At 28.6% G+C, this 57,671-nt stretch carries 66 protein-coding genes (2 of these 66 running past the window's edge); 33 read left to right on the top strand and 33 right to left on the bottom strand.

Annotated features, from left to right (window positions below):
* The 7 genes from CRV02_RS04410 to soxC all read right to left on the bottom strand — a co-directional run.
* Positions 1–100, bottom strand: the 5' end (the start) of a protein-coding gene (locus CRV02_RS04410) for a hypothetical protein (RefSeq protein ID WP_129089323.1). 338 nt of this gene lie to the left of the window's left edge; only the first 100 of its 438 coding nucleotides appear in the window; the start codon lies at positions 98–100; its stop codon lies off the left edge, out of view.
* Between the two features lie 13 nt (positions 101–113).
* Complete coding sequence (soxA, locus tag CRV02_RS04405) at positions 114–1,052, bottom strand: sulfur oxidation c-type cytochrome SoxA (protein WP_129089322.1); 939 nt, start codon at positions 1,050–1,052, stop codon at positions 114–116.
* 43 nt (positions 1,053–1,095) lie between these two features.
* Positions 1,096–1,413: a thiosulfate oxidation carrier complex protein SoxZ gene (gene soxZ, locus CRV02_RS04400; protein ID WP_128992101.1), complete on the bottom strand. Its 318-nt coding sequence runs from the start codon at positions 1,411–1,413 to the stop codon at positions 1,096–1,098.
* Positions 1,414–1,483: 70 nt separating this feature from the next.
* Positions 1,484–1,936, bottom strand: coding sequence for a thiosulfate oxidation carrier protein SoxY (gene soxY, locus CRV02_RS04395; protein ID WP_129089321.1), 453 nt, complete (start codon positions 1,934–1,936; stop codon positions 1,484–1,486).
* A 17-nt stretch (positions 1,937–1,953) separates the two neighbouring features.
* Positions 1,954–2,310, bottom strand: a complete 357-nt coding sequence (soxX, locus tag CRV02_RS04390; protein WP_129089320.1) for a sulfur oxidation c-type cytochrome SoxX — start codon at positions 2,308–2,310, stop codon at positions 1,954–1,956.
* 11 nt (positions 2,311–2,321) lie between these two features.
* Positions 2,322–3,521: a c-type cytochrome gene (locus CRV02_RS04385; RefSeq protein ID WP_129089319.1), complete on the bottom strand. Its 1,200-nt coding sequence runs from the start codon at positions 3,519–3,521 to the stop codon at positions 2,322–2,324.
* Positions 3,493–4,827: a sulfite dehydrogenase gene (gene soxC, locus CRV02_RS04380; RefSeq protein WP_129089318.1), complete on the bottom strand. Its 1,335-nt coding sequence runs from the start codon at positions 4,825–4,827 to the stop codon at positions 3,493–3,495. Before soxC ends, CRV02_RS04385 begins: the two co-directional genes overlap by 29 nt.
* 362 nt (positions 4,828–5,189) lie before the next feature.
* Between soxC and CRV02_RS04375 the strand changes: the two genes are divergently transcribed.
* From CRV02_RS04375 to CRV02_RS04365, 3 genes are read left to right on the top strand one after another with little or no spacing between them, the layout of a single operon-like run.
* Positions 5,190–6,410, top strand: coding sequence for a molybdopterin molybdotransferase MoeA (locus CRV02_RS04375; protein ID WP_129089317.1), 1,221 nt, complete (start codon positions 5,190–5,192; stop codon positions 6,408–6,410).
* Positions 6,411–7,328 carry a DMT family transporter gene (locus tag CRV02_RS04370; protein WP_129089316.1) on the top strand — a complete coding sequence of 306 codons (918 nt, stop codon included), beginning with the start codon at positions 6,411–6,413 and terminating at the stop codon, positions 7,326–7,328.
* Positions 7,321–8,208: a DMT family transporter gene (locus CRV02_RS04365; protein WP_129089315.1), complete on the top strand. Its 888-nt coding sequence runs from the start codon at positions 7,321–7,323 to the stop codon at positions 8,206–8,208. The genes CRV02_RS04370 and CRV02_RS04365 overlap by 8 nt, the downstream gene beginning before the upstream one ends.
* Here the strand turns inward: CRV02_RS04365 and rmuC are convergent.
* The 4 genes from rmuC to CRV02_RS04345 form a co-directional block, all read right to left on the bottom strand.
* Positions 8,194–9,552: a DNA recombination protein RmuC gene (rmuC, locus tag CRV02_RS04360; protein ID WP_129089314.1), complete on the bottom strand. Its 1,359-nt coding sequence runs from the start codon at positions 9,550–9,552 to the stop codon at positions 8,194–8,196. The two genes, CRV02_RS04365 and rmuC, sit on opposite strands and share 15 nt — an antisense overlap.
* Position 9,553: 1 nt before the next feature.
* Positions 9,554–10,798: a M48 family metallopeptidase gene (locus CRV02_RS04355; RefSeq protein WP_129089313.1), complete on the bottom strand. Its 1,245-nt coding sequence runs from the start codon at positions 10,796–10,798 to the stop codon at positions 9,554–9,556.
* Positions 10,799–10,885: 87 nt separating this feature from the next.
* Complete coding sequence (locus CRV02_RS04350) at positions 10,886–11,257, bottom strand: YbgC/FadM family acyl-CoA thioesterase (protein ID WP_129089312.1); 372 nt, start codon at positions 11,255–11,257, stop codon at positions 10,886–10,888.
* A 388-nt stretch (positions 11,258–11,645) separates the two neighbouring features.
* Positions 11,646–12,518, bottom strand: coding sequence for a hypothetical protein (locus CRV02_RS04345; protein WP_129089311.1), 873 nt, complete (start codon positions 12,516–12,518; stop codon positions 11,646–11,648).
* A 129-nt stretch (positions 12,519–12,647) separates the two neighbouring features.
* Here CRV02_RS04345 and CRV02_RS04340 point away from each other — a divergent pair, with 129 nt between their 5' ends.
* The 3 genes from CRV02_RS04340 to CRV02_RS04330 all read left to right on the top strand — a co-directional run bounded on the left by CRV02_RS04340 (position 12,648) and on the right by CRV02_RS04330 (position 14,873).
* Positions 12,648–13,580, top strand: a complete 933-nt coding sequence (locus tag CRV02_RS04340; RefSeq protein WP_129089310.1) for a hypothetical protein — start codon at positions 12,648–12,650, stop codon at positions 13,578–13,580.
* Positions 13,581–13,636: 56 nt separating this feature from the next.
* Complete coding sequence (locus tag CRV02_RS04335) at positions 13,637–14,254, top strand: hypothetical protein (protein WP_129089309.1); 618 nt, start codon at positions 13,637–13,639, stop codon at positions 14,252–14,254.
* Positions 14,255–14,483: 229 nt separating this feature from the next.
* Positions 14,484–14,873, top strand: a complete 390-nt coding sequence (locus CRV02_RS04330) for a hypothetical protein (RefSeq protein ID WP_129089308.1) — start codon at positions 14,484–14,486, stop codon at positions 14,871–14,873.
* Here the strand turns inward: CRV02_RS04330 and CRV02_RS04325 are convergent.
* Positions 14,863–15,063, bottom strand: a complete 201-nt coding sequence (locus CRV02_RS04325) for a hypothetical protein (protein WP_129089307.1) — start codon at positions 15,061–15,063, stop codon at positions 14,863–14,865. The two genes, CRV02_RS04330 and CRV02_RS04325, sit on opposite strands and share 11 nt — an antisense overlap.
* 142 nt (positions 15,064–15,205) lie before the next feature.
* On the opposite strand from CRV02_RS04325, the gene CRV02_RS04320 reads away from it, so the two are divergent.
* Positions 15,206–16,366: a GGDEF domain-containing protein gene (locus tag CRV02_RS04320; protein ID WP_129089306.1), complete on the top strand. Its 1,161-nt coding sequence runs from the start codon at positions 15,206–15,208 to the stop codon at positions 16,364–16,366.
* On the opposite strand, the gene CRV02_RS04315 is transcribed toward CRV02_RS04320, so the two are convergent.
* Positions 16,363–16,602 (bottom strand): hypothetical protein, encoded by a 240-nt coding sequence (locus tag CRV02_RS04315; RefSeq protein WP_129083471.1) that lies wholly within the window; start codon positions 16,600–16,602, stop codon positions 16,363–16,365. The genes CRV02_RS04320 and CRV02_RS04315 overlap by 4 nt on opposite strands.
* A 368-nt stretch (positions 16,603–16,970) precedes the next feature.
* On the opposite strand from CRV02_RS04315, the gene CRV02_RS04310 reads away from it, so the two are divergent.
* Genes CRV02_RS04310 through CRV02_RS04295 form a run of 4 tightly spaced genes read left to right on the top strand, consistent with a single transcriptional unit; the run spans position 16,971 to position 20,125 of the window.
* Positions 16,971–17,099 carry a FeoB-associated Cys-rich membrane protein gene (locus CRV02_RS04310; protein WP_129089305.1) on the top strand — a complete coding sequence of 43 codons (129 nt, stop codon included), beginning with the start codon at positions 16,971–16,973 and terminating at the stop codon, positions 17,097–17,099.
* A gap of 1 nt (position 17,100) precedes the next feature.
* Entirely contained in the window at positions 17,101–17,343 is a 243-nt protein-coding gene (locus tag CRV02_RS04305) for a FeoA domain-containing protein (protein WP_129083469.1), read from the top strand.
* Positions 17,343–19,826, top strand: coding sequence for a ferrous iron transport protein B (feoB, locus tag CRV02_RS04300; protein ID WP_129089304.1), 2,484 nt, complete (start codon positions 17,343–17,345; stop codon positions 19,824–19,826). Before CRV02_RS04305 ends, feoB begins: the two co-directional genes overlap by 1 nt.
* A complete protein-coding gene (locus CRV02_RS04295) occupies positions 19,823–20,125 on the top strand; it encodes a hypothetical protein (protein ID WP_129089303.1) in 303 nt (100 codons plus the stop codon). Before feoB ends, CRV02_RS04295 begins: the two co-directional genes overlap by 4 nt.
* 28 nt (positions 20,126–20,153) lie before the next feature.
* On the opposite strand, the gene CRV02_RS04290 is transcribed toward CRV02_RS04295, so the two are convergent.
* Positions 20,154–21,173: an aldo/keto reductase gene (locus CRV02_RS04290; protein ID WP_129089302.1), complete on the bottom strand. Its 1,020-nt coding sequence runs from the start codon at positions 21,171–21,173 to the stop codon at positions 20,154–20,156.
* Between the two features lie 22 nt (positions 21,174–21,195).
* Complete coding sequence (locus tag CRV02_RS04285; protein ID WP_129089301.1) at positions 21,196–22,173, bottom strand: SLAC1 anion channel family protein; 978 nt, start codon at positions 22,171–22,173, stop codon at positions 21,196–21,198.
* A 55-nt stretch (positions 22,174–22,228) separates the two neighbouring features.
* Between CRV02_RS04285 and CRV02_RS04280 the strand changes: the two genes are divergently transcribed.
* Positions 22,229–22,435: a malate dehydrogenase gene (locus CRV02_RS04280; RefSeq protein WP_129083464.1), complete on the top strand. Its 207-nt coding sequence runs from the start codon at positions 22,229–22,231 to the stop codon at positions 22,433–22,435.
* Positions 22,436–22,504: 69 nt separating this feature from the next.
* Here CRV02_RS04280 and CRV02_RS04275 read toward each other — a convergent pair whose 3' ends face one another.
* From CRV02_RS04275 to CRV02_RS04235, 9 genes are read right to left on the bottom strand one after another with little or no spacing between them, the layout of a single operon-like run.
* Entirely contained in the window at positions 22,505–23,032 is a 528-nt protein-coding gene (locus CRV02_RS04275) for a histidine phosphatase family protein (RefSeq protein ID WP_129089300.1), read from the bottom strand.
* Between the two features lie 10 nt (positions 23,033–23,042).
* On the bottom strand, positions 23,043–23,789 hold the full coding sequence (locus tag CRV02_RS04270; protein WP_129089299.1) for an adenosylcobinamide-GDP ribazoletransferase: 747 nt from the start codon (positions 23,787–23,789) through the stop codon (positions 23,043–23,045).
* On the bottom strand, positions 23,790–25,202 hold the full coding sequence (locus CRV02_RS04265; protein WP_129089298.1) for a cobyric acid synthase: 1,413 nt from the start codon (positions 25,200–25,202) through the stop codon (positions 23,790–23,792).
* Positions 25,203–25,206: 4 nt separating this feature from the next.
* On the bottom strand, positions 25,207–25,710 hold the full coding sequence (locus CRV02_RS04260; RefSeq protein ID WP_129089297.1) for a bifunctional adenosylcobinamide kinase/adenosylcobinamide-phosphate guanylyltransferase: 504 nt from the start codon (positions 25,708–25,710) through the stop codon (positions 25,207–25,209).
* Positions 25,711–25,720: 10 nt separating this feature from the next.
* Positions 25,721–26,779: a nicotinate-nucleotide--dimethylbenzimidazole phosphoribosyltransferase gene (locus CRV02_RS04255; protein WP_129089296.1), complete on the bottom strand. Its 1,059-nt coding sequence runs from the start codon at positions 26,777–26,779 to the stop codon at positions 25,721–25,723.
* A 9-nt stretch (positions 26,780–26,788) separates the two neighbouring features.
* Positions 26,789–27,412: a 5,6-dimethylbenzimidazole synthase gene (gene bluB, locus CRV02_RS04250; RefSeq protein ID WP_129089295.1), complete on the bottom strand. Its 624-nt coding sequence runs from the start codon at positions 27,410–27,412 to the stop codon at positions 26,789–26,791.
* Positions 27,399–28,076, bottom strand: a complete 678-nt coding sequence (locus CRV02_RS04245; protein WP_129089294.1) for a precorrin-2 C(20)-methyltransferase — start codon at positions 28,074–28,076, stop codon at positions 27,399–27,401. The genes bluB and CRV02_RS04245 overlap by 14 nt, the downstream gene beginning before the upstream one ends.
* Before the next feature lie 8 nt (positions 28,077–28,084).
* A complete protein-coding gene (locus tag CRV02_RS04240) occupies positions 28,085–28,927 on the bottom strand; it encodes a sirohydrochlorin cobaltochelatase (RefSeq protein ID WP_129083456.1) in 843 nt (280 codons plus the stop codon).
* Positions 28,927–29,607 (bottom strand): energy-coupling factor ABC transporter permease, encoded by a 681-nt coding sequence (locus CRV02_RS04235; protein ID WP_129089293.1) that lies wholly within the window; start codon positions 29,605–29,607, stop codon positions 28,927–28,929. Before CRV02_RS04235 ends, CRV02_RS04240 begins: the two co-directional genes overlap by 1 nt.
* A 286-nt stretch (positions 29,608–29,893) precedes the next feature.
* On the opposite strand from CRV02_RS04235, the gene CRV02_RS04230 reads away from it, so the two are divergent.
* From CRV02_RS04230 to cbiB, 13 genes are read left to right on the top strand one after another with little or no spacing between them, the layout of a single operon-like run.
* Positions 29,894–31,171 (top strand): cobyrinate a,c-diamide synthase, encoded by a 1,278-nt coding sequence (locus CRV02_RS04230; RefSeq protein ID WP_129089292.1) that lies wholly within the window; start codon positions 29,894–29,896, stop codon positions 31,169–31,171.
* Positions 31,161–31,871, top strand: a complete 711-nt coding sequence (locus CRV02_RS04225; RefSeq protein WP_129089291.1) for a precorrin-8X methylmutase — start codon at positions 31,161–31,163, stop codon at positions 31,869–31,871. Before CRV02_RS04230 ends, CRV02_RS04225 begins: the two co-directional genes overlap by 11 nt.
* The gene (locus CRV02_RS04220; protein ID WP_129089290.1) at positions 31,849–32,331 is read left to right on the top strand and encodes a (2Fe-2S) ferredoxin domain-containing protein; all 483 of its coding nucleotides are present in this window, start codon (positions 31,849–31,851) and stop codon (positions 32,329–32,331) included. The genes CRV02_RS04225 and CRV02_RS04220 overlap by 23 nt, the downstream gene beginning before the upstream one ends.
* Positions 32,324–33,058, top strand: a complete 735-nt coding sequence (gene cobA / locus CRV02_RS04215; protein WP_129089289.1) for a uroporphyrinogen-III C-methyltransferase — start codon at positions 32,324–32,326, stop codon at positions 33,056–33,058. The genes CRV02_RS04220 and cobA overlap by 8 nt, the downstream gene beginning before the upstream one ends.
* 6 nt (positions 33,059–33,064) lie before the next feature.
* Entirely contained in the window at positions 33,065–34,090 is a 1,026-nt protein-coding gene (gene cbiD, locus CRV02_RS04210; RefSeq protein WP_129089288.1) for a cobalt-precorrin-5B (C(1))-methyltransferase CbiD, read from the top strand.
* A gap of 4 nt (positions 34,091–34,094) precedes the next feature.
* Positions 34,095–35,276: a precorrin-6Y C5,15-methyltransferase (decarboxylating) subunit CbiT gene (cbiT, locus tag CRV02_RS04205; protein WP_129089287.1), complete on the top strand. Its 1,182-nt coding sequence runs from the start codon at positions 34,095–34,097 to the stop codon at positions 35,274–35,276.
* Between the two features lie 2 nt (positions 35,277–35,278).
* Entirely contained in the window at positions 35,279–36,040 is a 762-nt protein-coding gene (gene cobM / locus CRV02_RS04200; protein ID WP_129089286.1) for a precorrin-4 C(11)-methyltransferase, read from the top strand.
* On the top strand, positions 36,033–37,049 hold the full coding sequence (locus tag CRV02_RS04195; protein ID WP_129089285.1) for a cobalt-precorrin 5A hydrolase: 1,017 nt from the start codon (positions 36,033–36,035) through the stop codon (positions 37,047–37,049). Before cobM ends, CRV02_RS04195 begins: the two co-directional genes overlap by 8 nt.
* A gap of 12 nt (positions 37,050–37,061) precedes the next feature.
* Positions 37,062–37,853, top strand: coding sequence for a precorrin-3B C(17)-methyltransferase (locus CRV02_RS04190; RefSeq protein ID WP_129089284.1), 792 nt, complete (start codon positions 37,062–37,064; stop codon positions 37,851–37,853).
* A 32-nt stretch (positions 37,854–37,885) separates the two neighbouring features.
* Positions 37,886–38,638 carry a metallophosphoesterase gene (locus CRV02_RS04185; RefSeq protein WP_129089283.1) on the top strand — a complete coding sequence of 251 codons (753 nt, stop codon included), beginning with the start codon at positions 37,886–37,888 and terminating at the stop codon, positions 38,636–38,638.
* The gene (locus CRV02_RS04180) at positions 38,631–39,434 is read left to right on the top strand and encodes a class I SAM-dependent methyltransferase (protein WP_129089282.1); all 804 of its coding nucleotides are present in this window, start codon (positions 38,631–38,633) and stop codon (positions 39,432–39,434) included. The genes CRV02_RS04185 and CRV02_RS04180 overlap by 8 nt, the downstream gene beginning before the upstream one ends.
* 3 nt (positions 39,435–39,437) lie before the next feature.
* The gene (locus tag CRV02_RS04175; protein WP_129089281.1) at positions 39,438–40,460 is read left to right on the top strand and encodes an aminotransferase class I/II-fold pyridoxal phosphate-dependent enzyme; all 1,023 of its coding nucleotides are present in this window, start codon (positions 39,438–39,440) and stop codon (positions 40,458–40,460) included.
* Positions 40,451–41,338 carry an adenosylcobinamide-phosphate synthase CbiB gene (gene cbiB, locus CRV02_RS04170; RefSeq protein ID WP_129089280.1) on the top strand — a complete coding sequence of 296 codons (888 nt, stop codon included), beginning with the start codon at positions 40,451–40,453 and terminating at the stop codon, positions 41,336–41,338. The genes CRV02_RS04175 and cbiB overlap by 10 nt, the downstream gene beginning before the upstream one ends.
* On the opposite strand, the gene CRV02_RS04165 is transcribed toward cbiB, so the two are convergent.
* From CRV02_RS04165 to CRV02_RS04140, 6 genes are all read right to left on the bottom strand, one after another.
* On the bottom strand, positions 41,309–42,280 hold the full coding sequence (locus CRV02_RS04165) for an iron ABC transporter permease (protein ID WP_309109247.1): 972 nt from the start codon (positions 42,278–42,280) through the stop codon (positions 41,309–41,311). The genes cbiB and CRV02_RS04165 overlap by 30 nt on opposite strands.
* Complete coding sequence (locus tag CRV02_RS04160; RefSeq protein ID WP_129089279.1) at positions 42,277–42,975, bottom strand: ABC transporter ATP-binding protein; 699 nt, start codon at positions 42,973–42,975, stop codon at positions 42,277–42,279. Before CRV02_RS04160 ends, CRV02_RS04165 begins: the two co-directional genes overlap by 4 nt.
* Entirely contained in the window at positions 42,959–43,795 is an 837-nt protein-coding gene (locus tag CRV02_RS04155) for an ABC transporter substrate-binding protein (protein ID WP_129089278.1), read from the bottom strand. Before CRV02_RS04155 ends, CRV02_RS04160 begins: the two co-directional genes overlap by 17 nt.
* Positions 43,796–43,811: 16 nt before the next feature.
* A complete protein-coding gene (locus CRV02_RS04150; RefSeq protein ID WP_129089277.1) occupies positions 43,812–45,671 on the bottom strand; it encodes a TonB-dependent siderophore receptor in 1,860 nt (619 codons plus the stop codon).
* Positions 45,671–45,874, bottom strand: a complete 204-nt coding sequence (locus tag CRV02_RS04145; RefSeq protein ID WP_129083439.1) for a hypothetical protein — start codon at positions 45,872–45,874, stop codon at positions 45,671–45,673. Before CRV02_RS04145 ends, CRV02_RS04150 begins: the two co-directional genes overlap by 1 nt.
* Before the next feature lie 71 nt (positions 45,875–45,945).
* Complete coding sequence (locus CRV02_RS04140; protein WP_129083438.1) at positions 45,946–46,656, bottom strand: sulfite exporter TauE/SafE family protein; 711 nt, start codon at positions 46,654–46,656, stop codon at positions 45,946–45,948.
* A gap of 258 nt (positions 46,657–46,914) precedes the next feature.
* On the opposite strand from CRV02_RS04140, the gene CRV02_RS04135 reads away from it, so the two are divergent.
* The 6 genes from CRV02_RS04135 to CRV02_RS04110 all read left to right on the top strand — a co-directional run bounded on the left by CRV02_RS04135 (position 46,915) and on the right by CRV02_RS04110 (position 52,849).
* A complete protein-coding gene (locus CRV02_RS04135) occupies positions 46,915–47,535 on the top strand; it encodes a hypothetical protein (RefSeq protein ID WP_129089276.1) in 621 nt (206 codons plus the stop codon).
* A gap of 154 nt (positions 47,536–47,689) precedes the next feature.
* Entirely contained in the window at positions 47,690–48,100 is a 411-nt protein-coding gene (gene glmS, locus CRV02_RS04130) for a methylaspartate mutase subunit S (RefSeq protein WP_129083436.1), read from the top strand.
* Entirely contained in the window at positions 48,100–49,464 is a 1,365-nt protein-coding gene (locus CRV02_RS04125) for a methylaspartate mutase (protein WP_129089275.1), read from the top strand. Before glmS ends, CRV02_RS04125 begins: the two co-directional genes overlap by 1 nt.
* Complete coding sequence (locus tag CRV02_RS04120; protein ID WP_129089274.1) at positions 49,461–50,651, top strand: glutamate mutase L; 1,191 nt, start codon at positions 49,461–49,463, stop codon at positions 50,649–50,651. Before CRV02_RS04125 ends, CRV02_RS04120 begins: the two co-directional genes overlap by 4 nt.
* Positions 50,652–50,805: 154 nt before the next feature.
* Positions 50,806–52,380, top strand: coding sequence for an AMP-binding protein (locus CRV02_RS04115; protein WP_129089273.1), 1,575 nt, complete (start codon positions 50,806–50,808; stop codon positions 52,378–52,380).
* A 193-nt stretch (positions 52,381–52,573) separates the two neighbouring features.
* Positions 52,574–52,849 (top strand): c-type cytochrome, encoded by a 276-nt coding sequence (locus tag CRV02_RS04110; protein ID WP_129083432.1) that lies wholly within the window; start codon positions 52,574–52,576, stop codon positions 52,847–52,849.
* A 57-nt stretch (positions 52,850–52,906) separates the two neighbouring features.
* Here CRV02_RS04110 and CRV02_RS04105 read toward each other — a convergent pair whose 3' ends face one another.
* From CRV02_RS04105 to CRV02_RS04095, 3 genes are all read right to left on the bottom strand, one after another.
* The gene (locus CRV02_RS04105) at positions 52,907–53,650 is read right to left on the bottom strand and encodes a slipin family protein (RefSeq protein WP_129083431.1); all 744 of its coding nucleotides are present in this window, start codon (positions 53,648–53,650) and stop codon (positions 52,907–52,909) included.
* Between the two features lie 3 nt (positions 53,651–53,653).
* Positions 53,654–54,928 (bottom strand): nodulation protein NfeD, encoded by a 1,275-nt coding sequence (locus tag CRV02_RS04100; RefSeq protein ID WP_129089272.1) that lies wholly within the window; start codon positions 54,926–54,928, stop codon positions 53,654–53,656.
* 67 nt (positions 54,929–54,995) lie between these two features.
* On the bottom strand, positions 54,996–55,850 hold the full coding sequence (locus CRV02_RS04095) for a GGDEF domain-containing protein (RefSeq protein WP_258239223.1): 855 nt from the start codon (positions 55,848–55,850) through the stop codon (positions 54,996–54,998).
* A 124-nt stretch (positions 55,851–55,974) separates the two neighbouring features.
* Between CRV02_RS04095 and CRV02_RS04090 the strand changes: the two genes are divergently transcribed.
* Together CRV02_RS04090 and CRV02_RS04085 are read left to right on the top strand one after the other, a co-directional pair.
* Positions 55,975–57,138, top strand: a complete 1,164-nt coding sequence (locus CRV02_RS04090) for a hypothetical protein (RefSeq protein WP_129089271.1) — start codon at positions 55,975–55,977, stop codon at positions 57,136–57,138.
* Between the two features lie 108 nt (positions 57,139–57,246).
* Positions 57,247–57,671 carry the 5' end (the start) of an SDR family oxidoreductase gene (locus CRV02_RS04085; protein ID WP_129089270.1) on the top strand. The gene runs 1,003 nt beyond the window's last position, so the window shows 425 of its 1,428 coding nt (coding positions 1–425); the start codon lies at positions 57,247–57,249; the stop codon falls past the right edge of the window.

Raw genomic sequence — 57,671 nt, 5'->3', positions numbered from 1 at the left:
CTTTTGCCGCACTTTGAGGAGTTGGTGCATTCCCTGTACAAGCTGTAAAAACTAAAGCTGTAGTTGCTGCAATTGATAAATTTAATAATAATTTTCTCATAACCATCTCCTACTTATTTTCTAATATCTGGACCATCAATTTTAAGTCCATTACTCATATAAGACATAAAGAATAAAAGTTCTCTCATCTCTTTATCTTCAGCTTTTGGTGGAACTTGACCTTGATCTTTTACACATCCACTCATTCTTCTTTCTAAAGTACCTAAACCATCATTTTTAGAACTTGCAGCTCCCCATTTTAATCTATAAACTGGGAAATGTGTAGTTTGACCTAATAATTGAGATAAAGACTCATTTCTAACTCTAAGAGCTGCACCTTGTACGTGACACTCAGCACAGTTAAGTTTTAAATACCCCTTTTGGCTATAGTAATACTCTTTTCCTCTTTCATAAGCAGCAGCTGCATCAGCACTTTCAATCTTAGTATTTACAACTTTCTCTTCTTCTTTAGCAGAAGAAACAAAGAATGCTTGAACGTGAGCCATGTTTCCTTTTTTAGTATTCCATTTCTTTTCACCATTATCAGTTCTACACTCATTAATAGCAACAGTTAATGTCATAACTTCTTTTCTTTCCTCATCAAAGTAAGGATATTTTGAACCTGCTTCTACTGGGTCTGGGAAACATGTTGCAAGTGAGTTACCATTTGCAAATTTTTGTTCATAAAGTTTTTCACCATTTTCGATAAACTCTTCATATGGAGGAAACTCATTGATTTCTTCATATGACACTTTTCCATTTTTAGAGAAAGCATAGTTTCCAATAGCAAAATCTTCATGTTTAAGTCCACTAATAATATTGTTTTTTAACTCATCATCAGTAGAGTAAGGGAAGAATGTTCCTCTATTTTTTTCTGGATTATCAAACTTAGCTTCAAAATAATCAATTAAAGCAAGTCTATCTTTTTCAGCTTGAGCATTAAAGTCTGCGGCATTTAAAGTACATACAGTAAGCGCAGCTAACGCAGTTGTTTTAGCAATTTTTAATAACATACATATCTCCTTATAGGGTTAACCACTCAAAAAGAGTGATTAATTATTTAATTTTCTTTGAATCTTTTCTTGTGTTACCTTTTAAGTCAACCCAAGTAAATACTAACTCGTCACCTTTTTTAACTCCAACTGCGTCAGCATTAAATGAAAACTTCATATAAGGGTTTTTAGATAAGAATTGACTTGTTGATACTTCGTAAACAATCTTATCATTAACTTTTGCTACTACATATGTAATGAAGTTAGCTTCTTTTTTTGCTCTTTCTGCTTCTTGGTAACTTAAGTTTTCGTGGTTAGCAAGAGCTTTAACAGTTACTACACCTTTTTTTAACTTTGCTTTGATTCTAGTTTTTTTAGCCATTATAAATTTCTTTTATATATCTTTTTATTTTTTAAAATTTTTATTTCTTTATAAAGTTAGTTGAACTAAATCAACCACCACAACCACCAATAGTTACTTTAACTTCTTTAGCGTCAGAATATAATTTTCCATTCTCTTCAACGATTGCTGTTACGTTACCAGTTTTAGCCATTTTAATTCTTACTGAATAGTCAATAATTCCACCTTCTGGTACTGTAAATACAGCAACTAAAGTTTCTGGGTTAGCATCTTGAAGAATTGCTACTTTTGAACCAGCTAATTTAGATGAAACTGTTACAGGAATAACTGCACCATTTTCAGCGATATCTGGAGCTTTTAATTTAACTTTACCTTTAGTCATTTTAGTAGTTCCAAAGATTTCTTGAATTGCTGCATCTACTTTAGTTGCAGTCCAAGCCTTTGGCTTATCTTTTCTAAAATCAACAGCACTTAACGTAGAAGGAGCCATTGATACTGCTAATGCACCTAAACCTAAACCTAAAAAATTTCTTCTATTTATCATCATCTATCCTTTTATAATTATTTAATTGTTTTTAAATAAGCTACTACAGCTTTGATTTGATCATCACTTAACCAACCTGCTTTACCAAATGCTGGCATTGATGTATTTGTAATACCTTTAGCTTCATAAATATTGTAAACAATATCATAAAGTGCATCTTCTGGCCAATACTGTAAACCACTTAATTCTGGTCCCATACTTCCTGGACCATCAATAGCTTTTCCATTTACAGCATGACATGCTAAACAATTACCTAAATTTTTAGTATTAAAAATTTTCTCACCTTTTTTAACTAGTTCTGCATCTGCAAAAGAACTAGAAAAAGATAATCCACAAATAGCCGAAGCTATAAGTAACTTTTTGATTAATTTCATTGCTTTCTCCTTTATTTACTAGAGTTAATCATATAATCAACTACTTCTTTAAACTCTTCATCTGAAAGATCCATTGCTCCACCTTTAGGAGGCATTGCATTTATACCATTTATTGCATTAGCATAAACTACATCCATTCCTTTAGCAGCAATAGCAGACCAAGCTTCTTTATCACCTAATACTGGAGCACCAATTGCTTCATTAGCGTGACAAGCAGCACAATATGTATCATATGTACTTGCAGCTTTTGAGTTTGCAGCTGAATCTGAACCTTGAATCTTCCATGATCTTTCTGTAGATGCTGGAGGATTAAAGTCATTTAACTCGTTCTTAATTCTAAGAACAGGTACTTCACCTTTAACACAATCTGTCATACATCTTTCACCCGTACCATAATTTTTAGGGTTACTTAAGTATGCTTTCATATTTCTTACACCTTGCTTAGGATCCTCAGGTGTATCAACTTTTGGATAGAATCCATCTTCGTTTGGCATCTTGATTTTTAAGAATTTTTCTCTATCAAGAACATACTCTTCATCTAACTCTTCACCAGCAATTTCAATACCATTTTCCATTAGTAAATATGCAACTAAAGCATATGTTTCACTATTTGATAATGATTTTGGATGTGGGAAAGGCATAGCATCTTGAATATACCAGAAAAGTGTACTTGCATATGGCCAATATGTTCCAATTACTTTTGTTGGAGGTTCCATTCCAGGTTCTTTATCTGCTGGATTTAATAACTGATTAGTTAATGTCTTAGTAGAAGCAGTACCTGCTGATAATGCAGGATAACCTTTTCCACCAATTCCAAACTCTCCATGACACATAGCACATTGTGAATCATAAAGTTCGTTACCCCACTCTACAGAACCTTCTGCTTTTTTAGGGTTTCCATCTTCATCTAAAACAACTTTTCCATGTTTCATATCATATTTTGGTAGTCCAGTACCATCTGGCATTGCATCTTTATCCCAAGCTGCAATTTCAGTAGGAGTAGCTTCTCTACCAAAGTTAAATTTTTTAATACCTTGTGTATTTACATGGTATTGTGTGTATTTACCATCTTTTACTTCATATTTTACTGCACCGTCAACTGCTCTTTCAAAGTCTCCGCTTGAAGTACAACCTGAGATTAATAAACCTACTGTTACAACACTTGCAGCTAATAAAGATTTCTTAAGCATTGTGTTTTCTAATGTGAACATTATTAACCTCCCCATTTGCTTTAACTTCCCAAGTTACAATTGCATTTCTGTGATAAACAGATTCAACACCAACTGCTGAAGTTTCTTGATCAATTGTTGGTTGAACATTACCTGTATCATCTACAGCTCTACTAGAAAGTAATAAAGGTTTACCTTCCCATTTCATAATATAAGAGAATCTTGTCCATGATTTTGGTAATACTAAGCCTTTAAGGTTAGCTTCTACCCAATTGTCTCCACCATCAAAAGAGATATCAACATTTTTGATTGTTCCATGTCCTGACCAAGCAAGACCTTCGATTTCAATCATGTCACCTTTCTTAATATTTGTCCATGGTTTTTCTGGACATGGAGATGTAATCACAGAGTTAACTTCATTTGGCCAGAAATATCTGATTGCCTTACCATTCTTTTGAAGCATAGTATATTTAGAAGTTTCTTCTTTTGCATGCCATGGTTTGTCAGAGAACTCTAATCTTTTTAACCATTTAGTATTTAAGTTTCCTTCCCAACCTGGAACAAGAAGTCTTAAAGGATAACCTTGTTCGGGTCTAAGAGCTTCACCATTTTGAGCCCAAACTAACATAGCATCATCTAAAGCTTTTTCAACAGGAATAGTTCTTGGATTTCCAGCATTATCACTACCTTCTGCTAGCATCCATACTGCATCATCTTCAAGACCGATATCTTCAAGTACAGTTTTAAGCATTACTCCTGTCCATTCAGCAGAACTCATCATACCCTTCATAAATTGAAGATTATTAAATTGAGGTCCTCTCCATCCAGTTGAACCATTTGCAGGACACTCAATGAAGTGAATTCTACTTTCACTTGGATATTTTTTTAATTCATCTAAAGTTAAAACAACTTCTTTTTTAACTTTTCCATGAATCATAAGTCTAAACTTTTCAGGGTCAACATGAGCTGTACCACCGTGATTTCTAGTAAAGAATAGACCATTTGGAGTTATAATACCTTGTAACTCATGAATAGGACACATCGAAACAGAAGCATACATATCACCTGAAGATAAAAGGTCTGTTGTTCTTCTAATAACGTTGTGTTCATAAGGTGAAGGTACTCCATATAAGTTTTTAGTAACCATATCACCAAGCTTTGTTCCCCATTCAGCTTCATTTACAATAGCTGTATCATCAGCTTTAAGCTTTACGGGAGACAAAACATTCGCCGCAGCTATTGCACCAGCTGAATAAACTGCAGTTTTTCTAAAAAAATCTCTTCTACTTAGTTTCTTTTCAGAAACTTTTTCAAGTGATTTTTCAGAATTTATACTTGACTTCGTCATCGTTCCTCCTTGAAAATTAGCTACACACATACAATAATATAAAATTAAGCACAAATGACAATTAATATTATTTTAAGTTAACTTTTTTCCCACAATTGGTAAATTAACTTTTTCTTATATGTAATATAACGCCCAATTATATAAGTAAATGTTATATAACTATGGTAAATTATTGCCACATTTTTGATGTAAGTCAATTATTTTTTAAATAAATTTATAATTTTATGTGATTTCGTAACAAGTTTGTATTATTTGCTATACTTATGCTACTTAAACCTTACAAAAATACTCAATAATTTACTAAAAGTTACTTTTTTATCTACTATATGATACTATTCTTTTTTAAAAATATGGAGATAAATATGAGAAATTTTATTAATTATGACGAGTCTTTAAGCATCCTATCTAGTATAGATTTTAAAGGTAGAACTAAGGAAAAGCTTTTTTTAACGAATTCTATCGGAAGAACGCTAGCTACGGACATTATTGCGAATGACCATTCACCAAAATACAAAACTTCAGGTATGGATGGTTATGCAATTATTGCAGATGACCAAAACCTAAAAAAATTAACAATTATAGATAAAAATCCAGCTGGAGAAGTAGTAGAATCTTCTGTGACATCTGGTGTATGTATTAAGACATTTACTGGCTCACTTATGCCAGAGGGTAGTGACACTTTAATACCTATTGAAAATGTGACAGTAGAAGGTAATGAAATTATTATTAATAAGGAAGTACCTTTTAAATTTGCAGTTAGAGATATTGGTGAGAATTATAAGAAAGATGAAATCCTTATTAAAAAAGGAACTAAAATTGGTTTTGCTGAAATTGGTGTTTTAGCATCATTAAATATATCTCAAGTAGAAGTATATGCTAAACCTATAGTTGCAATCGCAAGTACAGGAAGTGAAATTCTTGATTTAGGAGAAGAGCAAACTAATGATGCACAAATAAGAAGTTCAAATCATCTTACTGTAGAAGCCTTAGCTAAAACAGCAGGAGCGCAAACAATTCAAATGGGTGTTGTAAAAGATGATATGGATTCAATTACAGAATTACTAGAGTCTGCTTTAGAAAAAGCTGATATTGTTGTAACTACTGGTGGAGTATCTGTTGGTGATTATGATTTTGTTCAAGATGTAGTAAAAGAGAAGCTTGGAGCAGAAGTATTATTTCATGGAGTTAAAATTAAACCTGGTATGCATATTTTAGTTGCAAAGAAAGATAAGAAGTTAATTATCTCTTTACCTGGTTTTGCTTACTCTTCAACTGTATGTGCTATCTTATATCTTTTACCTATGATATATAAGTTTGAGAACTCACAAAAAGAGCTTCCAATTGTAAAAGCTGAGATAACACAAGACTTCCCACAAAAAATGCCTAAAACTATCTTTACTGCTTGTAATGTATTTTATGAGGATGAGAAATATAAAATTAACTTTGATGGCAAAAAGCAAGGTACAAGTGCTATATTGACAAACATGTTAGGTTCTCCTGCTCTTTTAATCCAAAAAGAAGATGGAAAAGATTTAAAACAAGGTGACACTGTAGATATATTATTATTAAATGAGTTAAACTAAATGATAAGCACACAACGGGTCTATATCTTATTAGCACTGTGTGTGCTTTTTTGGTCTGGTAACTTTATTGTAGGAAGATATGTAAATGAATCAATAGAAGCTATTGAATTATCTTTTTTTAGATGGCTATTTACATTAATCTTTTTACTACCTTCTTTATTCTTTATAAATATACAAAGAATTAAACAGGCTATAAAAGAAAATTTCAAAATACTTATAGTACTTTCTTTTTTAGGTATTACTTTATTTAATACTATTGTTTATCTTGCATTAAATACTACAACAGCAACTAATGCACTTCTTATAAACTCTATTACACCTATTTTAATACTTATATTGTCTTACTTTATATTAAAAGCAAAGATTACAAAACTTCAAACAACAGGAATTATACTTTCTACAGTTGGGGTTATATTTTTAGTATTAAAAGGTGATTTTTCTAATCTATTATATATAGTATTACAAGAAGGTGATTTATTGATATTAATTAGTTCATTAACTTGGGCTACTTATTCCGTACTTTTAAAGTTTAAGCCAAAAGGGTTAACACACTTAGAACTTTTTGTAACTTTAGTATTTATAGGATTTATTCTTATTCTTCCTTTTTATTTTTATCAAGGATATACTATTGAAAGAGAAGTTACCTTATTAAAAGAGCAATGGCACATCTTTTTATATGTATCAATTTTTCCATCAATTTTATCTTTTTATTTTTGGCATATTGGAGTTGATACGATAAGCGCTTCAAAAACTGGACAGTTTGCTCATCTTATGCCAATATTTGGTTCTATTTTAGCTTTTATTTTTTTAGGAGAGAAACTAGCTACATATCATATAGCAGGTGCAGTTATGATTGCTCTTGGTATTTATCTAAGTCTATTTTTAAAGACAAATAGAATTAAGTCGCCAAATGAATAAAAACCTTTTTTATGTATTAATACTTTTATCCATGATATTTTGGGGTTCATCATGGATAAATACTAAAGTTTTAACACTTTATGTAAACCAATATGAAATTGTATTTTTAAGAGTATTTCTTTCTGGAATATTTATGCTTCCCCTACTTCTATTTTTGAAAGTAAATTTTAAAATAGATTTTAAAACAATTATATTAGTACTTTTAGCTTCTGCTGTTATGATATTTTACTCTATCTCTTTATTTTTTGGAGTAAACTATGGAACAGCAGGATTAGGTGGAGCATTAGTAACGACACTAATTCCTATAAATACTTTTGTAATCCTTGCACTGCTTCATAAGAAAACTATCTCTTTAAAACACTCATTTGCTCTTATCTTAGGAGCCTTTGGTGTTTTAACTATGTTAAATATTTGGTACTTTGATTTAAACCAAATATTCTCACAACATAATATATACTTTCTTATAGCCTCTGTTCTTTGGCCAATTCTTACAATAATAACAGCAAGGGCTACTAATACAACGCCACTAATCTTTAACTTTTATATATATGTATGTTGTAGTGTTATTAGTGCATTTGCAATTGATTTTAATTATTTAACTAGAGTTGTGGAGTATGATTATATTTTTTGGATAAATATTTTATGTCTTACAGCTTTAAGTAGTGCCTTTGCTACAACTACTTATTTTATTGGTTCTGAAAAGTTAGGAGTAAATAAAGTAAGCTCTTTTGTGTTTTTAGTTCCAAGTTCAGCTTTAGTATTAAGTGCTATTTTCTTAAATGAAAAAATAGATTTTAATACTCTACTTGGAACTGTTTGTGCAGTAGTTGCTATTTATATATTAAATGATATAAAACTAAGAAGATTATTCACCCAATAGTTTTTGGGTGTCTATCTTCTTTTTAGCTTTTACGCCTAATTCGATAAACTCTTCACTACGTCTTAAAAGATTTCCTCTTCCTAAACTTAACTTTTTCATAGCTTCATCATATGATTTTTGAGTTCTTCCTAAGTGAGTACCAATATTTTCAATGTCAGTTACAAAACTTGCAAACTTATCATAAAGGTCAGCTGCTTTTTTAGAGATAAGAAGTGCATTTTCATTTTGGTGTTCATATCTCCAAATATTCTCTATAGTTCTAAGTGTCGCAAATAAAGTTGAAGGTGATACAAGCATAATATTGTTTTCAAATGCTGTTTTAAATAGGTTGTTATCCTTTGAAGCTGCAAGCATAAATGCTCCTTCAATAGGAATAAATAGAATAACAAAATCTAAAGTTTTTACTTCCTCTATATTTTCATAGCTTTTTGCCCCAAGACCTTTGATATGAGCATAAAGTGATTTTATAAGCTCTTTTGTAGCATTTTCTCTTTGCTCATCAGTTTCAGACTCTGTATAGTTTACATATGAAGTTAGTGAAACTTTTGAATCAATAACAATATCTTTGTTTTGAGGAAGATGAACAATAACGTCTGGTCTTAATCTTTTTCCATTTTCATCTGTGTATGAACCTTGAGTTGAGTACTCAACACCTTCTCTAAGACCTGTTTGTTCTAATATCTTAGAAAGAATAAGCTCTCCCCAGTCACCTTGAGTTTTGTTTTCACCTTTAAGGGCTTTTGTAAGATTTAAAGCATCTTGCGAGATTTGATTATTTAGCTCTTTTAGGTTTTTAATCTCAGAAAGAAGATTTACTCTTTGTTTTGTCTCTTCGTTATGAATATCATTTACTCTTTTTCCAAAACTATTTAACTGATCTTTAAAAGAAGTAAGAAGTTGGTTTAAGTTGCTTGAAGACTTTTTATTGTTTTCTTCAAAAAGTTTATTTGCTAAGTTTTCAAACTCTACTTTTAATCTATCTTTTGAAGTTTCTAAAAGCTCTATTTTCTCTTTTAGATTTTCTTCTTTGATTTTGAACTCATTTTCGTACTGTTCTTTTTTGTCTTCAATTAAATCTTCTAAAGCTTCAATCTTAGTCTCATAAGATTTTCTTTCAAGAGTAACTTTTTCTTGAAAACTTCTTTCTTGATTTTTAAGAGACTCTTCAAGGTTTTTGATATTGTCTTTTAAACTTACAATAACATTTTCATAAGAGCCTTTTACTAACTCTAACTCCCTTGTAGCAAGGTTTATTTTCTGTTTTGAAATAAACCACACTACTAAAGAAGCTATTAGTAAACCTGATACAAAAGTCGAACTTGCGATTAAGATTAGATTTTCCATACTACTTATTAAATACGCTATCTTTTAAAGCTTCTTCGCTATTTTCATGTACATCATAACCTAACTCTTTAAATCTCTCAACTAATGGTGGGTGAGAATAGTAAAAGAAGATATACAGAGGATGAGAAAGTGGAAATGATTTGTTTTCATTTGCTAATTTTAACAAAGCACTTACTAAATCTTTTTTACTTTGTAAGTTTGAACCAAACTCATCTGCTGCATACTCATTGTGTCTGCTGATTAAAGAGATTAAAGGCATTAAGAAGAAAGATAAAATAGGAGAAAATATTAAAAACAAAGATATAATAGCATATGGCTCGTTGTTAATAGACAGTCCTAAAAACATCTCTTCACTTAAGTTTCCAAAGATAGCAAAAAATACAAACATAACAACACCCATGATACCAATATTTTTTAAGATATCACCATTTTTAAAGTGTCCTAATTCATGTCCTAAAACTGCTAAAAGCTCATCATGGCTTAACTTCTCAACTAAAGTATCAAATAGTACAACTCTTTTTGTACTTCCTAATCCTCCAAAATATGCATTTAGTCTGTTGTCTCTTTTACTAGCATCTACAGAAAATACACCTGAACTTTTGAAACCTACTTGGTCTAAAAGATTTTCAATCTTTGCTTCTAACTCTTTGTCTTTTAAAGACTCAAACTTATCAAACATCTTATCTCTAATAACTGGATAAAGCATATTTATAAGAATAATAACTGCAAAAATAAATGCAAACCCCCAAATCCACCAAGTCTCAAAAGTACTAATAATCCAAGAAATACCTGCAATAACAGCTGAACCAAATACTAAAAATAAAACTCCTGTTTTGATAGTATCTTTTATAAATAGTACTGGTGTCATGTTTGAGAAACCATATTTTTTATCTAGTTTAAAAGTTGAATACAAATCAAAAGGTAAGCCTAAAGCCCAATTGATAATGATAAATAAGTCAACAAAAATAATCGCTTTTAGCCAGTAAGAGTCTGTAGTAATAACTGAATCTAAAGTAGAAAGACCAAAGCCAATCCAAAAAATAAATAGAATAAAACTATAAAAAGAAGAAACAATAGCTAACTTCTCTTTTTCTATTGAATAGTTTGCAGCCTCAACGTACTTTGCATTGTCTAAAATAATTGGTTCTAATGATTTAGCTTTCTTTACATACCCTATTTGCATAAATGAAGTATAGATTGTAAAGAAGAAGTATAGACAATAACCTATAACAAAAATCTCTAACACTAAAATATCCTTTATAAGTAAAATTTATTTTCAAAGGAGATATTTTATCCTTTTTGTGCTTGAGATTTATTAAGGGAAACTTTTAAACTATTTAAATGATGAGAAAAGTTCTAAAGTCTCTTTTGGTATTTTTGTTGGTTTATAGTTTTTTAGGTATGCAAGTTTTACTTTAGCTGTAAATAAAAGCTCCTTATCTCTAAATATCTCATGAAAGATTTCTAAAGAAGCACTCTTTTGAGAAACTACCTTTGATGTTACTTCTAACTCATCTGCAAAAGTTGCTGATTTGATATAGTCTGCTTCTACTTTTTTTACTACAAAAAATTCATCGCCATTGTGTGGAGATAAACCTCTTTCAAAAAAGATATTGCTTCTTGCTCTTTCACAAAATTTTAAATAGTTTGCGTAGTAAACTACACCACCGATATCTGTGTCTTCATAATAGACTCTTATTTTCAAGTTTAATTCCCTTTAATTCGATAGTTTATTTTTAAAAATTGTTCAAAATGTCTAAAAAAATTCCTGAAATACAATAAATTTATACTTCTGATTTTACCATCTAAACCTTTTGTTATAAGTTTATCACCACCTTGATTTCTTAACATTTTTCGTGAAACTTTTTAAGTAGCTTTCTGTATGTTATGTATACTTGAAGCTTTATCAGAATTGTTTTTTTTATTAACCCATGCACAATTATTTCTTTTACAAAATATTTTATCTGTATCTTTAGGCATTTTAAATCCTTTCTTATATTATAATCAAAAAATATGATTTTTAAAGGTTGTAACTAGATTAAACAACTAAAATAATACTTACTTTAATTAAGTTGTTATTATTTATTAAACTTCTATTTTTTATCATATTCTCTTCTTTTCAGATACTTTTTATGTTCACTTTCATTAATATTATTAAATAAATCAATTATGTTATTTGAATTCATAATTTCATTAAGAAGTTTAATATTATTAATTTTTATTAATAAAGAAGTATTATTAATCAATAGTGTAAATTCATCTAAAATTGAATTTAACTTTTTTATTTTAGCTGGGTTAAATCCATTTTCTAAAGTATTATCATCTAAATATTTATTAAATTTTTTTTCAACAATAACTAAATTATCAACCATTTTTCTAATTATATTTATATTATAAATTAATAAATTATTTGGAATATACATATTACTTCGAACTTGGTCAAGAGATTTAGCAACAAGCTCAGGTGATTTTTGTATTTCTTTATGAATATTATATAGTATAAAAATATCTTTTTTACTATCACCTGTAAAACGTAATTTTAATCGAGCAATTCTATTAGGAATTTTTATCCATTTTTCAATACTATCCCATTGGTTGTCAAGTGTAAGTTTTACAGACTTGTAAATATCTTTTTTTAAAAAATCTTTTTGTGAAATTTTATTTTTAATTTCAACTAAATCTTGATTAAATTTTTGTTTACTTATTTCAATATCTTTTGTTAATTTATTATTATTTAGTTCAATTTTATTAATTATAGAAAATTTATATTCTTCTAAGTTTTTTAAAAAATCGTTTTTTTCATTTTCAATTTTCTGTTGTTGTTTAAATTTTATTAATTCCAATCCTATATCTAAACTAAAAGCAATTAATAAAAGTATTATAGTTATTGTAAAAGGTTTACTTTGTTTATTATTTTCTTTTACAATTTCTGCTAGCTCATTTTTTTCCTCTGTAGTAAATCCCATAATTATCTAACCTTTATTAAATCTGTAATGACTCATTTCAATGTATAATATTATATAAAAGTTATAAAATATTTACTTTAGTACCAGAAAAGTTATAATATACTAATACTATAATGTAAAGGGAAAATGATGACATTTGATAAAGCATATTGTAGAGAATTAGAAATTAATTTAACAGCATATAGAGCACGACGAAAATATTTTGAGAAAGATGATAATAAACATTTTACTTTTGAATGTCCTGATAAAAACTGTAAAGTAGAATTTACTGGTGTCAATATATATACCGTAGGTAAATTCAAACACAGACCTCATTTTAGAACAAAAAAAAACTGTTCGCATACAAAAGACTGTAAACTTGTTATCGAAAATGTCTCTTCAATTGATAATGGAGATAATGAAGGGAAAAAAGCCCATGGAACTAAACTGACTAAACATCCTGATGAGTTTATAATGGAACGTCCAAAACAAGAGACAAATTCAAGAGGGGCTAAAGAATATGATGAAGACGATACTTTTGATACATTAGAACGTGCACCAAGACTAAAACGTGAATATGCAGATGAAAAAAATGCAAAACCACACAAGACAAGTTATTTGGAAAATGTTGTTGATTCCTTTGAAAAAATGGATGAACAAGAAATCTATGATACATACATAACACTAGAACGAGAACGAAGAAATTATATGCATACTTTTAAAAATATAAAATATGCAGAAGATGGAACAAATTTTATTTTCTTTGGAGAAATTAAACCTATTAAAAAATATGGGAATAATTACGCTATTTTATTTAAAGATAGCATATGGTTTAATGGTGGATATAAAATCGTTTCTATTTATATTACAAAAGATTTAATAGATAACTATAGATTACGAAGATTATTTAAAGAAACCATTGAAGAATTATCAAATCTTGGAAATAATTATACTAGTGCAAAATGTTACTTTGTTGGGGCATATCCAGTTGAAGAAACAATAAAGGGTAAAAATGGTTCTTTCACTGTTTTAAATGTATATATTGAAAACTTAGACCATTTAGTAATTAAATTTAATGAATAATATAAACTAATTTTAAAACAATTAAAAAAGGAAAAAACATTAAAAAAAAATTAAATATGTTCTTTGGAATTATAGTATTATTATCTTTAATAGTATTTTTAACTATATTAGGATTTATTACAGTATCTATTATCCAAAAAGACCTAGAAACATTGATTAAACTATTAGTTCCTATGGGAGTTTTACTGTCTGCAGGGTTGGCATCTATTAGCGTAATGAAATCTATTTTAAATATACAAGAAATAGAAAATAATAAAGAGCAAAAAATCAATAATAAGTTAAATTTTCATATAAATAGGCTTTATTCATTAAACTTATTAATACAAAAAGAAATATTAAATAAAAACGATTATAAGAGACTATACATATATAAAAATCTTCTTGAAAAAGAATTAAATAACTGTTTAAAAAATGACGATATGCTATACAATATTAAAGCTAATGATTTGGATAACCTAATTAATGGTATAGAGATTTTAACAAACTCTATATCAAACCATGAAAAACTTGCTGTGAAACCTAATGGTATTAAAGAAGAAGATATACAATATATACAGAAAACAAATAAAGGAATACTTACTTTACTAGATATGATTTTTGTAGAGCCGAAATTAGAAGTTCTTCAAAAAAACAAATCTTTAAAAAAAAGAATAAAAGAAGAAATAAACTTATAGAATAAAATAACTAATTCTATTGATTTTGATAAATATTTAGAATTTTTTAATTAAAATTATTGTCTTTAACCACTTAATATTGAATTCTAATTTGAATAGAATATTCATAATAGACTCTTATTTTCATATAAATTATCGGATGTATCTTGCAGTGACTTCTTTAAAGTTGTGGTTAAAATAAAAATATGTTAGAATCAAAAATTAATCAAATATATTTTCAAGGAGACATGTGTCTATTTTTGCTTTACAATCCTTAGCTGGTGGATTTCTAGATGAGGATTTAGAACATTTTAACAAACATTTTGATGATTGGTGTATTCAATTTGAATCATACGAAGAGGCTAAAGGTATAGTTGAAACTTTAGAAAATGACGAAGCTATAGATATAGTTGAAATCACACCACTTACTTATCCAAAATACTTTTTTAATAACTTACAAGGAATCATCCACGCAACAAGACAAATAGAAGATGATATTATCTGCGTAGTTGAGCCTACTATGGGAGCTAGTTTTAGAATTGCAATCTGTAATCTAAAAACAAAAAATGTAAGACTTACAAAAACTAGATATAAAAACATACCAAGTATTGAAGCTGCTTTTGTTAACTTTAACGATTAATATCTAACTCTTCTAAAAGTTTTGGCATAACCTGCCCTATTTCATGAAACCTATAATCAAGACTTTTTACAACTATATTGTATAAGTCATGGTTTCTATACTTTTCATGCCACTTTGTCTCTTTATTTTCATACAAATTAAAATACTCAAATCTTAATTTATAGGCTTCTTTTTCTAATTTTTCTTTCATTTATGTAAATCTTTTTTTAAATTATATATTTTCCACTTTAAATCTACATTTTAATAAAATAACAAATTTATAATTAATTTAATTAAAGATAGAATATATATTAGCTTGGATATAATCACGGACTAATTAAAGGATAGCTGTATTGGATAGTACTAAAAAAATTACCAAACTTACCTTAGAAGCCTTGAAAAATAAAGGATTAACACCTACTCCTAAAAACTATGAAGAAGAGTTTTTAAATCAAGCTAATAGTGTAGATAAAGAATTATACCAAAAACTAATCCAAGAAAATGTACTTTCACAAATAAAATATTTTGTTGAAAACCTATCAGAAATAATATCTCCTTCTATTGATTTTAACAATGATGAAAAAATAAACTCATTTTTGAAAAAAGTTAATAAAAATCCAATAGAGTTACTAAATAAAGCTTCTATTGAAGAGTTAAAAGAGATTACAAAAGGTAGAATTGAAGCAGATAGAAAAGTTTTAAAAAATAAAACAGACGATATTATCAAACTTAGTAACCTTATGGAAAAGTATTTTGATAAAACTATCTTAGAAAGCACAAACTCAAGTGAAAAATTTGATGTGATAAAAACTGAACTAAAAGATTTAAACATCTCAAATGCTTCATATAGAGAGTTAGGGCAACTTCAATCAAAACTTATTGATACAATTTATAGTATTGAACACTCTATGCAAAACAATAGAGTTGAACTAAATGAAAGCAAAGAGCAGTTTGATTCACTAAATAAAAAGATTGAAGAGCTACAAAAAGAACTAGCAGTTGTAAAACAAGAAAAATCTACTGACTTCTTAACTTCTGTTCTAAATAGAAGAGCTTACGAAGAAGAAGTTAAAAAAATAGAGAAAAAGCATGAAGCTTTTGACTCAAACTATGCAATTGTTTTTTATGATATAGACCACTTCAAACAAATCAATGATACCTATGGTCACACTTGTGGCGATACAGTTTTAAAGACTTTTGGACAAATACTAAAAAGTCTTACAAGAAAAGAAGACGTAATAGCAAGATATGGTGGAGAAGAGTTCTTAGCTTTAATCAACTATGAAGAAGAAAAAGAACTATATAAATACATCAAAAGAGTAAAAAACCTAATCAGTACTACAAAGTTCAAATACAAAGATATAGGTATTCATGTTGAGTTTAGTGCGGGAGTTAGTTTTAGAAGAAACTATAAAAACTATACTGATGCAAAGAAAAAGTCAGATGATTTACTTTATCAAGCAAAAAAAGAAGGTAGAAATAAAGTTATATTTGATAACGGCGTAGTTCTTTAAGAAACTACCACCTCTTTTTCCTCTTTCTTCTCTACAGTTTCAATTTTCTTTTTATTTTTTGAGTCATAAAGAAAAGTATGCCATAAAGCAAAACCACAAAAAGCAGACCCAGCTATGATATGAGCTTTTTTAGCAGTTTTATTTTTCATAAATAAAGATGTAGCTACCGTAATACCTAGTGTTGCTGTCATTCCTATTTTTGCAGCTTCTCTTTGAACTTCTTTATCAAATTTCATTTTTAGTTTTCCTTGCCCTACGTTTACTTATTTTCTTCGAAGTTTTATCCAAAGTTTTAACAGTAATTGCAGCAGTTAATAGAGTTGCTAAAGGTAATAATAAAGGCAAATTATGCTCCTTGATAATAATTATCAATAATTTTATCCACTCTAAGTTTAAACAAAACTGATAATTGTTATCAAATTAATACCGTTAACAATATTTTTATTTATAATGATGCTTTATTTTTACTTAATATATAATTATTTAAACAACTACACTTATCATGAAGTCCACTATTTTAAGTACCTTTAAAGGGAACTAATATTACTATTCATGCCTAACTATTGATATCAATTATCATAATTATACCTATTGAAGGACAGATATGGAAAATGCATTTATTATTATAATCGCTCTACTTGCAGCATTTTATTTATACAAAAAAATATTTAAAAACAATGGTTGCAACTGTGGTACAAAAGGTTGTGGCACAAGAAAAGATACAGAAAATTAATATGAATTTAGAAAAAAATACTTTGGCTATTTTAAAAAAAGGTCAAAAAGCAAAGATAAAAAAACTTAATGCTAAAGGAAAACTTCTACATAAACTTTTAGATATGGGTTTTGTATCAAATGCTCAAATTGAAGTTATAAGAGAAGCTCCACTTTTTGACCCAATGCAATTAAAACTACATAACTATAATCTTACTATTAGAAGAAGTGAAGCAAGTCTTATAGAAATAGAGGAACATTCATAATGAATAATATAAAAGTTGCCCTAGCAGGACAACCAAATTGTGGAAAGTCTACTATTTTTAACCTTGTTAGTGGGATAGAACAACACATTGCAAACTACCCTGGAGTAACTGTTGATAAAAAAGTTGGTTACTTTAAATATGATAACCACAAAATAGAGATGGTAGATTTACCAGGAACTTACTCTTTTAGCTCTTACTCTTTAGAAGAAAGAGTGGCAAAAGACTTCATACTTGATGAAAACCCTGATGTTATTGTAAACGTAATAGATGCTTCAAATATAAAAAGAAATCTTTATCTTACTTTCCAATTACTTGAAATAGGTATTCCTGTAGTAGTTGTTTTAAATATGATGGATGTTGCAAAAAGAAGAGATATAGAAATAGACTCAAAAAAGATATCTCAAATGCTAAACTGTCCAGTTGTAGAAGCAAGTGGAGCAAAGGGTCTTGGTGGCAAAGATATTATGAAAAACATTGTTGCTACAGCAAAAAATAAAAACAGCTACCAAGAGTTTAAAATCAACTATGATGAGTTAGAACACCATATAAATTGTCTTGAAGAAAAAATCTCTAAAATAGATTTAATACAAAACAAAAGATGGCTAGCAATAAAGATTTTAGAAAGTGACTCTACTATTATTGAAAGAATAAAAAAGTATGAGCCAAGTATTGAAGAGTTTGCAAAAAAGGAAGAAGATACTTTCCATGAAAGATATGATAAAGATGCAGTCTCTTTTTTAGCCTCATATAGATATGACTCTGCAGATATTATTTACCACAAATCAGTAAAAGAGAAAAACAAAGATAAACAAACTCTTACTCAAAAAGTAGATAAAATTATTTTAAATAGATTTCTAGCAATCCCTATTTTACTGTTTTTTATGTTTATGGTTTACCAAATCTCTATTGTATGGGGATATAAACTTACAGATTATACGTGGCCTATTTTAGCTGCATTTAAAAATATAGTAATAGATATACTTCCACAAGCTAACTTTACAGATGTACCTATGATTACAGACTTTGGTATTTGGATGGTAAATAGTGCAAATGCCCTAATGAACTATCTTCCTATATTTTTTATTCTTTTTGCTTTAATTGCTATTATGGAAGATGTTGGATATATGCCTCGTATGGCTTTTATCTTAGATAGAGTCTTTAAAAAATTTGGTTTACATGGACAATCAACTCTTCCACTTGTTCTTGGTGGCGCTATGGTTGGTGGTTGTGCTGTTCCTGGTGTAATGTCAACAAAAGGTATTGCCGATGATAGAGCTAGAATGGCAACTATCTTTTCTGTACCCTATATGAACTGCTTAGCAAAGGTTCCTTTCTATACTCTTATTTTAGGAGCATTTTTCAAACCAGATATGGCTATTATGATGTTTTTTATCTCTACTATTACCTTATTTATAGCTATGATTGTTGCAAAACTAATTACAAGTACTATTTTAAAGACAAGGGAAACTGCACCATTTTTAATGGAGTTACCTCCTTATCATACCCCTACTTTCAAAGGAGTAATAATAAGAGCTTCTCAAAGGGTTTGGGTATATATTAAAAAAGTTGTAACTATTGTTTTAGCAGTTGCGGTTATACTTTTTGCAATGCTTCAATTTCCTGGTTTAAGTGATGAGTCAAAAATAAAATTTGAAGATAAATCAAACAAGGCTTTAAGCTCTTTTGATACAAAAGTTAAAGCTTCTATTTATTATGAAGAGTTTGATACTAAAGAAGAAGTATCTACTTTACTAAACTATTATGATGAATATAGAACAAAAAGAATGACAGCCACTTCAAAAGATGCAGCTAAAAGAGTTGATGAAAGATTTTTACTTAGAAATAAAACTTTTTATAAATATATAAAACCAAAAAGAGATAAAGAAGCTAGAAAAATAAACAAAGAGCTTAGAAAACTATCAAGTAAAAGAAAAGCTATTTTAAGACAAATAAAAAATGAAAAAGTAGAAAACTCTATTCTTGGTATGACTGGACGAGCTATGGAACCTATTACTCAATATGCAGGTTTTGACTGGAAGATTAATGTTGCTTTTTTAAGTTCATTTGCAGCAAGAGAGAGTGCAGTTGCAACTCTTGGGTCTTTATATGAAAACAATAAAGCTGACAATATGAGAGCAGAAGAAGCTATGGCTTTAAATAGTGGATACACACCTTTACATGCTACAGCTATTATTATCTTTATGCTTTTAACACCACCTTGTATTGCAACTATGATTGTAGTTAAGATGCAAACAAACAGTTACAAGTGGATGATGTTTGCAATTTTCTTTCCTATTGGTCTAGGAATTGTTTTATCATCATTGGTATTTACTTTAGGGAATATCTTCTCTTGGAGTGGTTTTGAGGCTATGACATACTTCTATGTAAGTGTTGTTTTATTAACTATTGCTATTGCCCTATTTCCTCAAAAAAATATCAACTGGAATGGCGGAATTAAATTAAAAAATAAAAAGGAGTTATAATGAAAAAATCGTTAGTTGTTTTAGCATTACTTGCTAATTCTTTATTTGCCCACACAGCTTTAATGAGTTGTTTTAACAATGGAGATAATACTATTACTTGTGAAGGTGGTTTTAGTGATGGAAGTAGCGCAAGTGGTGTAAAGTTTTTTGTTTTACAAAATGATAAAAAAATACTTGATACAAGAATGAATGAAGATAGTGAAGTTACTTTCAATATCCCAAGTGGTTCCTATAGTGCAGTATTTGATGCAGGAGATGGGCATCAGATTCATGTAAAAGGTGAAGATATCACTGAATAAATTTATAGGGAATACTCCCTATAAATTACTATCCCATTGGATATAAAATATCTTTTTGTATCTCTTCAATTTTCCCCATTAACTCATTGTCAATTTTAAAATCAAAGGCAGCAAATGAATCATCAAGCTGTGATAATACTCTTGCACCAATAATAGTTGATGCAACAAAATCAAAATGCATAGAATAAGCAACTGCTAGTGTTACAGGAGAAATTCCATACTCATCTGCAAGCTTCATATATCTACTTGTAGCTTCTAATGTTTTATCATTTACAAATCTATTTGCCATAGCTTGTACTCTTTTACTTTTGTTTTTCATGTAAATACCAAATCTTGAGTCTTCTGGATAGAATCCTCCATTATATTTACCACTTAAAACACCTCCACCAATTGGTGAATATGGAAGTAGTGAGATGTTTTCTCTTCTACATACATTTGCTAGCTCATCATGAAATCTTGGATTTAAAAGTGAAAAGTTATTTTGAATAGATTCAAATCTAGCTAATTTTTCATATTTTGAAACTTCATTTGCTTTTGTTAGACCATAAGCACTATCATTTGAAGTTCCTATGTATCTTACTTTTCCTTCCTTTGCAAGCTCATCAAAAGCTTTCATACTCTCTTCAACTGGTACAACAGTATCAGGCCAATGCATTTGATAAAGATCTATGTAATCTGTTTGAAGTTTTTTAAGACTTTTTTCAACTGCTCTTTTAATATGAAAAGAATCAATAGCAGTTAGACCATGTCTAATAGGTGGTACAAACCATCCTGATGCAGCTCCAGCTACTTTTGTAGCTAAAATAACTGATTCTCTAGGTTTTGTTTTTAACCACTCCCCTACTATCTCTTCTGTAATACCTGCTGTCTGGGCTTTTGGTGGTACTGGATAAAGTTCAGCTGTATCTAAAAAATTTATTCCTCTATCATATGCTTTATCCATTATTTTAAAAGCTTCTTCTTTTGTTGTAGTAGAACCAAAAGTCATAGTTCCTAAACAAATTGGTGTAACTCTTAAACCACTTCTTCCTATATATCTATATTCCATTATTTTCCTTTCAAAAAGAAGATTACTCCATTATACAAATCTCTTTTTTAAACATATGTTTAATAGTCTCTTTTGCTACTAAAAATACCACAAAAGTTGTAATAAAAGCTAAAATATAAGATATAACTGCATAAAACCAGTAAGAAGTTAAATCATACATTAGTAAACTTGCTAGAGTAACAGCTGCCATAGGAAAGGTAAATGCCCACCAAGAGATAAAAAACTTGATATTTATATAGTTTTTGTACATCACAAATACTAAAATAGTAAAAAACAGAGCCAAACTATAAAGAATATGAGCAAAAAAGTCTAATGATGAAGTTAGTTTAATATATGAAATAAATCCTATTGCAGGTGGTGCAATAAGAATAAATAGTGTTGGCATAAACTTTGGAGCAAACTGCTTATGAAAGATAATTCTATTTAAAATAATTGCAAATAAAACAATCCAAAAGAAAATACCTATTGAAAAATAAAAATATAAAATAGAGTCATTTACAAACCCTTTTCCTGCAATTGGAACAATGATATTACCAACAATAGGAATAAACCAAGCGGGATTTGAGTGTTGCATTTCAAGGTTATTGTTTATCCAAAACTTAATAGTATAAAAAGTAAAAAAGATATGAACAACAGCTCCAAAAATAAAGAAGATATGAGAAACTTCTGAAATAGAATTTTTATATAAAAGTGACAATAAAAGCATTGAAATAGAAAATGCAGCAAAAAAATTCACTCTTATAGGATGTGATAACTCTTTTTTTACTTCTTCTTTATACTTTATAAACTTCTTTGTATAAAAAAACAAGATTATAAAAAATAAAACTGTAGAAATAAGAGTAAAAACAGTTGAAATAAAAGAAGGGAAAAATAAAACCTCTTCAAGTCTTTCAAAAACTAATGATAACCCAGAAAAGCCCATCACAACAGCAAACATCATAATTGGAAAAAATTGAAGTCTATTTGAAGGGATATGCTTGATAGTTTCAGATTGGTTCATGTAAAATACCTTTTTTAAAAATAAGCATATAATGGTTTGATCAAGAAGGAGAAGAATGGCTAATAAAAAACCAATCATAGATTTAAAAACTAAAGGTATTGAGTATGAACAAAATAATCAAACAATAAAACTAGTAGCTTTCAATAAAAAAAACATGACTATTGATATAACCATTTGGGAAGACGGTAAATATATCAAAGATAGCAATATTGTTTTTGCACACTTACCTAAAAGTATTAAATCAAAAATCAAACCATTATAATATCAAATTATAAATCAAATAAGTTAAAAGTATTATTAATTAAAGTTATTATAGTGCTATAAGTTAATCTTATATATTTAAATTGAATGTCTCTAAATAAGAGATAGAGTATCTACTTTGTTCATATTCTGTATTTGTTAAGATAGAGTGAATTAGTTTAATTGTTCCACCGTGCGAACACACTAGAATATCGCTATTTTTAGGAAGTTCATTTAAAAATGAGTTTACTCTTTGTTTATACTCTTCTATTGATTCTTGGGCAATAAATTTATGCCAAGACTCAAAAGAAGATAAATACTTTTCATCATAGATAGGCATTTTTGAAATCTCATCAAAAGATTTACCTTCAAACTCATCTTTAAATTTTACTTCCCTTAGTCTTTCATCTTTTTTATATGAAAAGCCTAGTAAATCAAGTGTTTGAGTACACCTTTTTAAATCAGAAGAGTAGACTAAATCATATTTTTGTTTTTGTATAGTTTCAATCTGTTTGAAATCTACTAGTGTTGTATCAATCTCTAAATCAATATGTCCGTTGTAACACTTTTGATTTTTTAAAGCTAGAGGAGCATGTCTTAGAAAAGTTATTGTAGCCATTGATTCTCTTTTAATTTAGCCAAAGTAGACAAACAGTTATAAAAAGAATTATCTCAGTTAGTTCTAAATTAAAACCTAAAGTATCTCCATTTAAAAAGCCAAGATTCTTTTCTAAAAATAATGAGAATAAAAAAGTAAAAACTAAAGCTATAAAAAACAGTGTAAAGGCTTTAAAACCAATAAGAACTAAACATACTATAAAATAAAGTGCTAAGGCTGTTTTAAAACTAGTAAATGAACTTTTCATTAAACCTACAAAAGAGGATTTAAACTCATTTGTTTTTGTCATAAACTGTACAGATACTCTACTTATAATAGCTATTGCAATTATCTCTAAATACATTTGATTTAAAAAAAGCATTACTAAGGCTGCTACTTTAATACAAACAAAACCTAAAGCATATAAAAAGCCCATAGCTCCAATTGTAGGCTCTTTTATAACTTCATAGGCATCTTTCCCACTATGTTTAGCATATAAAGCATCTACTACATCTAAAATAGCTTCTGTATGAATAAAACCATAAAACATCATATACAAAAAAGTACAAATAATTGCTCCAAGATAAGACAAATCTTCTAAAAAATAAAAAGCTATACAAGCCCCAAAGGATAAAACAGCACCCACAAGAGGAAGAAAAAACATTAAATAGTTGATAATCTCTTTTTTTGATAAATCTACATTGCTATCAAACTTTATAGGTATTATTGAAAAGTAACTAAAGGCAAACTTTAATCCTAATATCAAATCTTTATTCATTTATTCTCTTTCTTCTATTTCATCTTTAATTTTTTGCACATTAAGTCTACTCTCTAAAGAGCTGATAAAACCATCTATATGCTCTTTTTTATAGGCTTTAAAGTCAAACTCTTTATATTCATTGTGTAAATCTTTGAAAAGATAAGTTCTAAATTCATCAGAATCAAAAACTGCATGTACAAAAGTTCCGCATATATTTTTATCTTTATTTTTGTTTTCGTAAAATAATGGATATTTTTTGCTTTTTCCATGGTGTATTTCAAAACCATCAAGTTTCACACCAAAGATTTGATAGTTTCCTTTTTCTAATGTTTTCTTCTTTTCAAAAACTATTTCATCATCAATAAAGCCAAAACCCTCTTCTTTTATTGGCTCACTATTTTCTAAAGCATAACAATCATCAAGGACTTCAAACATCATCTCATAACCGCCACAGATACCTAAAAGCTTACCTTTATATGCTTTTATTCTATCAAATAAGCCATTTTCTTTTAACCATTTTAAATCTTTGATTACAAGTTTAGAACCAGGCATTATTACCATATCAAATTTATCTAAAGAGATATTCGTCTCCACAAACTCTAAATTTATTTGTTCATGGGCTATCAAAGGTTCAAAATCATTGTAGTTACTCATATATGGATAAAAGATAACTGCAATATTTAAAATTGCATTTTTACTATTTTGAGCATAGTTTTTCAAACTTTGTGAATCTTCAAAACCTAAGTTAAAAGGTGTATAAGGCAATACCCCTAAAACAGGTATTTTAAAATCCTCTTCAATGATTCTAACACCTTCGTCAAAAAGAGTTAAATCCCCTCTAAATTTATTTACTATTACACCAATTACATTTTTACGAAGTTTTTCGGGTAATAAATGGTAAACCCCATAAGTAGAAGCAAAAACACCGCCTTTTTCTATATCTGCTACAAGTATGATTTTTGTATTAAACTCATCAGCCATGTATATATTTGAAAGGTCTTTATCCATAAGATTAAGCTCTACTGGACTTCCTGCTCCTTCACAAACTACACAATCATACTTTTCATTAAGATAGTTAAAACATCTATTTACAGCTGGTTTAAGTAGGTCTAAATCTCGGTAATACTCTCTTACATCTTTATTTGTAACAACTTTACCCTCAACTATAAGTGAAGCAGAACTTCCTCGTCCTGATTTTAAAAGTACTGGATTTAGATGATAAGAGGTTTCAACACCTAAAACTTTTGCTTGAAAGTATTGAGCAACTGCTATTTCACTTCCATCATCACAAACAAAAGCATTATTTGAGACATTTTGAGCTTTAAAAGGAGCTACACTATAGCCCATATTTTGTAGAATTTTTGCTATTACAAAAGTGATTGTAGACTTACCTGCATCGCTACTTGTACCAAAGATTGAGATATTTTTCATTTCTTTACTTTAATCTACTTGCTAAGCCAAGCTTTACTTCATAAACTTCATCACAGATTTGAGCTAATTTTTGTCCTACTATTCCTGTCATATCTACAAACTTTCTACTTTCACTATCAAAGGGAATGATTCCAGAGTTAACATCATTTAAAACAAAAACAATATTCGCATCAAGCTTTGAAATCTCTTCTATTTGATTGATTAGATACTCTTCATCTTCTTGAATATTGTTAAAAAGCCACATAGACATACAATCCACTAAAAAAGTTTCCTCAGCTTTTAAACTCTTTGGTAAAACCTTTAGTAAATCCTTTGGTTCTTCTATTGTCCTAAACTGCTCTTTTCTTTGAAGTTTATGTTTATCAATTCTTTTATGCATCTCTTTATCATTGAAACTATTATCATAAGTTGCTAGATAATATGGTTTTTTAGAACTTATTTCTAAAGTTTTTTGTTCTGCAAGATTTGATTTACCAGACTTTTGTCCACCAAAATAAAGAATTTTCATTTTATTTCATTTATCCTAATAGGCTTTCTATTTTTTTAGTAAGTTCTTCTTTTGAAATACCATTTAAAAGTGCATAAGTTAAAGCAGCTCCTGCTCCAACACCCTCTTTTGCTTCACCATCATCATAAAGCTTTAAGGCAGGATGTGAAGAATCTTTGAAATCAAAATCTGCATAATAAGCATTGATTTTTAAATCATTTAATTTTAAAAGCCCTTCTATATCACTTTTTTCATCTTCATAAACCCACTTTGTAGTACAAAGAGCAAGATTAGAAGTTTCTAAATGTCCTTGCATCTGTTTTAAAATAGAGTTTACAATCAATAAAGCACAAGCCATTTGAGTTCCACCTGCTAAGATAACTTTTGCTTGATTATTAAGGCCTAAAATAAACCCAGCAGTAAAAATAAGCATATTATCAGATACTTTAGAAAGTCTTGAAAAGATATCATCACTCTCTTTTATATTTGAAAGAGCACTTTGGATTGTTTTATTTCTAATATCATTAGGAACATCTTTAAAACTACTACTAAACATCTCTTTACAATCATAATCTAAAGCTAAAGCAGTTGCAGCAGCTGTTGTAGTACCACTTGGTACAGACTCAGCTAAGATAATATACTCATCTTTACATTCAAAGTTTTGACCAAAATCTAAACCTTTTTTAAACACATCCATTGCATCAATATTTGCAAGAGATGAAATATCTCCTGAAGCAGAGATACTAAAATTATGTGTTTTAAAATAATCAACTTTAGGAGCAACTTGAAGTCCTAAGTTTAAGATTTCAATATTTGAAAAAGGTTTTAAAAGATGAGTAGCCCTTGTAAGTAGCGCCGGAGTTGGTACGCCTTTAGGAGTTTCTGCAATAGACTCTAAACTTCTAACTTCTCCAGATGTTAAAAACTCACTATCCAATGTAGGAGTTAAATATATTTTTCCTGGAATCCCAGCTTGTGTAATACCCTCTATATCAGCAGTTTTTGTATTACTTACTGCTAATAAAAATGTAGCACTTTTACCTCTTAAAAACTCTATAAAATCATTTGTGCCAACAATATTTTTTATCATAAATACTTCCTATAATTTTTTTATTTCTTTTAAAGTTTTTTTCTTTTCCCAGCCTATTTTCTTTAACTCTGGTTCATCTAAAAACTCTTTTACATATCCAACTGTTAAATATGCAATCAATTTATAATCATCACTTATATCTAATATTTTCTTAATCTTTTTTGGTTTTAAAATACTAACCCAACCTACTCCAATACCATAAGCTCTAGCCATAAGCCAAAAGTTTTGAATAGCACAAACAACACTGTACTCTCCAACCTTTTTTTGAGTAGTTTGTCCTAAAATATCTTTTTTAGGTTTTTCATATAAAACAGCAATATTTAAATATGATTCTTTTATACCTTCAAGTTTTAGGTTTGGGTATATTTCATTTGTTTTAAAAATCTCTTTTGCTTTTTTATTCTCTTTTTGAAAGTTTTTGTAGATTTTTTCTCTTTTTTTATTATCTTCAATTATTATAAATTTCCATGGTTGAGAAAAACCTACTGAAGGAGCATTATTAGCAGCTTCTAATAATTCATTTAAAATTTTATCATCAATCTTTTTATTTAAAAATCTATTTCCTCTTATGTCTCTTCTTGATGATATAATAGCTTTTAATGAGGAAATAGCCTTTTTATTAAACTTGTTCATTTCTATTATGAAAATCAATAAATAACGTCATGTACTTATCAACCTTCTCTTTTTTGTGTTCCAAAATCGTTTCACCTTTGTAGTTTAGATTTTCAAAGGTATATATATCATTTTTTTCTTTTATTTTATCTGTAGTCATTCCAATTTTTGGTCTCATGTAAACAGTTGTAAATGGAACTTTTCTTTTATGTAAAGGTCTTATAATAAAACTACTATCACCTACACAAAGTGGTTTTTTAACCTTTGCAGAAGCATGAGAGAAAGAAGTGACCCCAGGAATAACCTCACTGTTTTCATAAACTTCTTTATGTTGTTCTTTTATAATATCCAGTAAATAGTATACAGTACTATAAACAGCACTATCTCCTAAAGTTACAAAAGACAAGCTATCATATTTTTTAAAAGAGTCTTCGATTATATCAACTTGTCTTTGCCAATCATCAGTTTTAAACTTCATTGGAGTATACATTGGAATAATATCTTTTTCAAAATCATACTCATCCATAAGTTTTTTAACTATTTTATAAGTCATTGACCTAGTAAAACTATTATCTGCACTTTTTGTAGGAATACAGATTGCATCACATGTTTGTAAAGCTTTTAAGGCCTTTAAAGTGATTAGTTCATAATCACCAGGGCCTAAAGATACCATATATAACTTCATATACTTTCCTAATATGTCATTGTTTTATGACTAATACCAAGCATCTTAAATGACTCTTTGATATTTTTTATAAAAATCTCTTGTGTTTGAGGTAACTCTAAAAGATTAAAGTTCTCACTTTGTGTTAAAGAAGGAGCAATAAAAGACTCAAATTCATCACTTAAATCATCTTTTATCTCAAACATATCTTTAATATAATGATTTCCACTAACTAAAAGTAAAGGAACAACTTGAACCTTTTTAAAGCCTTTTGCTTTAATCTTTTGTTTTATTGCATCATTAATTGCAAAATATGGGAAAGCCCCTTCTAAAGAACAGGCAAAATTTCTTTCGTCAATCATTTCAAGTAAATCACTTGTATAAGAAATAGAATCAATTCCAACTGTATTTAATTTTGGTGTTCCATGAATAATATATAAGTTTGCAGTATCCTCTTTACTTACTTGCTCATTTAAATTTTTTAAATATGAAGTTGTATCTTTTGTAGTTGTTAATAAAGCATTAGTAATACCAAGGTTTGCCATAGAAAAGTGTTTAAATCCATCAACAATTTTCTTTAAAAACTCATGTTCATCAGTAGGATAGATATTTACAGAAACAACAACCACATGCTTATATCCTTGCATATCTACATCAGCAAGAGTTTGAGGAAGGTTTTTATAAATCTCTTTTTTCTTTTTCTTTAAAAGCTTAATTACCATTCTTGAAGAAAAAGAGGTAAATACCTCACAATCTGGGTATTCCTCTTTTACTTTAGCTTCTAAGTCCAAATATTTTTGTTGTTCAATAACTGAACCAAAACAAGCTAATACAATAGCTCTTTTTCTATTGTAATGTCTAAATCTTTTCATTATTTTGCACTATTGTATAATCTTGCCTCAACATAAGGACTTGATTTTAAACTACTTAATGCTTTTGCACCTGCAAGAACTGCTAAATCAATAAATGGTTCTAAAATAACAACACTCATATAAGCTGCTCCAAATGTTAATACAGAACTTAAATTTTCTGCACCAAAACCTTGTCCATATAACGCCCAAAAAGCAACCCAAGTAACGATACCACCTTGGTACATTACAGATAGTTTTAAAGCATCTTTATAGTTAATATCTTTATATGCTGTATTTTTAGGAATAATTCTATTTGCTACATACATCATTGCAAATAAAGGCATTAAAAGTGTTGTAACATTCACTCCATACAGAGGTAAATCAAATGGTGCAAAAAATAGACCTTGAAGTAATAAACCTGCTGCTAAACCAAATGCTGCTGGAGCAGCTCCTAAAATTAAAAATAGCGTTGAACCTAAGATAAAGTGAACCTCAGATACACCAACTGGGTGATGAGGAAGCACCTCAAAAAACATAAATACTAAAATAGTAGCAACTAATGTTTTAACTATTGTAGGTAAAAACCCACTCTCTTTGATTGTGTCAACTGCTAATTTTGCAGCAATACCAAATGAAACGGCAGCCGTCCCATAACTTAAAGCCATTTTTGCGCCATGCACAACACCTGCTTCTATATGCATAGGTAGTCCTTTATTAAAAAATTAAAATGTAAAGTAAAATTTGTAATCTAAAAATTGATTATTTTGTTAATGTTAGTAAAATTTGAGAATTTTCTGGGGGATCTAAAGAGTTTATTTCGTTTTCATAAGCTCTTTTGTGGTATAAATTGCTATTAGTTTCTACACTACATAACTTATTAATTGTCGAGAACATCGCAATTGTTGACAATTTAAAGTAACGTTTATTATACCCTCTAAGATTTTTCATGGCTGAATTATAGCTAAAAAAAATTATATAGAGGTAAAAGTGAACTCAATTCTTATTTCTGCTGTTTCATCAAATCAGGGGAAAACTATTCTTTCTACTGCATTGTTATACTACTTTAAAAAGAGTGTAAGACCTTTTAAAATTGGTCCAGACTATATTGACCCACAATTTCATGAAATAGTTTGCAACACAAAATCAATAAACCTTGATACCTTTATAATGAATGAGTTCCAAGTAAAATGGGTATTTAATAAGTACTCAAATAAAGAAGTCTCTATCTTAGAAGGAGTAATGGGCTTTTATGATGGTATGGATAAAGGCTGTTCAGCTTATGATGTAGGAAAACTATTAAACATTCCTACAGTTTTACTTCTTGATGCTAGTGGTTCATATATCACTATTAGCGCTGTATTAAAAGGTCTTAAAACCTATAAAGAAGATAACACTATTAAAGCTGTAGTTTTAAATAAAGTCTCTTCAAGAATGCACTTTGAACTAATAAAAAAACAAATAGAACAAGATTTCCAAGGTGAAAATGAGGTAAAAGTACTTGGTTGGATAAAAAAAGATTTACCAAGTTTAAGAGACACTCACTTAGGTTTAGATTTAAAAGATGCGAAAAAAGAGGTCTTGGAAAATATCTCTAAAGAGGTTTTAGAAAACATTGATTTAGAAACTTTAAAAAAGATTACTACATATGAAAAAGAAGCTATTACTAACTACCCCTTTGAAGAGATAAAAAAGATAAACAAAAAAGCTACTGTTGTTTATGATGAAAACTTCTCATTTTTATACCATGATAATTTAGAAACTTTAAAAGAGTTATTTAATGAAGTAGAGCTTATTAGTTCAACTAAAGATGAAAGAATTTGTTCTAATAGTGATTTAGTCTTTATACCAGGAGGTTATGTAGAAACAAATGAAGCCTATGAAAGAGTTAAAACTTCTCAAAATTTCAAAGCATCATTAAGTGAGCATGCAAATAAAAACAAACATATCTATGCAGAGTGTGCAGGGCTTTTATATCTAAGTAATAGTGTAGATGATAAAGAGATGGCAAAAATCTTAAAGGTAAGCTTTTCACTTACTGATAAAAGAGTACGACTTGGCTATTACCATAGTCAAAGTGGTTTAAAAGGTCATGCTTTTCACTATACAAAACCCCTTGATACCTCTTTGGGCTGTGATATTTTAAGTAAAAAGATTAACTCAAAAGGTGAAGTAGGAGCTTGGAAGAAAAAAAATGTATATGGAACTTATCTACATACAATGTTTAGAAATAATATAAATATATTAAAGGATTACTTTGGAATTTAAACTAGAACAACCGCCAATAAATATAGGTGCTGATATTTCAAATAAATCATTTGAAATGATTAGTGAAGAACTAAAAGATTATGAAAAAATAAATGAGTTTGATGAAGGACAACAAGAGGTAATAAGTAGACTTATTCATACTACTACTTGTTTTGATGAAGTATTAAACAATATTTACTTTTCAAAAGATGCAATTAAAAGGGTGCAAAAACTACTATTAAACAAAGCAAAGATAATAGTTGATGTAAATATGATTAAAGTTGGACTTAGTGACTTTTATTTAAATCAGTATGAAAATGAAGTTGTATGTTATATCAACGAACCTTTTACATATGAAATGGCAGAAAAAAACAAAACCACAAGAAGCTATGCAGCAGTTGTGGAAGCTATTAAAAAACATAAAGATAAGCCACTAGTTTTAGCTTGTGGAAATGCCCCTACTTTTATCTATGCTGCAATTAATACTTTAATAGAGCAAAAAGTAGATTTAAACAATGTTGCTTTTCTACTATTTCCAGTAGGTTTTGTAAATGTTGTTGAATCAAAGGCTTATGGTAGAAAGTTCTGTGACCATTTTGATGTAGCAGGGATTATTATGGAAGGAAGATTTGGAAGTTCTACTATGACAGTAGCAACTCTTCATGCAATCTATAAACTAATCAAAGATTATGATAAAGATGAGAAATATAATGGAAAATAAAAATGGCAAACTTTTCAATACTATGGGAAGTGAAGTAGCAGAAGGTTTTACTTGCAAACCAAAACAGTTTGATGCTAGTAAACCTATCATGCACTTTAAAACTCAACTTTTTTTATGTGATGATGAAAGATGTTCAAAGGCTCATAAAGGAAAAGATGTAGCTGCAACTTTAAGAAAGGTTATAAAAGAGCTAGCTCTATCAAAAGGTGAAGAAAGAATCAAAGTTGTAAGAACTGGTTGTTTTGGAGCTTGTAGATTTAGATCTGTTGCAAATATCTATGAAAATACACAAAGAAATGGATATTTAGAAAATAATGCTATTTGGCTTAAAAATGTTCATCAGTATGATAAAGAAAAGTGGGTAAAATTATTTAAAGCATTAAGCAATAATGAAAAACTTGACATGGCAGAATTTAAAATAGTTCCTATGTCAGAAATGGACACATACAAAAATGATTAAAAAAATATATTTAGTTGGCGCAGGACCAGGAGAATTAGACTTACTTACACTAAAAGCTGTAAAGATAATAGAACAAGCAGATGTAATTTTATATGATGCTTTAGTAAACGAAGAAGTATTTCAGTTCTGTAAAGAAAACTGCCTAAAAGTAAATGTAGGAAAAAGAAAAGGTAAACACCTAAAACAACAAGAAGAGATAAATGACCTTTTAGTTGGCTATGCAAAAACACATGAAGTAGTGGTAAGACTAAAAGGTGGAACTCCTTTTGTTTTCGGTCGTGGATATGAAGAAGTTAGAGCTATAAAAGAAGCTGGCTTTGATGTAGAGATTGTATCAGGAGTAAGTTCAACAACTTCAGTACCAGAAAGCTTTATGCTCCCTTTAGTAGATAGAAAGTTTAATGACTCATATAGAACTATAACAGGGCATGATATTGATGTTTTTAAAAGTATTGTTAAATCATACCATGATAGAGAAAATCTAATTATTATGATGGGTGTTCACAATATCAAAAATATCGTTGAGTATCTTTTAAGTATCGATTTTCCAAAAGATTTACCAATAGCAGTTCTAAGTAAAGGAACAACAGATAATTCTTCACAAAGAATATTTAGCCTTGATGAGGTAAACAATCAAAATGAAGAGTTTTTTGAAGAGTTAAAAAAACTTACTCCAGCAATATTATTTATTGGAAGAACAATTCACGCAATGAAAGAGATTCAATAATAGTTTATGTCTGAAAAAAAAGTTTTAAGAAAAGGTTATACAACAGGAACTCACACAGTTGCTGCATTTAGGTCTTGTTTAGATACATTTTTAGTTACAAATTCTCAAACAACAACTAAAACAAACAAAATAGACAATGATGATTTAGATGTAACAAAAGGCTGTGAGATAGTTGTATCATTGGACTTTGATAAAAATCAATTTTTATTGAACCCTACTTTTCAAAAACCTCAAATATTTTCTTGTGGAACAAATAGTTTAGAAATCTATGCAGGTCTTGGTGTAGGAGTGGTAACAAAAAAGGGACTTAAAATACAAGCGCCCTATCCTGCTATAAATCCTGCTCCACTAGAAGCTATGCAAGAGTATTTTGAGATTAAAACAAAAAAGAAAGAAAACCTGCATTTAAAATGTTGTGTAAGCGTTACAAATGGTCAAGAAATAGCTAAACAAACGGCAAACTCAAAAGTTGGAGTACTTGAAGGTATCTCAATCCTTGGAACAACAGGAATTGTTAAACCTGTATCAAGTTCAGCGTATATAGACTCTGTAAAAACTGAAATAGAGTTTGCTATACAAAATAACTATGAGACTATATATTTTACCCTTGGAAATTCTGCTTTTAAAGTAGCTTGTTCTAAGGCAGATGAAGAGGCAATCATAGAAATAGGAAATTTTGTTTATGACTCAGTTGAGCTTGCAACTAAACAAGATGCAAAAGAGGTAATCTTTTTATGTGGGATTGGAAAGATGACAAAAGTCTACCAAGGCTTTAAAAATACTCACAATAGATTTGGAGTAATTGACTTTACACAACTTCAATTAGACATAAAAGAGAACCTAAGGTATGAAGTTGATATTGAAGCAACTTTAACAGTAAAAGGAATATCCCAAGAGCTTGAAAAAGTGGGATTACTTGATGCTTTTTATGAAATGATTACAAAAAAAGCAAATGAACAAATAAAACAATGGTTTAAAACATCAAATGTAAAAGCCATAATATTAGAACAAAAAGAGGTGTTAGGATGGTAAAAACATGGTAACAATAGCTGGTAATGGTATGGGAGATTATACCTTTACAAATTTAGACTTTGATATTAGCAGATTTGATAAGATTATCTGTGATTCAAACTTCAAAGAAGAGGCTTCAAATATTTTAAAACTAAAATATAAAGAAGCAAAAGAGTATCTTTTAGAAAACTATGACAAAGAAGAGATTTTATATGTAGTTACTGGTTCACCTCTATTTTTTTCTGCTGGAACAATTATTGCTAAAAACTTGCCAAAAGACAGAGTGAAAATCGTAAATAACACATCTTCTAAGACTTATATGTGCGAGAAACTTTTTATTAGTGAAACTGAAGTTGATGTTATTTCTTTACACGGTAGAGTTGATTTTGATTTACAAAACTTCTTACAAAACAAATATACTTTTGTACTTTGTGATAAGTTTACAATAGCAAGATTAAAATCTGCTCTTTCTTTTTTTGAAGCTAAAAGTATATCTACAACTATAGGCTATAAGCTAGGATTCGTAGATGAAAAAATAGAAGAGATAGATTTACTTAACTTTGATGAAGAATCTATTAATTTATCTCAACCTTTTGTATTACTTATTAAAAAAGAGTTTGAAAGTAAAAATATTATTAGTGAAGATGTAGAGTTTGAAACTGAGCGAGGTATGATTACAAAGAAGTACAAAAGACAACTTACTTTACAGAACCTTGATTTAGAACCAAACAATCTTTTATGGGATATTGGAGCTGGAAGTGGTTCTTGTGCAATAGAAGCTTTTAAAAGATATAAAGTTAAAACTACACTTTTTGAAAAAAATGAAACAAGAGTAGAGTTTATAAAACAAAATCTAACAAATCATTATGTTGTAAATACAAAGCTACTAATTGGTGAAGCCCAAGAGTACTTTGACAGCTTAGAAGAAACTCCACAGAGAATCTTTGTAGGTGGTGGTGGAGTTGAAGTTATAAAACAACTTCCAAAGATTTATAAAAAGTTGGATAATAATGGGATTATGCTTATAAATGCAATTACTTTAAAGCACTTAAACCTAATGCTAACCGTTTTAAATGAAGCAAAAATAGAGTATGAAATTCACTCAATCTCACTTACAACTTATAAAGGAAAGCTTGATTTAGTAGAACCTGAAAGACAACTATTTCAAATAAAAATATACAAAAAGAAGAAAGAAGAGGAAAACTAAAAATGGTTTATTTTATAGGTGCAGGTCCAGGGGATCCAGACTTAGTAACAGTAAAAGCACAAAAAATACTTCAAAAAGCTGATGTAATTTTATACACAGGTTCACTAGTTCCAAAAGAAGTACTTTCTTGGTGTAAAGAAGAAGCTATAATAGAAGACTCACAAGGGATGAAATACCCAGAGATATTTGCATTTTTAGAAAAATATAAAGACAAAGTAATAGCAAGAGTTCATACAGGTGACCCATCTATTTACTCAACTATTGCAAAGCAAATAGAGTTCTTACAAGAGCAAAGTATCAACTATGAAGTAATACCAGGTATTACAGCTGCTTTTGGTGCGGCTGCTAGTTTAGGTATTGAATATACTATTCCAGGTGTTTCTCAAACAATAATTTTATCTCGTGTTGAAGGTAAAACTCCAAATCCTGAGAAACTAGAAAATATACTTGCTTGTAAAAACTCATCTTTAGTATTTTATCTATCAATTCTACTTCTTAAAAAACTAAAGAAAAAAGCTCTTGATATGGGATATTCTCATGATACTCCTTGTTGGGTAGTTGAAAAAGCTACTTGGAAAGAAGAGCAAATTTTCAAAGGAACAATTTCTGATATAGAAAATCAAGTTTCACATATCAAAGGTGTTGCCTTGATTTTATTTGGTGATTTTTTAAAACAAGAAGAAACAGAAGAATCTCATCTTTATGTAAAACCACTAGTAAAAGAGCTAATTGAAGCAAAAAAACAAAAGGCTAATAATGAATAAATTAAAAATAGCCCTAGTTTCAATAAATCAACCAAGTCTAAACTCTGCTTGCAAACTTTTAGATTATCTAGAAGATTTTGAAGTTGATGTTTATGGTAAAAAAGATTTAGAACACAATTTAGAAAACCTAAAAACATATGAAAAGATTGATACAGTTTTAGAAGATGGTTGGAAAAAGTATGATGCAATAATTTGTATTTTAGCTATGGGAATTGTTGTTAGAAAAATTGCACCCCTACTTGAAAGTAAAGCAACTGACCCAGCTATTATAGTTATGAGTATGGATTTAACAAAGGTTATACCACTTCTAAGTGGTCATATTGGTGGAGCAAATGAACTGAGTGATTTATTAGCTTCTAGACTTCCAAACTGTATGAACTTTGTTTCAACAGCAACAGACCAAACAAATACATTTGCTTTTGATATGTTTGCAAAGAAAAACAATCTTGAAATAGAGAACTTAAAATGCTTAGCAAAAATCTCCAACTCCCTTCTAAATAAAAAAGAAGTAGAAGTAAAAACCTATGAAAGTATCTTTGAAACAATCCCAAATAAAACAAATCTAAAAAGAGTAGATGAACAAAGTTCTGAACTATGCGTTAATATAACTCCATTTTCAGATGAGAATCTAAGCTTAAAACCAAAAGTATATTTAGGTATAGGTTGTAATAGAGATACATCATTTGAAGATATTGAGGCTTCATTTTTTTGGTTTTTAGAAAAACATAATCTAAAAAAAGAACAAATAGAAAACATAGCTTCCTTTGAAGCAAAAGCAGATGAAAAAGGACTTTTAGAGTTTGCTTCAAAATACAATTTTGATATCAAATTTTACAAAGAAGCAGAGATAAACTCACTTCAAGGTGAATTTAGCCCATCTCAAGCAACAAAGTTTTTTGGACTTAAAGGTGTTAGTGAACCTTCATCTATCTTAGTTTCAAAATACAACGAACTTATCATACCTAAAAATGTGTATGAGAAAAAAATCACGATAGCAGCCGCAGTATAAAAGGAAAAATAAATGGCAAAAAAATTATATATAGTTAGTTCAGGAGCTGGGGGAACATCATATATCACTCCAGAGGCAAGAAAAGCATTAGCAGAATGTGAAGTTGTAGTTTCATATACTAAATATGCAAGAGAATTAAAAGAGTTAATAGAAGGAAAAGAACTGTTTACATCAGGAATGACACATGAAATAGAAAGATGTAATCAAGCAATTGAATATGCAAGCCAAGGTAAAACTACTTGTATCGTATCAAATGGAGATGCAAATGTTTATGGAATGGCAACACTAATAGTTGAAATTATGGATGAAAAAGATTTATGGGATGAAGTAGAGCTTATCTCTCTTCCTGGGGTTACTTCATTTTTAGCAGCAGCAAGTAAAGTTGGAGCACCTGTGTCACAAGACTTTTCTATCATCTCACTATCTGATAGGCTTACAGATATAAATTTAATTGATAAAAGAGTAAAAGCAGCTCTTGATTGTGACTTTGTTTTAGGTATTTATAATCCAAAGTCTAAAAAAAGAATTCTTCCTTATCAAAATTTCTTAAGAGCCTTAGAAGATGGGTATCAAGATAGAATAGCAATTATTGCTTCACATGTAGGTAGAGATGAAAAAGAGAAAATAACAGTTACTACAGCACAAGATTTAATAGACCAAGATATTGAACATCCAGCTGTTTCTATGTCAACACTTATTATAATTTGCAATTCAAATTCAAAACTAACTAAAAATGGAAAAGTTTTAACACCAAGAGGATATTTAAACAAATATGAACTTGATGGCGAATTAAAAACCAAATAAGTTAAAAAATAAATAAGACAAAAAGGAAGTTAATGCAAATAGGGATTTTATCTGATATTCATGGAAATATTTATGCTTTACAAGAAGTTATAAAAGATATTAAATCTAGAAATATAGAAGTAGTTTTAAATCTTGGAGATATGTTTTATGGACCAATTGAACCAAGGGCTACATATGAATTAATAAGAGAGAATAAATTCATAAATATCTGTGGAAATCAAGATAGAGAAATCCTTGAAGCAAGTCTTGCGCAACTAGAAGAAAACCCTACCTTAAGATATGTATATGAAGACTTAGGGGAAGAAGTTTTATACTGGATTCAAGATTTGCAGTTTGAAAAAATCATTGGTGGTACTTATTATATGGTTCATGGAACATACTTTGATGATAGCCAGTACTTATTAGAAGATGTTTCAAATGGCGAAATAAATTTAAGAAGTGATGAAGAGATTATCAAACTAACAGATAATATTGAAGCCCCTTTTATCTTTTGTGGACACTCTCACTTACCTAGAGTTCATAAGTTAAACTCTGGGCAAATAGTTATAAATCCAGGTTCTGTAGGACTACAGGCATATGAAGATGAACTTCCAATTAAACATAAAATGCAAAACCATACACCACATGCAGCCTATACTATTTTAACTGTAGAAGAGAATCAATATAGTGTTGAGCAAGTAAGAGTTGCCTATGACTATGAAAAAGCAGCAAAAAAAGCAGAAGATAATGGAAGACCTGATTGGGCACATGCTCTAAGAACGGGAGAGGTTTTAAACAATGAGTAAAGATGTAAAAGAGATAATAGAACACACCTTTGATGATGTAGCAAAGAAGTACGATATAAATGAATACTTTTTAATAACTGCTCAAAAAATGGTTAAAGCCTTAGAGTATAAAGATAATCTAAATATTCTAGACCTTTCATGTGGTACTGGAAATATTGCAATATTACTAGCAAAAAAGTTTAAAACTTCAAAAATAATTGGAGTTGACTTATCTGCTTCTATGATAGAGGTTGCACAAAATAAAGCAAAAGAAGAAAAACTTACAAACATAAGCTTTAAAAAAGCAGATGTGGATAAGTTAAGATTTGAAGAAAACTCTTTTGATATCATCACTTGTGGCTTTGGACTGTTTTTCTATCCAAGTATGACAACTAGTTTAAAAAACTTTATGAAGCTTTTAAAAGAAGACTCTACTTTTGTATTCTCATCTTTTACAAAAGATGCTTTCACTCCATATAGTGATATATTTATTTCAACTTTAGAAAAAGATTATGGCTTAGAATACCCAAAAGGTGGTGCAAACTTTTTAGAAACAAGTGAGCAAATAAAAGAGCTAATTTCATCTGCTGGAAACTACAAATATGAAACAGTTCAAAACGATATATTAAAAAGAATTACAGCAAATCAATGGTGGGATATTCTTAACTCTGCTGGATATAAAGGAATGATAAATCAACTAAATGAAGAGCAGTTAGAAAAGTTTAAAAAAGAACATCTTGATGATATATCAAAGCTAGGAAAAGACGGATTAATTACTTTAAGTACAAATACTTTAATAACAACGGTTTATAGGTGACTTATGAAAAAGTTTGAACATGGTGGAGATATAAAAAGTTTTGCTAAAAAAGCAAAGTGTAAAGAAAAAGAAGTAATTGATTTATCTTCAAATATAAACTTTCTAAAACCAAAACTTGACATTGATTTTAATAGTTTAGACATATCTTCATACCCAAATTATGACAAGCTTTATAAGGCTATTTCAAACCATTACAACGTATTGAAGTCAGAGATTGAACTATACAATGGTGGTAGTTCTGCTATTTTTAAACTTTTTGAAAATCTAAAACTAAAACATTGTACTATTTACTCTCCTGCATACTTAGAATACAAAAAAGCCGCACTAAACTTTGAATATAAAATTGATTTAATCAATAGATTTAAAGATATGAATAAAGAAGTTAAAAAGGGTTCATTTGTAATATTTGTAAATCCTTCAACACCTGATGCAAAATGTTATGACATAAAGAAACTACTAAAATATTGGATAAAAAAAGAGTGTACAATCTTGATAGATGAAAGCTTTTTAGAGTTTACAAACTATGAATCAGTAACAAAATATTTAAAAGAGTATGACAAGCTTTATATTCTAAAATCTATGACAAAGTTTTATTCAAGTGCCGGAATTAGAGTTGGAACTATTATCTCATCAAAAGAAAATATCAAAAAACTAAAAGAAAAAGAGCCTATGTGGAAACTTTCTACTTTTGATATGACCTATTTAATAGAGGTTTTAAAATATAAAAACTTCTATAAAAAAGCTAAAAAGAAAAATAAGGAAAACCTAGAGTTATTGTATTCTACAATTAAGAAACACTCTTTTATCAAAGAGATACATAAAAGCGAAGCTAACTATATTTTAGTAAAACTAAAAGGCATAAAAGCAAAAGAGCTACAAGAAAAACTAATACCCTATAAAATCATGATAAGAGACTGTACTAACTTTGATTTTTTAGGCAAGTATCATGTAAGAATTGCAGTAAAAAGTAAGAAGAGTATCAAACTTCTAGAAAAAGCCTTTAGTGAAATAGAAAAATGTATTTAGAACTACTATTTTTCGCATATCTAATTGATTTTATCTTTGGAGAGTTTCATGTAATCAAAACTCTTTATCACCCTATTATTCTTTTTGGAAACTATATAAAGTGGTTTGAAAAAAAGTTTTATGAAGACAGTATCTTTAGAGGTTTTTTATTAACTATCTCTTTATTGTCTCTTGTTTTTATAGTTACTTTTTTATTAAGTAAAATTGATAATATATATTTTCAAGCCCTACTTTGCTCTTTTACTATCTCTTCTAAAATGCTTTATGATAGTGTAAAAGAAGTAATATCCTCAGACAATCCTAAACATGCCATCTCTATGCTTGTAAGTCGAGATACAAAGGAAATGAGTGAAAATGATATAAATAAAGCTGCCATTGAAACTTATGCTGAAAACTTAAGTGATGGAGTTGTTGCTCCAATATTTTATATACTCTTTTTTGGTATTGTCGGAGCTTTTATTTATAAAGCAATTAATACCTTAGATTCAATGGTTGGATATAGAAATGAAAAATATGAAAACTTTGGTAAGTTTGCAGCTAAACTTGATGATCTAGCAAACTTCATTCCAGCTAGAATAACTGCACTTTTAATAGCTTTACTTTTCTTTTCAAAAAAAGCTTTTAAAGAGTTTTATTCTTATGGGAAAAAACATGAAAGTCCAAATGCTGGACATCCAATCTCTGCTATGGCACTAGTTTTAAATGTCTCTTTAGGAGGACCTACTTCATACTTTGGAAAAGTTAAAGAAAAGACCTACTTTGGAGATGGTAAAAGAAATATAGAAAAAGAAGATGTAAAAAAAGCACTAGATTTCAAACTAAGATTTGATATCTTTATTCTTATAGTTTTAAGCTTTTTTCTTATGTTTTCTAAATAATAAGTATACAAAAAACGGCGCACCTATAAATGAAGTAACAACTCCAATAGGTAAAGAAGAAGCCGTATTTAGAACCCTTGAAATCAAATCAGAAAGCACTAAAAATACACCACCATAAAAGTATACTGGCAAAATAAGTTTATCGGCACTTTGTTTGTAAATAAGTCTTAAAATATGAGGAATAATAAGCCCTACAAAACCAATTGGACCTACGAAACTAATACTAACTCCAACAGCTAAAGAGATAGTCATAAGAAGTATTAGATTTAATCTATTTACATTTAGTCCTTTTAAAAATGCAATATCATTTGAAAGAAGTAAAAGCTTTATATCTTTTCTTTTTATCATTGATACAACTAAAAGAATAAGGGCAACTAAAAACACAGCTAAAGAGCTGTTATATCCTACTACATCAAGACTTCCAAGGGTAAATCTTACAATAGAATAGTTCTCTTGTAGAGTACTTAAAAAGAATATCAACATCAATGCTGATGAATAAAAAAATGATAAGGCAATACCTATTAAAAGAATAGAATTAGTTGAAGCAAAAGTTGCATTTTTGTTTATCTGTTTTGAAATAAAATATAGAATAAAAATAGTGATAAAAGAGCCTAATATACCTGAAATATAAAGAGCTACCATAGGAAAAAACACTATTGAAATAGCTGTAAAAAGTGTTGTTCCACTTGCTATTCCTAAAGTATATGGTGTTATTAAAATATTTTTAAATATAGTTTGAAAAATAAGCCCACTAAGACTTAAAACAGCTCCCACAAAAAAGGCTAAGATAATTCTTGGAACTCTAAGCTCCCAAAATATCATATATGAAGTAGTTGAACTATCAAATATTTCATTTAAAGAAATAGTAGTTTCTCCAATAAAACATGAAGAAAAAATCAATACAACACTTAAAATATAAGCTAAATATTTCATTGAATTCATAGTTTTACCACCAAGTGATTATTTACTACTTCTAGGCAGTTGTGATAAAACTTTTCTAAAATCTCTTTTGAGAAAAACTCAGAACTTTCTCCAAAGAATTTAACTTTTCCATCATCTAAATATAAAACTTTGTATTTTAAATGAAAAGCTAAGTCTAGATTATGAGTTATGATTATCTTTTGTTGTAAATACTGTGAGTTAAAAATCTCAAAAGCCTCTTTAACTCTTGTGATATCCATATTTGCAGTCAATTCATCAAAGATAGTAATCTTAGCATTATGTATAATACTTGAAGCAAGTAATAAAAGCTGTTTTTCCCCAGAACTTAGGTCATTACAAGCTCTATTTTTGATTTTTTCTAGTTTTAGTAAAGCTATTGTTTTATCGATTTTTTCTTTATTTATATTCTCTATAAAAGATAGTTCTAAAAACTCATAAACAGAGATATATTCATCAAATATTTCAAGTTTTGGAGGAATATAGTTTATTAGTTTTGCTCTTTGTTCATCATCTAAAGAAGTGATATTTTTATTTTGAAGTGTTACTTTATCATTTGAGATAAGGTTTGAAAGAACTTTTGCTAAGGTTGATTTCCCTGCTCCATTGGCACCAAGGATTATAAGATTTTCATTCTCTTTCAAAGAAAATGAAATATCTTTTAAAATATGATTTGAAAAACTATTTATCTCTAACATTTATTAATATATCTTTAAAATCTTCCATAAAATAAACTACTCTGTGACTAGGAATTCCTGCATACTCTTTATCAATAATATAGATATTGTCATTTTTACTTGCCTTTACTGGAAGTTTTCTCCAAGGCTTTTTTAGCTCATCAAAACTAATCTTATTATCATGAATATAAGGTGCAAGTAAAATTATAATATCAGGATTCATATGTATTATCTTCTCAACATTTACAACAGGTTGAGCAAGACTTTTAGACTTGTATGCATTTTTGTTTCCCGAAGCTTTAATTATATCATTAAAATATAGATTATTTCCTGTTACGTAAATAGATTTATTCAAGTCTTTTCTTGGGCTAATTACTATTAAAATATCTCTATCTTTTACTATATTTGAAACTTCATTTAACTTTTTATCAATATTTGAAATAAGCTCTTGTGCTTTGTGCTGTTTTCCTACAAGTTTTGACACACTATTGATTGTAGTTTTTATAGAAGATAAATTATCAGTTTTAAAAGAGTGATAATTTAAATTTAGTTTTTTTAAGTTTGCAAGTAATTGTTCATCATAGTTTTGAGCAAGAACTAAAGTTGGCTTTGCTTTTAACATTTTTTCTAATGATATTGAAGCATAACCACCAACTTTAGGTATATTTTTAGACTCTTCAGGATAGTTGCAATACTGTGTATTAGCAACTATATTCTTACCACTACCAAGAGCAAACACTATCTCATTTAAAGAAGGAGATAGTGTTATAATTCTTTGCTCACTTTGAGTATTGGCAGATAAATTAACAATAAAAAGAAGAGTTAATAAATATTTTTTCATGTTTCCTTAGTCTTTTTTAAAAACTGTATTTTAAACCAACATATGCACTTCTACTAGCTGTTGCATAACCATATGTTGAGTAATAATCTCTATTGAAGATATTATTCATTTTTAAATACACTTTTGTATCTTTAGATAAATCATAATTAACAACACCATTAACTAATGCATATTTTCCAGTTTGTACTCTACCTTGATTATAAACATTAATTACTCTATCTCCGATATATTGACCATTTAAATTTAAATGCATTTTATCAAATCCATAATAATCTAAACTTACTTTATATATTTTTTTTGCTCTTTTTGTTAAATCTTTACCTTCACTATCTTTTGCACTTTGATGAGTATAACTAAGATTTACAAAGGTATCTTTTAATAAAAGCTTTGAATACTCTACTTCAAAACCTTTAAACCTAGACTCGCCTTCAACATTTGTATATATTCCATCAATACCTCCCCAACCATCAGGGTCATACCAATCAATTAAATTATCAACTTTTGAATTAAAATAAGTTACACTTAAATCTTTATATTCAAAGCCTATATCAAAACTTTTTGTTTTTTCTGGTTCTACATTATTATTAGAACCACCCCATGGATTCATTTCTTGCATAGCATTTGGTACATTATATGCCGTTCCATAGTTTGTTTTTACTAAAAAGTCTTCAGTGAAAATATATTGTAATCCAATTTTACCAGTTAGTTTATTATCAAAATTCTCATATTTATCATATCTAAGTGTTTGAGAAAATACTAAATTATTAATATGATTAGTATTCGTAAGATATCCAAATGTACTTTTTGACTCTAGACTATCTTTTGTTCCATTAACTTGTAAATAGTTTACTTCATCTTTAGTTTTACCTACTCCAAAAGTTAAAAAATCTTTAGTTCTATAAGAAATAGTATCTTTAACTTCTAAATTATGTTTCTTTCCTTCAAAAAGAACTACATCAGTACTTCTAGTTGACCCTAATTCTTCTCTTTTAAAATCAGACAATTGATAGCTTAATTTTATATCATGATTTTTGATTTTTTGAGAATATGCTAGATTATATAAACTTGAATGAGAATCACTTTTTAAATCCCTATTATCAGGATCAGTTGAAGTATCATATTCTGTTAACGAATTGATATCTTTAATAGAAAAATTGATTTTTGACTTATCATTAATATAATAATTTGTAGCAAAATCGATTGTTGTATTTTGATAAGCATCATTTTCATACTTATTTTTATTTTCGTCTTTATTTAAAACTTTATTAGTAAAACCTGTAGACTCAACTACATTTACTCCTAATTTAATATCATATTTTTCAGCTCCATAAGAAACAACTGTCCCTATAGTTTTAGTATCGTATGAGCCATACTCAAGGTTAATATTTGAATTAAATCCTTTTTTTGCTTTTTTTGTAATTATATTAATAACACCTGCTGCTGCATCTGCACCCCAAATACCACTTTGTGCACCTTTAATAATTTCAATTTTTTCTATATCTGTAAGTATTAAGTGTTGTACTGAAGCACCACTTGTACTTGATGGGTCTTTATAATTTACACCATCTACTAATATAAGTATTCTATTACTAGACATACCTCTTAAAAAAAGACTTGTACTAGACCCTACTCCACCATTTGAAGTAAATGATAAACCACTTATTGTGTCTAAAGCCTCAGTAACTGTAGTAAAGTTTTTTTCTTCAATCTCTTCTTTTGTAATTACTTCAACATTTGAAGTTACATCTTTGATTGATTGTTCTGATTTAGTAGCACTTACAACTGTGATTTCTGAGATTTGTTTTGTTTGCGAGTAAAGATTTGTTGCTAAAAAAAGCGAAGCAACTACGCTTAAACATGTAGTTTTCTTTTGCATTAATTTTTTCCTTGTGTGTTGCATTTATTAGTAGAATAAAGTTTGATGGGTTTTAATTGCGAAACATGAAGTTTTTTCATAATCTTTGGTATATCAATATTTATTAGGTAGTTTAAACTATTAAGAAGTGAGTTTATTTTTACGCTTGTAGTGGCATTTAATATACCAAAAAATGAGAAGTATTTTTTAAAACTTTTAACCATACTTTATTACCTCCTTATAAATTTTGTGGAATTCTATGGAATAAACATAAAGGTAATCTAGTTGTAACAAACTAATTAGAAGGTGTAAGTATAGTTTTAGTTTCACCATTCATGAAGTTATAACCATTGTAAATAGTATAAACTCCAAATAAAATTACTAAGATAGAAGCTAAAGTAATAAATAGATTTCTTAGGGCAACTTGTTTAAAAATCCCAACAAAAAAACCTAAAGAGAACATCGCAGGAAGAGTACTAAGTCCAAATATAAGCATAACAAAAGCACCCCAAATAGCACTTGCTGTACTTGCTGCTGTTATTGCAAAAACATAAACAAATCCACAAGGAAGTAAACCGTTTAACATACCAAGAAAATAGAAGCTAAACAAAGAATCAGAACTCAAAAGTTTTCTAAAACTTTTTTGATAAAGTTCAGATTTTGATACAGAGTGCTCTATAGAAGTTAGAAACTTCAACTTTCCGCTAAGAGAAAGTCCTACTAAAACCATTAAGATACCAGTTACAATAAGAAGTATTCCATTAGTTGTATTATCAAAAGTTACAACAGAACCAACAAAACCAAAAATAGCACCTAATATCACATAAGTTGTAATTCTTCCAAATGAGTAAAGAACATGAGAACTTGCTTGTTTAGTTTTATTCCAAGTACTATTTACTTTTGTACTTGAATAAGCAACTACAATTCCTCCACACATACCTATACAGTGTCCAAAAGAACCTAAAAATGCTATTGTAATAATTGTTAGAATACTAATACTTTCCATTATTTCCCTAAAAAAATTTTGATAATGATATATCAATTTGTATTAAAATCAAGAAAAAAAAAGCCCCACTTAAAAAAGCGAGGCTATATTCAATTATATTCAGTTGTAAAGATGACGAAAATTAAAATTATTGGTAGTAGGAGGTTTTTAATTTTCTTATGGTGTAAGTTTAATATAAAAATGTTAATTGTGTGTTAATTATCTTAATTAATTAATTTTTTTATACTATAATTTCAATTCTAACTGCAAGGAGTTTTTATGAAATTTGTATTTAACACCCTATTTATCGTAGTTTTATCACTATTTTTTGTAGCTTGTAGTAACAAAAAAAATGATTTAACAAATGAAAAAGAAACAAAAATTACTAAAAAAATCGAAGCTATTTACATAAGTCATATAGAAAATGACAATTTAAACTTAAAAGAGCATCTTACAAAAGAGATTAGTAAACAAAACAATAAAAAGCTGGCAACAAAAAAAGAAAAAACAGATGCAACTATTAAAACTGAGATATTAAACTCAAATATGAATTTTGAATATTTTTATAAACCTACAAATACTGAAAAATGTTTAAACTATAAAATTGTGAACAACTCAAGAAAATGTATAGAATATGGAAAAGTACAAATCCCTTGTAAGAAAAAAGAGTTTAATCTAGAAACAAAAATAGATTTAATATCAAAAAACAAAGAAGTTCTTTTCTCTAAAGTTTATAAACAATCCTTTTCTAAAAATGTATGTAAAAATATAAAATACTCTTTTAACCCAACATATCATATACCTGCAAATAAAGATGAACTAATTAAAGAGTACAATACTAAATTAGCTAAAAAAATAGCTAAGGACTCAATAAATGATATTAATCTAAATATTCTTTAGTAAACAATTAACTTAAAACAATTTTACAACTTTTACGAAACAAAGTAAGTAGTTGTGATTTCTTGGTACTTTCATAAGTCATTCTAATAGAAATGTAACCTACTTTTAGCTAAACTATTTGCCTTTTAATAATAATCAAAATGTAGGTAATCAAATGAAAGTAGTAACAGGTGTAGTTGGAAACGACATCCACGTTGTAGCAAACAGACTTATAGAACTTTCACTGCAAGCTAGAGGCTTTGAAGTATTTAACTTAGGTGTAAATACATACTTAGAAGAGTTTGTTGATGCAGTGGTAGAAACTAACGCAGATATTCTTCTAATTTCTTCATTAAATGGCGAAGCTGAAGGTTGGTGTAGAGAAGTTAAAATCTTAAAAGCAAAGTATGGAAATCTTCTTGATAATGTAGTATTTATGATTGGTGGGAACCTAGTTGTAGGAACTGGGGATGCTTCTGATATTGTTCCTAGGTTTAAAAACTATGGATTTGATTTGGTATTTCACCAAGTTGATTTAAATACAGGATTAGATGAGTTAGAAAAATTCATGAAGGAAAGAAACTAATGAGTTTACTACAAGAAGAAAGAAATATCATATTAAACAACGAATACGTTGATAACTTTGATTTTGCAGAAGTTGAAGAGTTTGTAAAAAATGCTTCAAAAGATTTATTTATCTCTTACAACTTCAAAACAAAAAACAAAATGTTAGTACAGCCTCGTGGTGGTTTCCCAACATATGACAAGATGTTTGCACTTTATGAGTTTTTTGATAAAGCAGATGTGGATGTATTACCTTGTACTATTGATTCAAATACAAGATTAAATGACTATGCAACTGCAAAGAAAATGCTAAGACTTAGTGAAGAAAATGAAGTTGATATGCTAAATGGATACCCACTTATCAACCATGGATATAGAACATCAAGAAAAATGATGACTCACTTTAATAAACCAATCTCTTTAAGACATGGTACTCCTGATGCAAGACTTTTAATAGAAACTGCCATTGCTTCTGGTATTTTTGAGATTGAAGGTGGACCAATTACATATCTACTACCTTACTCTAAGAACTTCCCTTTAGATAAAGCATTCCTTTACTGGAAATATGTGGAAAGAGTTTGTGCTGAGTATTCAAAACTAAATGAACCAATAAATAGAGAATCATTTGGACCATTAACAGCTACACTTGTTCCTCCTTGTATTACTATTGTAATTCAATTATTAGAGATGTTATTATCTTTAGAAGAAGGTGTTAAATCATTCTCTGTATCATTCTCTCAAACTGGTTCTATGAATCAAGATATTGTAATGGGTGCAGTTATTAGAAAACTAGCTAAGCACTATTCAGAAGAGATTGGTGTTACTGATGCAGATATACACTTAGTTTATCACCAATGGATGGGAGCATTCCCTATGGATCAAAACTTTGCATCTCAACTTATAAATATGAGTACAGTAATTGCTTCTATGGTTGGAGCGAATAAAATTATTACAAAAACAAAACAAGAAGCTTCTGGTATTCCTACAAAAGAAGCAAATGCAGAAACAGTAGCAAATACACAATATTTACTTAGAATATTAAATGGTTTACCAAATATTGTAGATAAAGAAGAAGAAGAAATTTTAACGGCTGAAGTTATGGCTATTATGGAAGCTGTATTCAATGACCCAGCAGATACACTTTGGAGAAAAGTATTTAACTCTATTAAAAATGGAACAATTGATGTGCCATTCTCTCCACATATCATCAATAACAATGAAATGATTACAGTAAGAGATAGAAATAAAAATATTAGAATCATAAAAAGAGGAAAAGTTCCAATTCCAGATAGATGTTTTGAGTATGAAAAAAATCAATGTGATTTAAATAAAGATACAACATCTATTGTAAATGATATCATCCATGACATAGGAATTATGCAATGAGTAAATTAGAAAATAAACTATTAATTGATGTAGGAAGTACATACTTTAAACTATGTACTAAAGATAATGTACAACAACACTTTAGAGACTTTAATAAAGATATTTATGATGATTTAACTTATAAATGTGGTGAAATCATTAAAGATTATGACAAAGAGAATATCCATATTTGTTCTTCTGCAAATGGTGGTTTAAGTACTCTTATTATTGGAGTTACGAACTCTTTTTCTTTAAAATATGCAACAAATATTGCTTTTAACTCAGGTATTAATATTATTGATACTGTTTTATTTAGAGATATTGAAAAAACTTCTATTCCAAGTGACTTAATTGATGTAGTAATAGTTGTTGGAGGAATTGACTCTGTAGCAAATATCTTTGATGAAAGACTATTTAAGTTCTTAGATGGTTTAAACTACTCAAATATAGTATATGTTGGAAGTGAAAAAGACTCTGCATTTTTAAAAGAAAATATCGAAAATGTAGTAGTACTACCAAATATCATAAATGAAAAACTTCATGTTGAAGAAGAAAACCTAAAAGAGTATTTAACAAACCTTTATCAAGCTGATATTATGGGGAAAGAAGATATCAAACACCTATATGATATTACTTCTAATCAGATTTTTTCTACTCCATATATTGTAAATAAAACTCTACCTATGATTGATTCAAAATTTAAGGTTGCTGACCCATATATTTTAATTGATATTGGTGGAGCAACTACGGATATTCACTACTCTAAAGACTTAGTTGAAGAGAATATGGTAACTGAAAATGAGTATGATAGACTTGTATTTAAGAAACTTGGGGTTTATAAATCAAAAGAGTCTTTAATCTTTGCAGCAAAAAACAATGAGTTTGTTTATGAACTATTAGCTCATTTAAAAGTTACTGAACATATTTTTGATGAAACAAGTGAAAAAGCAACAAGAGTTTTAATGCAACTTGCTATTTTCTTAGTACTTTGTAAGGTATCTGCTTATAGACAAGCCTATGTAAACTTAAAACTAAATGCTTTAAACTCTATTGTTTTAACAGGTGGAATTACGAAAGTATTAAAACAAGAAGAAATAGAAGATATAGTAACATTCTTCTATAAGAAAATATTAAATTCAGAGCACAACCCTACAATCGTAATGGATAATAATTATGATGTATGGACTCTTGGAATGTTAGAGAAGTAATTAAATCTCGAGGCTTTACTCGTTAAAGCCCTTTAGAGTTTTCTCAAAGAGAGTTTGACAACAAGCTTCTTTTAAAAGGAATTTATTTCCTTTGCTAAAAAGAAGTTATTAAATAAGGTCCCTTCAAATTTGGGACAAATTTTAAGGAAAAAATATGTCTATAAATTGTATTAGAACACTTATTGAAGATGCACAAGCATCTCACCCAGAAAAAGTTGCAATAAAATTTAATGAAAAAGAGATAACATATAAAGAGTTATTTACAAAAGTTAATCAAATAGCATTTTATCTAAGAGAATTAGATTTACCAAAAGGTAGTAGAATTGGTATCTACTCTACAAAAAGTATAGAACAAGTAATTGCTATACTTGCAATTTTATCTACTGATTATGTACTTGTTCCATTAACTAGACTTTTAAAGTCAGAGCAAGTTGAATACATAATCAAAGATTGTGATATTAAATGTATTATCACGGATAGATTAAAATTAGAGTCAATTGAAGAAATTAACTTTGATGGACATATTGTATCTTATGAAACTACTCACAAAGATATTGCTTCATTTGAAGAGATTTTCAAATACTACAATAAACCTTATACTTGTGAGATAAGTGGTCATGATAATGCAGTTATTACTTACTCATTTGGATTAACAGGTACACCAAAAGGTATTGTTATTTCTCACAGAAATCTAATTGACTCTGCAAGAGTAGTAAGTCAGTACTTAGATTTAAAAGAAGATGACGTTATATCTGGAACACTTATTTTCAATCTTGACTATGGATTAAATCAAATTTTCTGCTCACTATATAAAAGAGCTACTTTAGCTTTACATAGATTTATTCTTGCGGGAGACTTCTTTAACCACTTAATTAATGATGAAGTTACAGTTGTACCTTTAATGCCTATTAATATCTCTTCTATGTTTGATGAAGATGAGCATAGACTTCCAAGTGCAGATTTACTATCTAAAGTTAGAGTATTAACTTCTTCTGGTGGTAATGTTACACATAAGATGTTAAAAGATTTAGATAAATACTTCCCTGATGCAAAGTTTTATTCAATGCATGGACTTACAGAAGCATTTAGATCAACATATCTAGAACCTTCTCAAATCTGGATTAGACCTGATTCTATTGGTAAAGCTATTCCTGATGTTGAATTATATGTAATCAATGAAGAAGGCAAAGAATGTAAACCAAGAGAAGTTGGTGAACTTATTCATAGAGGTGGATATATCTATAAAGGATATTGGAATGCACCTGTAGAAACGAGTGAGCGATTTAAATCTATTCAGATTTTAAAAGATGTAATTAACTTAGAAGGACAACTTACAGATGAAACTGTTGTTGCAACAGGAGATTATGTTTATAAAGATGAAGAAGGTTACTTCTATTTTGTTTCAAGACATGATGATATGATTAAAACAAGAGGATTTAGAGTAAGTCCTTTTGAAATAGAATCAGTAGTTGCAAATAATCTTCCTCAAATAGACCAGTGTGCTATTTTCTCTATACCAAATGAAGAGATAGAAGAAGAGATAGTTATGGTTTATAGTGCAAGAAGTGAGATTGCTTCAAAAGAGATAATCTTTGAACTAAAAAAACACTTAGCTTCATATATGATTCCAAATAAAATAATTTATAAAAAATCTTTACCTTTAGTTCCTAGTGACAAAAGTAAAATTAACAAAGAAGAACTAAAAGAAGAACTTCTTAAAGACAACTAATATAGTTTAACTATATTAGTTCTCAACCACTCAAATACTCCACAATTTCTACACAATCAATTCATAAAATTCAGTATAAAAGTAACGTTCTTAATTACTTAGCTTAAAATTAATTTAGTATTGATATAAATCAAAGCAAAATTAAGTTTATTAGGTTAAAATTCTAAGAAATAATTAAAAAAAAGGATCTCTAATGAGAAAAATTTTACTTCTAACTTCAATTCTTGCATGTGCTGCATTTGCTAATCCATATGCAAAGTGTGTTGCATGTCATGGTGCAAATGGTGAAAAAGCTGCTATGGGTAAATCTAAGATTATCAAAGATATGACTAAAGCTGAATTTGTTGCTGCAATGAAAGGTTATAAAGATGGATCTTACGGAGGACCTATGAAAGGTTTAATGAAAGGTCAAGTTGCTGGTCTTTCTGATGCTGATATCGAAGCAATCGCTAACCAAATCGCTAAGTAATCTTAAAACTAGAGTTTCTAAACTCTAGTTTACACCTAACTCCCCTATTTTATATCACTAACTTTTCTGAGTAAAAAACTTACCTAAATCACTTCCAAAAGGAAATACAATAGTATTTGTTTTATCACTTGAAATATCACTTAATGTCTGAAGATATCTTAATTGAAGGGCTTGTGGGTTATTTGCTAATACATTAGCTGCTTCTAAAAGGTTTTGACTGGCTTCAAGCTCACCTTTTGAGTTAATGACCTTAGCTCTTCTTTGCCGTTCAGCTTCTGCTTGTTTTGCAATAGCTCGTATCATACTTTCATCTAAGTCAATATGTTTTATCTCTACATTTGAGATTTTTATTCCCCAAGCATCTGTTTGTTTATCAAGTATCTCTTGAATGTCTTCATTTAACTTTTCTCTTTCTGCTAACATTTCATCAAGGTCATGTCCTCCAAGAACTGACCGTAAAGTAGTTTGTGCAAGTTGGGATGTTGCATCATTAAAACTTTCAACTTGAATAATTGCCTTTTCAGGGTCAACTACTCTATAATAAACAACAGCATTAACCTTTACAGAAACATTATCTTGAGAGATTACATCTTGAGATGGAACATCATGTACTATAGTTCTTAAATCTGTTTTTACCATCTTTTGAATAAAAGGAATCACTAAAATCAAACCAGGTCCTTTAACTCCTGTAAATCTTCCTAATGTAAAGATTACACCTCTTTCATACTCTTTTAAAATTCTAATTGAAGCTGCAATTATTGCTATAACAATAAAAACAGTATATATAACTGTCATAAACATAACTTACTCCTTTTTAGGTTTTACTTGAAGTACTAAACCATCAATACTTTCTACTATAACTTCTTTACCTTTTTCAAGCTCTTCATTACTTTTTGCATTCCATACTTCTGAATGAATTTCAACTTTATAAATATCATCTTTCTTTTTAATAACCTTAGCAACAGCTCCTATCATTTCATCAATACCTGTTTTTGCTTTTTGTTTTCTCTCTTGAATTATTATTTTAAGTAAGTATATAAAAATAGCTGTACTTACTAAAGCAAAAGCAATTATTAAAGATAAAGAGATATCAACACCTAGTGTCTTTTCATCAAATAATATTAAAGAACCAAATACAAAGGCAATAACTCCACCAATACCCAATATTCCAAAACCTACTATAAATACTTCTGCAATCATAAGAACAAGTCCTATTAAAATAAGAAGTAAGCCAGCTATCTCAAAAGGTAAGATATTAAGTGAATATAGTGCTAAAGCACCACTTATTAAGCCTGTTACACCAGGAAAAATAGAACCAGGATTCATCAACTCAAAAAAGATTCCATAAATAGCTAAAAGCATTAGGCCATAAGCAATACTAGGATTAGAAAGATAAGATAAAAGCTTTATTTTAAAGCCCTCTTCTATAGTGTGTACTTTTGAGTTTGTAGTATCTAATTTAACTATTTTTTTATCTATTTGAACTTCTAAACCATCAAGCTTTTTTAAAAGGGAAGTCATATCATTTGCTATAAAATCAATAACACCAAGCTCAAGTGCTTTTTGGGAATCTATACTTGCACCTTTTGTTACGCTCTCTTTTGCCCATTGTATATTTCTATTTCGAAGTTTTGCTAAACTTTCGATATATGCACTTGCATCATTTATAGCTTTTGTTTGCATAGTAGATGGTTTACTGTTTTTTTCTTCTGTAAATGCTAGTTGTACAGGTGTTGCAGCGCCTACATTTGTTCCTTCAGACATAACTGCAATATGTGAAGCATATAAGATAAAAGTTCCTGCACTTGCAGTTCTAGAACCTTTTGGAGATACATAAACAACAATTGGTATATTTGAATTAAGAATCTGAGAAACAATATCTCTTGTAGAAGATACTAAACCACCCGGTGTATTAAGTTCGAAAATTATAAGTTGAGAGTTTTGTTTATTTGCTTCTTTGATAGATTTTTTAACAAAGGCACTACTTGCAGGATTTATAGCTCCTTCATAAGCAAAATGAGTAATATTTGAAGCAAAAAGAGTAAAAGTTAAAGTAAAAAATAAAACAAGCAGTCTCATGACAAACTCCTTTATTTTATAATCATACTCCACTATTTTTTTTATGTCAAGTTAGAGTTTTCTCTAATCAATTATAAATAATAGTATCTCTACCCTGCTCTTTAGCTTGATAAACTGCACTGTCTGCCCTTTTTAGCATTTCATCTTTTGTTTTACAATCACTAAAAAATGATACTCCGATACTAACAGTTAAAGTTACATCTTGTTTTGGGTGATATATTTTGTGAGCTTTAATCTCTTCTTTCATTTCATTTAATTTAGATTCTATTTCATATCTTGGAAGAAAACATAAAATTAAAAACTCTTCTCCACCGTATCTGTATACTTCACCATTTAAAAAGCCTGCATACTTTTCTATTTTTTTAGCAAGATAAGTTAAAGCTTTATCTCCTGTATCATGACCAAAATTATCATTTATACTTTTGAATCTATCTGCATCTATAAAAATAGCAGTTAATAAATCCTTATTGTTTTGATTTATAAACATAGACAAATCATTTTCCATTTTACGTCTATTATAAACGCCTGTTAAATGGTCTCTATTCATATTATCTTCTAATAAAGCTCTTTCTCTTAATAACTCTTGTATTAAAGTATCTTTATAGTTTTCATCAAGGTCTGAGTTTTTTTGTTCAATAATTCTTCCTAAATAAAACTCAAACAAGTCTTTTTTGAAGGAATAATCTATCTTCTCACACTCAATAATCATTTGAGGTTTCTCTTCACCTAAACCATTAGTTATTTTTATTTTATCAATTTGTTTAATACTATATTTTATTTTGTCATTTATAATTTTAGGCTCAAGTAGTTCTCTCTTCCAATAAGAAGAAGTACTCTTTTCTAAAACCTTTAATTTTTTTAATTGGATATCTTTAAATAGTTCTTTACTGACAGAAATTTTATACATATGAAATATTATCAAGTATGCCCTTAATATTTGAATTATAAATTAATATTTATAATTTAAACTTATAATACTACTAATCTATTTTTAATATTTTTTAAAGTATATTTCCATAATTTAAAATTATATTTAAAGGATATAAATGACTTTAAGAGAAAAATTCAACCCTATGTGTTTTTTAGCTTCATTAGGTTCTGGTGGGCTATCTGTATCATTTTTTATGTATCTAATGTTTTTAGTTCCACATAAAGATACACCAATGGCAACATTTAACCATATATTTCCTGAACTTATAAAAGGAACATGGATATCTATTACTATTGCAATTGCTTTATTAGGTATTATACTATTTGCCTTTTTTCACTTTAAACTACTTATTTGGAATACAAAACAGTTTAATATGTATAAAAAAACAGACAACTATAAAACACTTGTGAACTCAAATGCAGAAATCACGCTTATGACTATTCCTTTAACTTATGCAATGACTATTAATGTTTGTTTTGTTCTAGGAGCTGTTTTTGTACCTAACTTATGGTCTATAGTTGAGTTTATGTTTCCTTTTGCCCTACTTGGATTTGTTGTAGCTGGATATTTTGCATTGAAGATAATATTTACTTACTTTTCAAGACTATTAGTAAAAGGAGAGTTTGATTTTACAAAAAACAATAATCTTTCTCAAATGATTTCAATCTTTGCATTGGCAATGGTTTCAGTTGGGTTTGCAGCACCTGGTGCTATGAGTCATAATATTGTGATAAATGCCCTAGGAATATTTGGAGCTATATTCTTTGGTTCTTTTGCTATTTTATTACTTATCATTAAAATAACAATGGGATTCAAAAATATGTTTGAACAAGGCATTTCAATAGAAGCTAGTCCTTCACTGTGGATTATATTACCTATTCTTACACTTTTAGGAATTATGATGATTAGAGTATCTTTTGGACTTGACCACAACTTTGATTCAAATATGAGTAAATCTTCTTTATTTACTCTAACTTCTACTATTCTTTCTATCCAAATTATTTTTGGAATCTTAGGTTATAAAGTTATGAAAATGAATAAATACTTTGAAACCTATGTTGATGAAGAAAAAACTAGGTCTTCAGTATCCTTTGCTTTAATTTGTCCAGGAGTAGCATTTTTTGTATTTGGTATGTTCTTTATCAATTTTGGACTAACTTTTAATAATGTAGTAGAGAAATACTCTGTTGCATACTTTTTACTAATGATTCCATTTATATTTATACAATATAAAACTATTATCTATTTCTTTAAACTAAAAAGAAAATTTAACTTCTAAATATATAGTCTCTTTTGTGAGACTATATATAAATTTACTATTAAATGTAATAAAATTTATACTAAAAGATATTTTCTAATGTTATAATAAAATAAAAAAGGATATATCATGAAAGTATTACTTACAGGTTCAACTGGATATATCGGTAGAAGATTAAAGCAAAGACTCATACAAAATCAAGGTATAGATTTAAGACTATATGTTAGAAATAAAAAAACCTTATCTCAAAACCTTCCTTCAAATATAGACATTGTAGAAGGTGATACTTTTAATAAAGAAAAACTAAAAGAAGCTTTAAAAGATGTAGATACAGCTTTTTATTTAGTTCATTCTCTTTCAAGAAGTGATTATAAAAATCTAGATAAACAATCAGCCCAAAACTTTTTAGATGCAGCTATAAAGTGTGGTGTTAAAAGAATCATCTATCTTGGAGGTTTAGGAGTTAAAAACGAACAAACAAGTGAGCACTTATTAAGTAGAATAGAAACAGGTGAAGTTTTAAGTTCTAGTAAAAATATTCAAACTATTTGGAT

This window comes from Arcobacter sp. CECT 8989 (assembly GCF_004116715.1).
In the GTDB taxonomy this organism is placed as follows: Bacteria; Campylobacterota; Campylobacteria; order Campylobacterales; family Arcobacteraceae; genus Halarcobacter.
This window is presented reverse-complemented; position numbering and strand designations above follow the sequence as displayed.

Coding starts and splice junctions, on each gene's coding strand:
- bluB (WP_129089295.1), bottom strand. CDS start 27,412: ATGAACAAGTTTAATAAAAAGGCTATTTCCTCATTAAAAGCTATTATA.
- soxX (WP_129089320.1), bottom strand. CDS start 2,310: ATGAAATTAATCAAAAAGTTACTTATAGCTTCGGCTATTTGTGGATTA.
- CRV02_RS04090 (WP_129089271.1), top strand. CDS start 55,975: ATGACTTTAAGAGAAAAATTCAACCCTATGTGTTTTTTAGCTTCATTA.
- soxA (WP_129089322.1), bottom strand. CDS start 1,052: ATGTTATTAAAAATTGCTAAAACAACTGCGTTAGCTGCGCTTACTGTA.
- rmuC (WP_129089314.1), bottom strand. CDS start 9,552: ATGGAAAATCTAATCTTAATCGCAAGTTCGACTTTTGTATCAGGTTTA.
- CRV02_RS04140 (WP_129083438.1), bottom strand. CDS start 46,656: ATGGAAAGTATTAGTATTCTAACAATTATTACAATAGCATTTTTAGGT.
- CRV02_RS04370 (WP_129089316.1), top strand. CDS start 6,411: ATGATAAGCACACAACGGGTCTATATCTTATTAGCACTGTGTGTGCTT.
- CRV02_RS04255 (WP_129089296.1), bottom strand. CDS start 26,779: ATGATAAAAAATATTGTTGGCACAAATGATTTTATAGAGTTTTTAAGA.
- cobA (WP_129089289.1), top strand. CDS start 32,324: ATGATTAAAAAAATATATTTAGTTGGCGCAGGACCAGGAGAATTAGAC.
- cobM (WP_129089286.1), top strand. CDS start 35,279: ATGGTTTATTTTATAGGTGCAGGTCCAGGGGATCCAGACTTAGTAACA.
- CRV02_RS04110 (WP_129083432.1), top strand. CDS start 52,574: ATGAGAAAAATTTTACTTCTAACTTCAATTCTTGCATGTGCTGCATTT.
- CRV02_RS04155 (WP_129089278.1), bottom strand. CDS start 43,795: ATGAAAAAATATTTATTAACTCTTCTTTTTATTGTTAATTTATCTGCC.
- CRV02_RS04165 (WP_309109247.1), bottom strand. CDS start 42,280: ATGAATTCAATGAAATATTTAGCTTATATTTTAAGTGTTGTATTGATT.
- CRV02_RS04345 (WP_129089311.1), bottom strand. CDS start 12,518: ATGGGATTTACTACAGAGGAAAAAAATGAGCTAGCAGAAATTGTAAAA.
- CRV02_RS04185 (WP_129089283.1), top strand. CDS start 37,886: ATGCAAATAGGGATTTTATCTGATATTCATGGAAATATTTATGCTTTA.
- CRV02_RS04265 (WP_129089298.1), bottom strand. CDS start 25,202: ATGAAAAATATCTCAATCTTTGGTACAAGTAGCGATGCAGGTAAGTCT.
- CRV02_RS04270 (WP_129089299.1), bottom strand. CDS start 23,789: ATGAATAAAGATTTGATATTAGGATTAAAGTTTGCCTTTAGTTACTTT.
- CRV02_RS04195 (WP_129089285.1), top strand. CDS start 36,033: ATGAATAAATTAAAAATAGCCCTAGTTTCAATAAATCAACCAAGTCTA.
- soxC (WP_129089318.1), bottom strand. CDS start 4,827: ATGACGAAGTCAAGTATAAATTCTGAAAAATCACTTGAAAAAGTTTCT.
- CRV02_RS04120 (WP_129089274.1), top strand. CDS start 49,461: ATGAGTAAATTAGAAAATAAACTATTAATTGATGTAGGAAGTACATAC.
- feoB (WP_129089304.1), top strand. CDS start 17,343: ATGAATAATATAAAAGTTGCCCTAGCAGGACAACCAAATTGTGGAAAG.
- CRV02_RS04375 (WP_129089317.1), top strand. CDS start 5,190: ATGAGAAATTTTATTAATTATGACGAGTCTTTAAGCATCCTATCTAGT.
- CRV02_RS04125 (WP_129089275.1), top strand. CDS start 48,100: ATGAGTTTACTACAAGAAGAAAGAAATATCATATTAAACAACGAATAC.
- CRV02_RS04145 (WP_129083439.1), bottom strand. CDS start 45,874: ATGGTTAAAAGTTTTAAAAAATACTTCTCATTTTTTGGTATATTAAAT.
- CRV02_RS04245 (WP_129089294.1), bottom strand. CDS start 28,076: ATGAAGTTATATATGGTATCTTTAGGCCCTGGTGATTATGAACTAATC.
- soxZ (WP_128992101.1), bottom strand. CDS start 1,413: ATGGCTAAAAAAACTAGAATCAAAGCAAAGTTAAAAAAAGGTGTAGTA.
- CRV02_RS04235 (WP_129089293.1), bottom strand. CDS start 29,607: ATGCATATAGAAGCAGGTGTTGTGCATGGCGCAAAAATGGCTTTAAGT.
- CRV02_RS04275 (WP_129089300.1), bottom strand. CDS start 23,032: ATGGCTACAATAACTTTTCTAAGACATGCTCCTCTAGCTTTAAAAAAT.
- CRV02_RS04290 (WP_129089302.1), bottom strand. CDS start 21,173: ATGGAATATAGATATATAGGAAGAAGTGGTTTAAGAGTTACACCAATT.
- cbiB (WP_129089280.1), top strand. CDS start 40,451: ATGTATTTAGAACTACTATTTTTCGCATATCTAATTGATTTTATCTTT.
- CRV02_RS04325 (WP_129089307.1), bottom strand. CDS start 15,063: ATGAAAGAAAAATTAGAAAAAGAAGCCTATAAATTAAGATTTGAGTAT.
- CRV02_RS04305 (WP_129083469.1), top strand. CDS start 17,101: ATGAATTTAGAAAAAAATACTTTGGCTATTTTAAAAAAAGGTCAAAAA.
- CRV02_RS04100 (WP_129089272.1), bottom strand. CDS start 54,928: ATGAGACTGCTTGTTTTATTTTTTACTTTAACTTTTACTCTTTTTGCT.
- CRV02_RS04340 (WP_129089310.1), top strand. CDS start 12,648: ATGACATTTGATAAAGCATATTGTAGAGAATTAGAAATTAATTTAACA.
- CRV02_RS04150 (WP_129089277.1), bottom strand. CDS start 45,671: ATGCAAAAGAAAACTACATGTTTAAGCGTAGTTGCTTCGCTTTTTTTA.
- CRV02_RS04135 (WP_129089276.1), top strand. CDS start 46,915: ATGAAATTTGTATTTAACACCCTATTTATCGTAGTTTTATCACTATTT.
- soxY (WP_129089321.1), bottom strand. CDS start 1,936: ATGATAAATAGAAGAAATTTTTTAGGTTTAGGTTTAGGTGCATTAGCA.
- CRV02_RS04175 (WP_129089281.1), top strand. CDS start 39,438: ATGAAAAAGTTTGAACATGGTGGAGATATAAAAAGTTTTGCTAAAAAA.
- CRV02_RS04335 (WP_129089309.1), top strand. CDS start 13,637: ATGTTCTTTGGAATTATAGTATTATTATCTTTAATAGTATTTTTAACT.
- CRV02_RS04260 (WP_129089297.1), bottom strand. CDS start 25,710: ATGAAAATTCTTTATTTTGGTGGACAAAAGTCTGGTAAATCAAATCTT.
- CRV02_RS04190 (WP_129089284.1), top strand. CDS start 37,062: ATGGCAAAAAAATTATATATAGTTAGTTCAGGAGCTGGGGGAACATCA.
- CRV02_RS04310 (WP_129089305.1), top strand. CDS start 16,971: ATGGAAAATGCATTTATTATTATAATCGCTCTACTTGCAGCATTTTAT.
- CRV02_RS04220 (WP_129089290.1), top strand. CDS start 31,849: ATGAGAAATATAATGGAAAATAAAAATGGCAAACTTTTCAATACTATG.
- CRV02_RS04315 (WP_129083471.1), bottom strand. CDS start 16,602: ATGAAATTTGATAAAGAAGTTCAAAGAGAAGCTGCAAAAATAGGAATG.
- CRV02_RS04240 (WP_129083456.1), bottom strand. CDS start 28,927: ATGAAAAGATTTAGACATTACAATAGAAAAAGAGCTATTGTATTAGCT.
- CRV02_RS04115 (WP_129089273.1), top strand. CDS start 50,806: ATGTCTATAAATTGTATTAGAACACTTATTGAAGATGCACAAGCATCT.
- CRV02_RS04280 (WP_129083464.1), top strand. CDS start 22,229: ATGGCTAATAAAAAACCAATCATAGATTTAAAAACTAAAGGTATTGAG.
- CRV02_RS04365 (WP_129089315.1), top strand. CDS start 7,321: ATGAATAAAAACCTTTTTTATGTATTAATACTTTTATCCATGATATTT.
- CRV02_RS04160 (WP_129089279.1), bottom strand. CDS start 42,975: ATGTTAGAGATAAATAGTTTTTCAAATCATATTTTAAAAGATATTTCA.
- CRV02_RS04385 (WP_129089319.1), bottom strand. CDS start 3,521: ATGTTCACATTAGAAAACACAATGCTTAAGAAATCTTTATTAGCTGCA.
- cbiD (WP_129089288.1), top strand. CDS start 33,065: ATGTCTGAAAAAAAAGTTTTAAGAAAAGGTTATACAACAGGAACTCAC.
- CRV02_RS04180 (WP_129089282.1), top strand. CDS start 38,631: ATGAGTAAAGATGTAAAAGAGATAATAGAACACACCTTTGATGATGTA.
- glmS (WP_129083436.1), top strand. CDS start 47,690: ATGAAAGTAGTAACAGGTGTAGTTGGAAACGACATCCACGTTGTAGCA.
- CRV02_RS04105 (WP_129083431.1), bottom strand. CDS start 53,650: ATGTTTATGACAGTTATATATACTGTTTTTATTGTTATAGCAATAATT.
- cbiT (WP_129089287.1), top strand. CDS start 34,095: ATGGTAACAATAGCTGGTAATGGTATGGGAGATTATACCTTTACAAAT.
- CRV02_RS04285 (WP_129089301.1), bottom strand. CDS start 22,173: ATGAACCAATCTGAAACTATCAAGCATATCCCTTCAAATAGACTTCAA.